Source organism: Streptacidiphilus melanogenes (assembly GCF_000787835.1).
In the GTDB taxonomy this organism is placed as follows: Bacteria; Actinomycetota; Actinomycetes; order Streptomycetales; family Streptomycetaceae; genus Streptacidiphilus; species Streptacidiphilus melanogenes.
Genome location: NZ_BBPP01000001.1, coordinates 379,626 through 432,548, shown reverse-complemented (window position 1 = coordinate 432,548; position 52,923 = coordinate 379,626). Strand labels below are relative to the sequence as shown.

Here is a 52,923-nt window from a genome sequence, read left to right as displayed (position 1 = left end):
CCCCGGCCGCGAGCCCCACAGCCCGCGGAAATCCGCTCGAAGCGCGCGTCCAGCCGCCACTAGGCTGACGCGCGCTTCCTGCATTTCCGCAGGACAGCGTTGACATGGTTGGGGGTTGGCGGTGCAGGACACACAGTCATTCGGTATCTCGGACGAGGATTTCGCCACTTACGAGCGACTGGTCGGTCGCCTGTGCGCGCTGCCCCTCGCCGACGAACGCCGGAGGCAGGCGGAGCAGGTCGCGGCCTCGTTCGTCTGGCAGGGCCGCAACGGCCGCCGCCGGCAGGTGCGCGACGAGCAGAAGCTCGCGGACGCACGGCTGTCGGCCGCGACCGCGACCGGCGCGACCGACCGGTGCGAGGACGCGCCTTTGACGCTGCCGCAGAAACCCGGTCCTGTCGGGAAGTTCCACAAGCCCCGGTGCTGCTACGTCTGCAAGGAGCCGTACCGACAGGTCGACGGCTTCTACCACCTGCTCTGCCCCGCGTGCGCCAAGGACAACGCCGCGCGACGCGGCCTGACGACGGACCTGCGCGGACGGCGGGCGCTGCTGACCGGGGGCCGGGTCAAGATCGGGTTCCAGCTGGCGCTGATGATGCTGCGCGACGGCGCCGAGCTGATCGTCACCAGCCGCTTCCCGCACGACACCGTGCGGCGCTTCCAGGCCGTGCCGGGCAGCGAGGAGTGGCTGGACCGGTTGACCGTCGTCGGGATCGACCTGCGCGACCCGCGCCAGGTGCTCGGCTTCTGCGAGGAGCTGCGCGAGGACGGGCGCCCGTTGGACATCCTCGTCAACAACGCCGCGCAGACGCTGCGTCGGCCGCCGGAGTCCTACGCGCTGCTGGCTGCCGGTGAGTTGACGGCGCCGACGCCCACCCTGCGCGGGCAGGTGCGGTCGGCGCCGGGGTTCCGGCCGATGCCCGCTCTCACCCCGGCCTGGCCGACGGCGGAGCTGGAGGCGGTCGGCGGTCCGCTCCCGCAGGCGCGCGCCGACGCCCCGACGCGCCTTCAACCGGCGGACGAGGCGGGGCTGTTGCCGGACCTCGCGCCCGAGAACTCGTGGTCCGTGCGGCTCGGGGGGCTGGACCCGGCGGAGCTGCTGGAGACGCAGCTGGTCAACTCCGTCGCGCCGGCGCTGCTCTGCGACCGGCTGCTGCCGTTGCTGCTCGCCTCACCGCATCCCGCTCGCTACATCGTCAACGTCACGGCCGTGGAGGGCCGTTTCGCGGTCCGCAACAAGACCGCCAGGCACCCGCACACGAACATGGCCAAGGCCGCGCTCAACATGCTCACCCGCACCAGCGCGGAGGAGCTGGCGCGACAGGGCGTGCACATGTGCGCCGTGGACACCGGCTGGATCACCGACGAGAATCCGGCCCCGAAGAAGGCCTACGAGTCCGCGCGGGGCTTCCGCACACCGCTGGACGTCGTCGACGGGGCGGCCCGCGTCTACGACCCCATCGTGCGCGGCGAGGCCGGCCACCCGGTGTCCGGGGTGTTCCTCAAGGACTACCGGGTGGCCGACTGGTGACGGTGTCGCCGTCGGTGACTAGAGTGTCGCGGCCAGGCGCGTGCCCTGGTCGATGGCGCGCTTGGCGTCCAGTTCGGCGGCGATGTCCGCGCCGCCGATCAGGTGGGCCTTGACGCCGCGGTCGGCCAGTTCGGCGTGGAGCTCGCGGCGCGGCTCCTGGCCGGTGCACAGGACGACGGTGTCGACCTCGAGCAGGCGCTCCTCGCCGTCGACGGTGATGTGCAGGCCCGCGTCGTCGATGCGGCGGTAGGTCGCACCGGCGACGGTCTCGACGCCGCGGTGCTTGAGCTCCGTGCGGTGGATCCAGCCGGTGGTCTTGCCGAGCCCGGCGCCGGGCTTGCTGGTCTTGCGCTGAAGCAGCGTCACCCGGCGCGGGGAGGCGCTGCGGACGGGCTCGGTGAGGCCGCCCGGCGTGCGGTGCTCGGTGTCCACGCCCCACTGGGCGAAGAAGACGGCCGGGTCCAGGCTGGCCTGCCGGCCCGGGTCGGTAAGGAACTCCGCGACGTCGAAGCCGATGCCGCCCGCGCCGAGGACGGCGACGCGCTCGCCGACCGTCGCCGAGCCGTTCAGCACGTCGACGTAGCTGACGACGGCGGCGTGGTCCACGCCGTCGATCTCGGGCGTGCGCGGGGTGACCCCGGTCGCGAGGACGACCTCGTCGAAGCCGGCCTCGGTGAGCGTGTCGGCGTCGACGCGGGTCGACAGCTTCACCTCGACGCCCAACGCGTCGAGCTGGTGGCGGAAGTAGCGCAGCGTCTCGTCGAACTCCTCCTTGCCCGGCACCCGGCGGGCGAGGTTGAGCTGGCCGCCGACGGTGTCGGCGGCGTCGAAGAGGGTGACGGCGTGGCCGCGTTCGGCGGCGGAAACCGCGCAGGCCAGGCCCGCGGGGCCGGCGCCGACGACGGCGACGCGCTTGCGCAGCCGGGTCGGGGAGAGGACCAGCTCGGTCTCGTGGCAGGCACGCGGGTTGACCAGGCAGGAGGCGATCTTGAGGCTGAAGGTGTGGTCCAGGCAGGCCTGGTTGCAGCCGATGCAGGTGTTGATGCCCTGCGCGGCGCCCGCGGCGGCCTTGTTGACGAACTCCGGGTCGGCCAGCAGCGGCCGGGCCATGGAGACCATGTCGGCGACGCCGGAGGCGAGCAACTCCTCGGCCAGTTCCGGGGTGTTGATGCGGTTGCTGGTGACCAGCGGGACGGAGACCTCGCCCATCAGCTTCCTGGTCACCCAGGTGTAGGCGCCGCGCGGCACCGAGGTGGCGATGGTGGGGATGCGCGCCTCGTGCCAGCCGATGCCGGTGTTGATGATGGTCGCGCCGGCCGCCTCGACGGCCTTGCCGAGCTGGACGACCTCCTCGAAGGTCGAGCCGCCGGGGACCAGGTCCAGCATGGAGAGCCGGTAGACGATGATGAAGTCCGTGCCGACGCGCTCGCGGACGCGGCGCACGATCTCGACCGGGAAGCGCATCCGGTTCTCGTAGCTGCCGCCCCAGCGGTCGGTGCGGTGGTTGGTGGGAGCCGCGATGAACTCGTTGATCAGGTAGCCCTCGGAGCCCATGATCTCGACGCCGTCGTAGCCGGCGAGCTTGGCCAGCTCGGCACTGCGGGCGAAGTCCTCGATGGTCTGCTCGACCTCGGCATCGCTCAGCTCGTTGGGAACGAAGGGGCTGATCGGTGCCTGAAGGGGACTCGGGGCCACCAGCTGCGGGTGGTAGGCGTAGCGGCCGAAGTGGAGGATCTGCATCGCGATCTTCCCGCCCGCCGCGTGGACGGCGTCGGTGATGACGCGGTGCTCGGCCGCCTCCTCCTCGGTGCTCATCTTGGCGCCGCCCTCGAAGGGGCGTCCGGCGTCGTTCGGGGAGATGCCCCCGGTGACGATCAGGCCGACGCCGCCGCGGACGCGGGTGGCGTAGAACTCGGCCATCCGCGCGAAGCCGTCCGGCGCCTCCTCCAGGCCGACGTGCAGGGAGCCCATGAGCACCCGGTTCGGCAGGGTGGTGAAGCCCAGGTCGAGGGGGCTCAGCAGGTGGGGGTAGGCGGTCACGGCGTCTCCTCACACGCGTCCGGTATCGCCCACCAAAGTAGGGCCCGCGGGCACGGTTATGCAACAAGGTGCAAAACCACGCCCGCGAGACCTCGGTCACGTCCCCGCGCTGCGGCTCAGCCCTTGAGCAGCACCGGCAGGCTCTGGACGCTGTTGCTGACGAAGGAGGCGATCGGCGTCGTCTCCCCCGCGAGCTCCAGCGCCGGGAACCGGCCGTAGAGCTCGCGCAGCGCCACCTCCGCCTCCAGTCGCGCCAGCGGCGCGCCGAGGCAGAAGTGCAGGCCGTGGCCGAAGGAGAGGTGCCGGTTCGGGCTCCGGGTCGCGTCGAAGCGCTCCGCGTCCTCGTGCCGGCGCGGGTCGCGGCCCGCGGCGGCATAGGAGGCGAGGATGGCGTCGCCGCGCCGGATGACAACCCCACCGATCTCGATGTCGTCCAGCGCGAACCGCAGCGGGAAGTGCGCGACCGGCGAGTCCTGGCGCAGCGTCTCCTCGACCACGGCCGCCCACGTCACCGTGCCCGCCAGCGCGGCGTCGCGCTGCTGCGGGAAGGCCGACAGCGCGCGGACGGCGTTGGTGATCAGGTTGAGCGTGGTCGCGTGGCCCGCGATGAACATCAGCATCATCGTGCCCACGACCTCCTCCTCGCTCAGCCGGTCGTCGGCCTCGCGCGCGGCGAGCAGGTCGCTGGTCATGTCGTCGCCCGGATGCGCGCGGCGGTCCGCCGCCACCTGGCCGAGCAGCTCCACCAAGCCGCGCCGGGCGGCCACCGCCTCCTGTGGGGTGGCCGAGCTGCGCACCAGCGTTCCGGCGTGCCGGTGCAGCTCGTCGCGCAACTCCTCGGGTATTCCGAGGAGTTCGCCGATCACGCGCATCGGCAGCGGGTAGGCGAAGTGCTCGCGCAGGTCCACCGGACCGGGCGCGAGGCCGTCCAGCCGCTCCACCAACTCCGCGACGACGGCCTCGACATGGGGGCGCAGCGCCTCCACCCGGCGCGGGGTGAAGCCCTGGCTGACGAGGCTGCGCAGGCGCCGGTGGTCCTCACCGTCGGCGGAGGTCATGCCGGGGATGGTGACCATCCCGAGCAGCGGCCACCCCTCGGGGACCCGACCCTCCTGCAGCGCACGCCAGTTGCCCGGGTTCTTGCCCACCCGCTGGTCACCGAGGAGTGCCTGAAGCTCCTCGTGGCCGGTCACCGCCCAGGCGGTGAGGCCGCCGGGCAGCTCCACCAGGGCGACCGGCCCGCGCTCGCGCAGGGCCTCGTTCTCGCCGTGCTGGTCGATCCCATGGACGTCGAGCGGATAAGGCGGGTGCGGCGTGACGGTCATGGCGGTTCCCCCCGGGTCTGCGGACGTAGCGGTGTCGGTCGGTCACCGACCGTTCCCGATCATGGATCAACCGGCGACGCCTCGTCCACCGCCGCCCGGGGCCCTCCGCCGCCCGGCCGGCACCCGCCGTCCGTCCGGTCAGTCCCCGCGCACGGCCCGCAGCACGACGAACTTCGGATTCCCGGCCACCGTGCGGCAGTTGCCGAACAGCCGCTTCAACCGCACGTGGTAGCCCAGGTGTCGGTTGCCGACCACCCACAGCTCCCCGCCCGGCCGCAGCGCGCGCTTGGCGTCGGCGAACATGCGGTGGGCCGTGGCGTCCGTGGAGGCGTGGTAGCTGTGGAACGGCGGGTTGTTGAGGACCAGGTCCACGGAGCCAGGGGCCAGCCCGCTCGCGCCGTCGGCCACGAGGAACCGCGCCTTCGTGGCCGGGTCGGCGTTCGCACGGAACGTCTCCTCGGCGGAGGCGACCGCGCCGAAGGACTCGTCCACGAACGTCACCTCCGCGCCCGGCGCGGACAGCGCCGCCGCGAGGCCGAGCACGCCGTTGCCACAGCCGAGGTCCACGACCTGGTGACCGTCGGCGGGGACGGGCAGGTGCTCCAGGAAGAAGCGGGTGCCGATGTCCAGCCGCTCCGCCGAGAAGACGCCCGCATGGTTGGTGACGGTCCGTCCGGCCAGCAGAGCGCCCATGCCGGGGACGTCGGAGGGGAAGGGGTACCGCTGGGGCCACGGGTCCGCCGGGCGCGCGGCGAGGACCGCCGGGTCGGGCGTGCAGAAGATCAGGCGGGCCTTGCGCTGGGCGAGCGAGGTGCGCGTCGGGCCGAGAATGCGCTCGAACAACTCCAGCGTGGAGGTGTGGATCTCCTTGACCATGCCCGCCCCGACGACGACGGTCCCCGCGTGGACGGCGGGGGCGAGCCGCAGCAGCTGGTCCTCCAGCAGCGCCAGGCTCTTCGGGACCCGGACGAGCAGCACGTCCACCCGGGCCGGTGGCTCGTCCCGGCTGGAGAGCAGCCGGACGCCGTCCGCCGGGCGGCCGCCCCGCGCGAGGTTCTCCACGGTGGCCCGCTGCGCGAGATACGAGTCGGTGATCTGGACCGGTTCGTATGCGGCAAGTGCCGTGGTCAGGGCACCCCAGCGGTCCCCGAGGACCACCAGCCGCCCGCCTCCACCTGCGAGATCGTCGAGTGGGTCTTCAGCGGCAGCCAAGTGCTGCAGCAGATATTCGTCGGACGCGTCCCAAGCGCGCAGGCGGTCTCGAGGGTCGACCGGGTAGCGGACAAGATCGAGTCCGGCGCCGCCGGGCAGGGCGAAGTGGTTCATGGTCCTGCCAGTCTGCCCGATCCCGGCCCCCTGGATGTGCGAGCGCGTAACGTACGGCGTACGGTATGCGATGTCCACAAGATGAACAGGCGGGGGGAGCTCGACGTATGGCAGGCACCATGGCCCAGGGCGAGGTCGGCGACAGCGCCAGCCCTGCACCCCCATCCGCGCACCCCGACGAGCAGCACGAGCGACCGCCCGCGCAGCAGCACGGCCGGCCCACGCAGCCTTCCGCGCAGGCCGAAACCGACCGCCCCGGGCTGCTCGCCCGGGCCCGCCGGTGGAAGCCGCGCCAGTGGGGCCTGGAGCTGGTACTGCTCGTGTACGCAGCTTACGACGGCAGCCGCCTGCTCGTACACGGAAAGGAGTCGGTGGCCCGGAACCACGGCGAACTCCTGCTGCGCACCGAGCGACGCCTGCACGTGGAGCCCGAGCACTGGCTCAACCGCCTGTTCTCCGAGCACGCCTGGCTCGGCGTCCCCGCCGACTACATCTACGCGAGCCTCCACTACGCGGTCACCCCGCTCGTGCTGGTCTGGATCTTCCGCGGCCGCCGCGCCCACTACGCCTTCGCCCGGACCTGGCTGGTGCTGGCGACCGGCCTCGGGCTGATCGGTTTCGTGTTCTTCCCGACGGCTCCGCCGCGCCTGCTGAGCGACCCGGACGGGTTCCTCGATCTGATGGCCCAGCACGCCAACCTGGGCTGGTGGGGCGGCAGCGGCAGCGCGCCGAAGGGCCTCGGGGACATGACCAACGACTTCGCGGCGATGCCCAGCCTGCACTTCGGCTGGGCGCTCTGGTGCGGCCTGCTGATCTTCCGTCACGCACGCCGCCGCTGGGTTCGCGTGCTCGGCCTGCTCTACCCCGCGCTGATCATGGTCGTGGTGATGGGCACCGCCAACCACTACCTGCTCGACTGCGTCGCCGGCGGCCTGGTGGTCGTGGTCGGTCGCGTGCTGACCGGTCCGCTGCAGCGCCTGGCGGCGCGGCTGCGGCGCAGTCTCCACCGCGAGCCGCCGACGTCGGTGCCGGACTACCCGGTCACGCCGTCGCACGCGTCGCTGACCCCGGTTCCCGCCCCGGAGGCAGCTCCGGCCCCGCACCCGCAGGCACAGGAGTCCCACCGGATCGCCGCCCCGCGCCGGCCCGCGGACTGACCCCCGTCCGCTCCGCAGAATCCCTGCTCCGCCCGCGTCGGCCCCGTGAGAGGGTGATCCCGGCGGGGAGCGGACGCAGGGAGGGAGATCGGCCATGTCCACGGGGTCCACGGAATCCACCGGGTCCACGGACAGCGACGCCGCAGGCAGTACCGGCGGCGACGGCGGCACCGAGGCGACCGAGTCCACGCCGAACACACCCGACGCACCCGTCGCACCGAACTCCGCAGCGACGAAGGCGACGCCGCCGAAGCCGGCTGCCGCGGCGCCCGCCGCGGCCACCGCGACGCGCCGCCGCCTCGTGGTCGCCGCGCTGATGCTCTCGATGGCGCTTGTCGCCCTCGACTCCGCCTGCGTGTCGACCGCCGTACCGCAGATCGTCGGCGAACTCGGCGGCTTCAGCTTCTTCTCCTGGCTGTTCTCCGGCTACCTCCTCGCCGTCACCGTCACCCTGCCGATCTACGGCAAGCTGGCCGACGCCCGCGGACGCAAGCCGGTGCTGCTGGTCGGCTCCGCGCTCTTCCTGCTCGGCTCGCTGCTGTGCGCCGGAGCCTGGTCCATGGGCGCGCTCATCGCGTTCCGGGTGGTGCAGGGCCTCGGCGGCGGTGCGATCCAGGGGACGGTGCAGACCCTCGCCGCCGACCTCTACCCGCTGGAACGGCGGCCGAAGATCCAGGCGGCGCTCTCCACGGTGTGGGCCTCCTCCGCCGTCCTCGGCCCGGCGATCGGCGGACTGCTCGCGGGGTACGCCAGCTGGCGGTGGATCTTCCTGATCAACCTGCCCGTCGGCCTGGTCGCGCTCGTGCTGCTCAAGCGGCACCTGCGGGAGGCGCACGTCGTGCCGGGCAGCCGGTCGCGGATCGACTGGGCGGGCGCGCTGGGCCTCTTCGCCGCCACCGGCCTGCTGCTGTTCGCTCTGGTCCAGGGCGGCGTGGCCTGGCCGTGGCTGTCCGCGCCGAGCATGGCGGTGTTCGCCGGATCCGTCGTCGCGGGCGTGGTCACCTTCGTCCTGGAGCGCCGGGCCGAGGACCCGATCATGCCGGGCTGGGTCTGGCGCCGCCCCGTGATCGCCGGGGTCAACCTGGCGTTGGGCTGCCTGGGCGTGCTGATGATCGCCCCGATGGTCTTCCTGCCGACCTACGCGCAGTCCGTGCTCGGGCTCTCGCCCGTCGCGGCGGGATTCGTCCTCTCCGTCTGGACGCTCAGCTGGCCGACCTCCGCGGCGCTGTCCAACCGCCTCTACCGGCACATCGGCTTCCGCGACACCGCGCTGATCGGCTCCTGCGTCGGGACCGTGCTGCTGGCTGCCTTCCCCTTCCTCCCCTACCGCGGACCCGCCTGGGAGCCGGCGCTGCTGATGCTGCTGCTCGGGGCCGGGCTCGGCCTGTTCCAGCTGCCGCTGATCGTCGGCGTGCAGAGCAGCGTGCCCTGGCACGAGCGCGGCACGGCGACGGCCTCGGTGCTGTTCTGCCGCCAGGTCGGCCAGAGCGTCGGCGGCGTGCTCTTCGCCGTCATCGCCAACGCGACGCTGACCGACCGTCTGCACAGCGCACCGCCCGCGCTGCGCGGCGCGCTGCCGCAGGGCCTCGACAAGACCGCCTCCGCGCTGCTGCACGGCGGCAGCCTCGGCGGTGCGGCCACGGACTACCTGCGCCACGCCCTGGCGAGCGCGGTCGGGCACGTCTACCTCGGCGCGGCCGCGGCCGCCGCCCTGGCTGTGATCTTCCTCGCTACAGTGACGCCGAAGCGCTTCCCGACCGCCGAGGGGGACTGACGAGATGACGGATGCCAGGACGGCGTGGGTCGAGGTCGGCGACCGGGTCTTCCAGCGCCGCTACGACCCGTACGACGTGACCGTGACCGTCGTCGCGGGCACGGACGGCCTCATGGTCGTCGACACCCGCTGCAGCCTCGCGGAGGCGCGCGAGCTGCGCGAGCAGCTGCGGCAGATCTCGTCCGCGCCGGTGCGCTGGGTGGTCAACACCCACGACCACTTCGACCACGTGTGGGGCAACGCGGAGTTCGCCGCGCCCCGGCAGGTTCCTCCGGCGCGGTTCTTCGGCAGCGCCCAGATGGTCGCTGCGATGCGCGGCGCGGACGACGACCCGGACATGATGAGGCTCAGGAAGGCCCTCGCGGCGGAGAGCGAGGAGTGGCGGGCGAAGCTCGCCGAGCTGGAGGAGCACGTCCCGGAGAACGTCGTCCGAGACGGCCACGACCTGGATCTGGGTGACGGCCGGGTGGTCCGGATGCGCCGGCTCGGCCGCGGCCACACGGACGGCGATCTGGTGCTCCACGTGCCCGACGCGGACGTGCTGCTGATGGGCGATCTGCTGGAGGAGAGCGGCGACCCGGCCTTCGGCCCCGACTCGTTCCCCCTCGACTGGGCCGCCACCCTCGACGCGGCGCTCGCCCTGGCGGGCCCCGGCACCCGCTTCGTTCCCGGTCACGGCGCGACCACGGACACCTCCTTCGTCGCGGCCCAGCGCGACGCACTCGCCGCTGTCGCGGACACGTGCCGGTCGCTCCACGCCGCCGGCGTCCCGCTGGACGAAGCCCTGAAGACCGGGGACTGGCCCTACGACCGCGAGCACCTGCGGCACGCGATCAAGCGCGCCTACCTGCATCTCTCCGCCTAGCGGGCATCTCACTCCAGGGGCGCGGGCTCTCCCGCGCCCCCGCCTTCCCTCCAGTTGGTTGCGTTTAGCAAGCAATGGGGATATGGTTGCCCTGAGCAATCAACTGGACGCTGCCGCCGTCGGCGGATCCGAGAGGGAAGAAGAACACCGTGGGCAAGCACTCGGTACGCAGCCACACCGCCGCGCCAGGCGAGCCGATGAGTCACCGGCAGATCATGGAGGCACTGACCGGCCTGCTGCTGGGCCTGTTCGTCGCGATCCTGTCGTCGACGATCGTGTCGAACGCCCTGCCGACGATCATCGCCGACCTGCACGCAAGCCAGACCGCCTACACCTGGGTGATCACCGCGACGCTGCTCGCGATGACCGTCTCCACGCCGATCTGGGGCAAGCTCGCCGACCTGATGAGCAAGAAGCTGCTCATCCAGATCGGCCTGGTCATCTACGTCGTCGGCTCCTGCATCGCCGGGCTCTCCCAGAACGCGGGCATGCTGATCGCCGCCCGCGCGGTGCAGGGCATCGGAGCCGGCGCGCTGACCGCGCTGACGCAGACCATCCTGGCGATCATGGTCCCGCCGCGCGAGCGCGGCCGGTACTCCGGCTACATGGGCGGCGTCTTCGCCCTCGGCACCATCGGCGGCCCGCTGGTCGGCGGCGCGATCGTGGACACCTCCTGGCTCGGCTGGCGCTGGTGCTTCTACGTCGGCGTGCCGTTCGCCGTCGCCGCCCTGGTCGTGCTGCAGAAAACGCTGCACCTGCCGGTGACCAGGCGTCAGGTGAAGGTCGACTGGCTGGGCGCCGGCCTGGTCACCGCCGCCGTCTCGCTGCTGCTGGTCTGGGTCTCCTTCGCGGGGGACAAGTACGCCTGGGTCTCCTGGCAGACCGGAGCCATGGTCGGCGGCGCCGTCGTCCTCGGCGCGGTGTTCCTGCTCGCGGAGCGGCGGGCGAGCGAGCCGATCGTCCCGCTGCACCTGTTCCGCAGCCGCACGATCGCACTGGCCGTCACCGCCTCGCTGCTGATCGGCGTGGCGATGTACACCGGCACCACCTTCCTCAGCCAGTTCTTCCAGCTGGCCCGCGACGACTCGCCGACCATGGCGGGCATCATGACGCTGCCGATGATCCTCGGCCTGGCCGTCGTCTCGATGGTCTCCGGCCGCATCATCACCCGCACCGGCCGCTGGAAGGCGATCCTGGTCCTGGGCGGCGTGCTCACCGTCGCGGGCGTGGCGCTGCTCGGCAGCGCCCGCGCGGACAGCGACTACTGGCTGCTCGCGCTGTACATGTTCCTGGTCGGCTCCGGCCTCGGCATGACGATGCAGAACCTGGTGCTGTCCGTGCAGAACCAGGTCCGCCCGCAGGAGCTGGGCGCAGCCAGCGCCGTCGTGGCCTTCATGCGGACCCTCGGCGGCGCGGTCGGCGTCTCCGCGCTCGGCTCGCTGATGTCCACCAAGGTCACCCGCTACACCGAGGACGGCCTGGCACGGCTCGGCATCCACGCCGCCGCGGGCGACGGCGGCGTCCCGAAGCTCTCCGCCCTCCCGGTCCCGGTCCGGGGCGTCGTCGAGGACTCCTTCGGCCACGGCATCGGCGACGTCTTCCTCTACGCCGCGCCCTTCGCTGCGCTGGCGACGCTGGCGATCGTCTTCATCAAGGAGGTCCCGCTGCGCACCTCGACCGCGGCGCCGGTGGCGTCCAACACCCCCGCCACGGCGGAGAATACTGTCAGCGCGACGAACTGAGCGGCGCGAAAGCCCAAACAGGCGGCACGGAAGCGGCACGGAAGGCGGGCGGCACGGTGAGCAAGGCCATCGAGGAGATCGAGCAGGAGCTCGGCGTGCTGTTCCGCCGCGGACGCGCCCTCTCCCACGAGCTCGCCGAGGCCGTCCACCCCGGCCTGGAGCCCGGCCACTACGCCTTCCTCGCCCGCCTGGAGGAGACCGGCCCGAGCCGCCCCAGCGAGCTGGCGGCGTACTTCCACATCGGCAAGGCCACGGCGGGCCGCCAGCTCACCTGCCTGGAGAGCCTCGGTCTGGTCGCCCGTCGCCCCGACCCCGAGGACGGCCGCGCCCACCTGCTGGAACTCACCCCCGAGGGCCTCACCCGGGTCCTCGCCGCGCGCACACAGCGCCGCGACACCCTCCACGGCCGGCTGTCGACCTGGGAGGAGCAGGACCTGGCGACGCTGGCGCGGTTGCTGGCGCGCTTCAACGCGGAATTCAGCTGAGGAGAGCCCTCCCGGCGGGCGAGAATCCGTCACATGACCTCATCCGTACGCCATGTGACGATCGACAGCCTCGATCCCTACGCCCTCGCGTCCTTCTGGTCCCAGGTGCTGGACCTCCTGCTCGCCGATGACGACCACCCCGGCGACGAGATGGCCCTCATCGAGGGAGCCGGGCTCCTCTTCGTCACCGTCCCGGAGGCGAAGTCCGGCAAGAACCGGGTCCACCTCGACCTCCAGCCGCGGGACCGCTCCCGCGACGAGGAGGTCACCCGCGTCGTCGGCCTCGGCGCGACCCTGGTGGACGACCGCCGCAATCCCGACGGCACGGGCTGGGTCGTCCTTTCGGACCCGGAGGGCAACGAGTTCTGCGTCGAACGCAGCGCCGCGGAACGAAGCCTCTAGGCGACTTCCTGCCCATCAGGAGCAGCAGCGACATCGGAGGGCATCGTCGTGACCGTGAGCTCCTGAGGGAGCCGCGACTACAGGTCGATCAGCACCTTGCCCACCGCGCCGGACTGGACCGCGTCGTGGGCGTCGGCCGTCCGCGGCAGCGGGTAGTGGTGCCAGGGGAGGCCCGCCTGCTCGCCGCCGCGGAGCGCGCCTGCCGCCACCGCGTCGCTGATCGCGGCGACCGCCGCGAGCTTCGCCGCGTCGGGGATGGTGTAGACGAGGATGCCCAGCCACCGCAGGTTGCGGAACATCGAGTCGCGGACCGGGATCGTCACCTCCGGGCCGCTGCCGTCCGCGTAGAAGGCCACCGTGCCGTTGGGGGCCAGCACGGCGAGGTCCAGGGCGACGTTGGCCGTGGGGGCGACTTCCACAACGAGGTCGACCCCCTCGGGTGCCAGAGCACGGATCGCGGAGGCGGCGTCCTGCGCGCGGTAGTCGACGACGTGGTGCGCGCCCGCGGCCTCCGCGAGCTTCGCCTTCTCCGGGCCGCTGACGGTGGTCAGCACCGTCGCGCCCGCCCAACGCGCCAGCTGGATCGCGGCGTTGCCGACGGCGCCCGCGCCGCCGGCCACCAGGACGGTCCGGTCGGCCAGCACGCCGGGGGCGAGGCGCACGGGCCCGCCCTCGGCGAGGGTGAGGGCGCGGTGCGCGGTCATCGCGGGGATGCCGAGGCCGGCGCCGAGCTCCAGCGAGGCGTGCGCCGGGAGCGGAACGGCCTGACGGGCCGGCAGGACGACGTACTCCTGGGCCGTGCCGTCCGTGCGCTGCCACGCGGCCTCCCAGATCCACACCCGTTCCCCGACGCGCGCGGCGTCCACCCCGGGGCCGACGGCGTCGACGACGCCCGAGCCGTCCTGGTTCGGCACCTGCGGCGCGCCCGCACCCGGCTGCGCGTTCGTACGGGACTTCCAGTCGGTCGGGTTGACCCCCGAGAAAGCCACCTTCACCCGCACCTCGCCCGGCCCGGGCTCGGGAACGGGACGGTCGGTCAGGGACAGGACGTCGGAACCACCGCTGCGCTCGTACACGATTGCCTTCATGGTCGAGCGAACCGGCGGCGCGCGGGGGTTGTTCCCCGATGCGCCCGACACGCCGAAGCACTGGTTCATTCGAATTAATTGTATGACCGGAACGCTACAAGCCGCATACGGACGGTGATAATCCCCGCCGAGACAGTCGCGGTGTGTCCCCCTGTACCCGGGCACGACGCCCGAGGTCCGCACCCGACGCCCGGAGGTGCCGGATGCCCCGCATGCCGCACAGAACCCCTCGGACGGCCGCCGCGTCGCTCGGCGCGGCCTTCCTACTCGCCTGCGGCTCGCTGCTCGCCCTCGCCCCGGCCGCCCTGGCGGCCCAGGCCGATCCCCCGGTGCCCGACGCGACCGACTCACCCGCCGCGCAGCCCAGCGAAGGCGGAGGCGGCAGCGGGGGTTGGACCGGCGGCGGGAGCGGAGGCGAGAGCGGTGGTGGCAGCGGGGGCGGAGGCTGGAGCGGCGGGGGCGGCTCCGACCACCCGACCAGCGGCGCGAACGGCGCGGACATCTCGATCAGCCCGGAGGAGGTCGCCCCCGGCGGGACGGTCGGGCTGGTGGTCAACTGCAGCGCCAGGTCCTTCGGCACGCCGAGCCCGACCCTGGTCTCCTCGATGGCCTTCGTCACGTCCGTGCGGCTGCACCCGATGCCCGGTCAGCCGGGCCTCTTCTCCGGGTCGGCCACGATCAGCCAGGACGTCAAGCCCGGCGAGTACAGCGTCTCCGGAGCCTGCCAGGAGCGGAACACCTCGCGGTCGACCTTCCGCGGGACCATCGAGGTCCACGGACGCCAGGACGACCACCATCCGCACGGGCCGGTGCACACCGGCGTCGGCGGCAGCATCGACCCGGGCAGCACCACGCAGGTGGCCATCGGCCTGGGGCTGGCCGGAGCGGCGGGCGGTGCGCTCCTCCTCGGCCGCCGGCGCGGCGGCGCGGCCTGATCCCCACGCCGGAAGGAGCGGTGGATGGGCGGTAGCACCCGGCTGGCCGCCAAGGCCGTGCTGGTCCTCGGTCTGGTGATCGCCGGCCGGGGCCTCGGCGGCGGTCCGCCGCAGCCCGACGCGAGCGCCGCAGGCACCAACGGCGTGTACTGGTACGCGGATCAGGACCGTCCCGCTCCCCCGCTGCCCGCCGCACTGCCGTTGCGCGTCCGCATCCCCTCCATCGGCGTCGACGCGCCGCTCACGGCCCTCTCCCTGGACCGCGCGGGGCACCTCGTGCCGCCGCCGGAGTCACGCAGGAACCTGGCCGGCTGGTACGCGGACGGCACCGTGCCCGGCGCGGCCGGGCCCGCGATCATCGCGGGCCACGTCGACAACGGCCGTGGCCCCGCGGTCTTCTACGGCCTCGGCTCGCTCGCGCAGGGCGACACGGTCGACGTGGTCCGCGCCGACCGGCGCACGGCGGTGTTCCTGGTCGACAGCGTGCAGGTCTTCGCGAAGGACAAGTTCCCGGACAAGGAGGTCTACGGGGCCACGTCCATCGCCGCGCTGCGGCTGATCACCTGCGGCGGCGGATACCAGGCCGGGAAGGGCTACCTGGGCAATGTCGTGGTCTTCGCGCACCTGGTGAGCCGTCCGCCGGGCTGACGCCGCACGACGCCGAGGTCCCCACGACGCCGACGCCCGCACGTTGCTGACGTCCGCACGTGGCCGACGCCCCCGCACGGGACCCACGCCCGCGCCGGACACGGAGCAGGGCGACCGCCCGGGGTCATATCCCGGACGGCCGCCCTGTGGTCCTACGTCGCTCAACTCTGGACGTAGACCGCCACGGTCCTCGCGGGGACGGTGAAGGTGCCCGTGGCGGGGTCGAAGGACGCGGTCTTCACGACCGGGTCGCTGCCCTGGGCCTGGATCGGGTCCAGCGTCTGGCCGGTGCCGACCAGGTTGGTCAGGGTCTGCTGCTGGGTGCTCGGGGTCGCGTTGAAGACGACCGTGACGGACTTGTAGGTGTGCAGGCCGGCGCCGTCCAGGTGCAGGGTGATCACGCCGGGGGTCTCCCCGGCGGTGCCCGACAGCGGGAAGCTCATCCGCTGCTGGACCTCGGCCGCCGTGGCGAGCGAGAACAGCGGGGTGGACGCCTTGATCTTCAGGAACTGCTGGTACAGCGCCGAGGCGTCCTGCTGGGCCGAGCAGCCCGCGACCAGCGACGCGTCGCCCAGCAGCGGCTTGGCCCAGGGCCAGAAGGCGGAGTTGGAGCCGGCCGCGGGCAGGCCCCGGCCGAAGCCGTTGCCGCCGGCGCACTGCCACTGGATCGCGTTGAACCAGTCGCCGCTGTCGTAGGAGTTGGCGTCGAGCGACTTGCTGCGCAGCAGGTCCGAGCCCGCCACGGAGAAGCCGGGGCCCTGGGAGAGCTCCGTGGTCGCCAGCGCCAGAGCTTGCATCCTGACCCGGTCGGCCATGGGGGTGCCGACCGGGAGCTTGTAGGCGAGCGCGTCGTACAGGTCCAGGTTGTCGTGCGCGTCGACGTAGGTGATCGCCTCACCGGGCGCGGCCGTGTATCCGGCCGGGGCGCCGTTGTAGTCGATCTCCGAGCCGGTGACGTTCTTCCCGGCGCTGTCGGTGAAGGAGTACGACGCCAGGTTGCCGGTGAGACCGACCTTGATCTGGTCCATCTCGTTGAGCAGGCGCGCCTTCTGGTCCGCCGTGCTGCCGTTGACCGCGTCCCCGTTGGGGTCGGTGTAGAGGCCGGAGGCGAAGCCCTGGATGTGCGGGTTGCTGTCGAAGGGGCCGCCGCCGCGCACGGCGTCGCGGAGCCGGTCGTTGAAGGTGGCGATGCCGGTGCCGGCCATGTTCGCCTGGGTTGCCTGCACGAAGCGGGCGTCATTGGCCACGACGCCGAAGTTCCAGCCCTCGCCGTAGAGGAACTCGGGCCGGCCGGTGGTCGCCAGGCCCGCCTTGACGTCGAGCATGGTGGACTTCGGGTCGAGGCCCATCAGGTCGAAGCGGAAGCCGTCGACGTGGTACTCGGTCGCCCAGAGCTTGGTGGAGTCGACCACCAGGCGGTTCATCAGGGCGTGTTCGGGAGCGGTGTCCGCGCAGCAGGAGTCGGTCGTCACGGCGCCGTCGGCGGAGAGCCGCTGGTAGTAGCCGGGGACGATCTGGTCCAGCACGCTGGCGTCGGCCTCGCCGGAGGCGGCGGTGTGGTTGTAGACCACGTCCATGACCACCCGCAGGCCGATCTTGTGCAGGGCGGCGACCATCTCACGGAACTGCGTGATGCGCGCGGAGCCGTTCGGGTCGGTGCTGTAGGAGCCCTCGGGGACGTCGTAGTGCAGCGGGTCGTAGCCCCAGTTGTAGGCGTCGGTGGCGGCCTGCTTGCCGATGCAGGACTGCTGCTGGTCGGAGTCGGCCGCGAGCGAGGCCAGGTCGCAGGCGGGGGTGGTCTGTTCGCTCGTGGCCTCGGGCACCGAGGCGAAGTCGAACGACGGCAGGATGTGCACCGTCGTCAGCCCCTGCTTGGCGAGCTGCGCCAGGTGCTTCATGCCGGCCGAGGTCAGGTCGGTGAAGGCCAGGTAGGTGCCGCGCTCGCTCGCCGGGACGGTGGAGTCGGCGACGGAGAAGTCGCGGACGTGCAGTTCCTGGATCTCCTGCTGCCCGGCGCTGACCGCCTTCGGCGAGCGGTCCTGCTGCCAGCCCTGCGGTGCGAGCGAGGCGGCGTCCAGGTCGACGATCTGGCTGCGCTTGGAGTCGGTGGAGAGGGAGACCGAGTACGGGTCGGTGACGTGGTTGGTCACGACCTTCTGCACGCTGGGCGCCCAGACCGTGACCCGGTAGAGGTAGTACTTCCCGGTCCAGGACTTGGACCCCTTGACCGTCCAGACGCCGCTGGCGTTCTGACGCTGCATCGGGACCACGTGCGGGGTCGTGGCCGTCGCCGAGTCGTACAGCTCCAGGCTGACCTGCTGCGCGGTCGGGGCCCACACGGACAGCGACGGCGTGCCGTCCTTGCCGTAGACCGGGCCGAGCGGCGCCTTCGCGGCCGCCGCGCCGTAGATCGCGTCGAGCGCGCCTGGGATCTGCACACCCGTTGCGGCGAGCAGCGCGCCGTTGGCCTCGCGCTCGGTCATCAGCAGCTGCGAGCGCAGGGCGAGCGGGATCCGCTTCACGTCGCGCGGGTCGACGGTGAAGGCGGCGTAGCCCTTCAGCTCGGGGTGCTTGACGAGTTGGGCCGCCGTCAGGCCGCTGCTGACGGGCAGCAGGCGAAGCCAGTAGCCGGGGTCGGTGGTGTCGCCGTCCTTGAGGGCGACGGCGCCGGTGGGCGAGTAGACCAGTTCGGCGGAGGAGCCGGCCGGGACGTTCTGGCCGAAGCCCCAGTTGGCGGGCACCGCGACCGTCGTGCCGTCGACGAACTGCGCCTTGGACTTGGTCAGGTCCAGGTCCGCCGAGGAGGCGTCGGACTCGGGCAACAGGTATCCGGGCGTGGCGCTGAGGATCCAGACCTCGCGACCGTTCTGGCTGAAGACCAGCGACTGGTCGTCGGGCAGGTCCTTGGTGTCGCCGTTGTGGAGGATGTAGCTGAGCGAGGTGGCGCCGGAGGCCAGCGGCACGGTGAAGACGTCGCCGAACGCGTCGGTGCCGGAGGGCTGGAGCGGCGAGCCCCAGTCGGTCGGGTCGGCCGCGCCGGTCCACACGTGCATGCCCCAGCCGGCGTAGTTCCCGTCGGCGCGGTGGTAGTGCACGATCACCTGGCCCGCCGGGACGGTGTCACTCGCGCCCGGGTCGCTGGTGTAGGTGGTCGTGTCGCCTGAGTTCACCCAGACCTCGCCGGTCCGCGAGATGTCGATCGACCGGTCGTCGGGGGTGTCCTTGGTGCCATTGTTCTCGATGATGAAGCCGACGTTGCTCGCACCCTGCTTCAGCTTGACGTAGGCGAAGGCGCCGAAGGCGTCGCGGCCGACGAAGGGGTGCCCGTCGGGCCAGGTGGTGCTCTCGCCGTCGGCGAGGTCGCCCCAGGCGTAGAGGTTCCAGCCGGAGTAGTTCCCGTCGGCACGGTGGTAGTGCACGACGGCGTAACCGCGCGACGCGGCCGTCGGCTTGGGCGTGGGCGGCACGGCGGCCACCAGGGTGCTGCCGGTCGCGTCGGCGGTGCGGCCCGCGTTGTCGACGACGACGGCCTTGTAGCGCACGGTCGTTCCGGCCGGGACCTGGCTGAGGTCCTGGGTGACGGCGTAGGGGGCGTGGTCGGCGGTGCCGAGCACCTTCCAGGCGCCGGTGCCGACGGAGGCGGCGAAGACGACCCGGTCGAAGCCGCCGCCGGTGGCGTCGGCCTTGACGGTGACGGTGCCGGAGGAGCCGTCAGCGGGGGCGGTCAGCGTCACGCCGGGCGCGGCGCCCGGCGCGCCGAGGCGCGCGTCCGCCTTGTAGACGACCGCGGACTCGGCCGGGACGGTCAGGCTCAGCTTGCTGTCAGCGCCGGTCACGGCGTGGGCTTGGCCGGCGCCGTAGATCGGGGTGAAGCCCGTGTTCGCGGAGTACGTCGGCACGCTCACGGTCTGGTCGGCGGCGGCGTTGTTGACCGCGACCAGGTACTCGACCTGCTGCTTGGCGTCGATGCGGGAGAAGGCGTAGACACCGGGGCCGTCGGCGGCGTAGCGCTCGACCTGGGCGCCGTTCTCCAGCGCCGGGTTGGCCTTGCGCAGCGCGGCGAGCTGGGCGATGGCCTGGTAGATCGGCACGTCCGTGCCGTAGCGGTCGGCCGACCCGCTGGGGCCGCCGATGACGGCGTCGCTGTTGTACTCGGCGGTCTTGGAGGCGAACATGTCCTGCCGCGCCGACTTGTCGCCGCCGAGGCCGGTGAAGCCCTGCTCGTCGCCGTAGTAGACGACCGGCTGTCCCCGGGTCAGGAAGAGCAGCTGCTGGGCCAGCAGGTCCTTCTTCAGCAGCTCGGCGTCGCTCGCGCTCGGGTTGTCCGTCTTGAGGAAGTAGCCGATGCGGCCCATGTCGTGGTTGCCGAGGAAGGTCGGCTGCTCGTACGCGTCGGTGGTCGCGGAGGCGTACTTGTAGTCGTCCGCGTAGAGCTGGGACAGCAGCTGGGCCGAGCCGCCCTGGGAGGCGTAGTCACGGGCGGCGTTCTGGAAGGGGAAGCCGAGGGCGGCGTCGAGCTTGCCCTGGGTGACGTACGAGGAGTTGACGCTGGTGTCGGTGTCGTAGACCTCGCCGAACATGAAGAACTTCTTGTTGCCCTGCTGCGCGGCGTACTGCTCCAGCGCCGGGGCCCACTGCTGCCAGAAGGCCATGTTGACGTTCTTGACGGTGTCGATCCGGAAGCCGTCGACGTCGTCCTGCTTGACCCAGTTCTCGTAGATCTTCTCCATGCCGCCGACCACCCGCGGATCCTGGGTGTCGAGGTCGTCGAGCCCGGAGAAGTCGCCCTCGGTGGCGTTCTCGCCGACGAAGGTGGAGTTGCCCCGGTTGTGGTAGAGCGTCACGTCGTTGAGCCAGGAGGGCTGCTTGACGGCTCCGTCGCCCGGGTTGTCGAAGACGGGCGTGTAGGGGAAGGAGTCCTTGGTGAGCTTGGGGTAGTTCGTCGTGCCGTTCGCCGCGTTGGCGTTCGCGATGGCGGTGGTGTCGACCGGGCGGCCGTTCGCGTCGAGCGTGGGGTAGGCGCCGGTGGAGCGGTAGTCGTAGGTCTTCTCGGCGTAGTCGACCACGTCGGCGGTGTGGTTGGTGATGACGTCGAAGAAGACCTTCATGCCCATCGCGTGGGCTTTCTGAATCAGCTCCTTGAGCTGCGCGTTGGTGCCGAAGTGCGGGTCGACCTGGGTGAAGTCGGTGATCCAGTAGCCGTGGTAGCCGGCCGAGGCGTTGCTGCCGGTGCCCTGGACGGGCTTGTTCTTGAAGATCGGCGCCATCCAGATGGCCGTGGTGCCGAGCTTCTTGATGTAGGACAGCTTCTGGATCATCCCGGCGAGGTCGCCGCCGTGGTAGAAGCCGGAGTCGGTGGGGTCGTAGCCGTTGTCCAGGCGGGTGCCGGTGATGCCGCCGGTGTCGTTGGACGCGTCGCCGTTTGCGAAGCGGTCCGGCAGCAGGAAGTAGAACTGCTCCTTGTCCAGGCCGTGCCGGTCCGGGGTGGCGGCCAGGGCGGCGTCGGAGGGGGCAGCCGGGAGCGCGGCCGTACGCGAGGCGTCGTCAGCCGCGGGCGCCTGCGCGGGCGCGGCGACGGCCGCCGGGCCCGCCGCCACCGCGGGCGTGAGCAACGCGGCGGTGACGAGCAGGCTCTTCCATCGTGATCGCTCGGGTCTGATGGCCACGCGTGTCCCTCCTGGGGCGGCTCGTCGGTGAGGCGAGCCAGAACTTACTGGCGACCGCAAACGGCCGCAAGATGTTTCAGCAAGATGCTGAAAATGTTTCCACAGATGTCTTGACGCTCAGGAAACGAAGGGCGCACAGTCTCTCGTCGGCACCATCTCCGCACCACCACCCCCACCCAACTCCCCAACGGAGACGCAGATGCCGAGAGAATCCGGCCGATTGCGCGCCCTGCTGGCCTCGGGCGCACTGCTCGCCGCCGGCACGCTCGTGCCGCTGACGCTGACCACCGGCACCGCCCACGCCAGCGCGCCCGACGGCAGCGACGTGATCGCCAACCTGTTCATGTGGAACTGGCCCTCGGTGGCCTCGGAGTGCAGAGACGTCCTCGGCCCCAAGGGCTACGGCGCGGTCCAGGTGGCCCCGCCCCAGGACTCGATCCGCCTGTCCGGCTCCCACCCCTGGTGGGAGATCTACCAGCCGGTCGGCTACGACCTGAACAGCCGCATGGGAACCGAGGCGCAGTTCCAGTCGATGGTGACGGCCTGTCACAGTGCGGGCGTCAAGGTCTACGTGGACGCGGTCATCAACCACATGTCCGGCACCGACCAGACCAGCACCGACTCCTACGGCGGCGACAGCTTCAACGTGTCCTCCCGCAGCTACGGCCAAGTGCCATACACCTCCGCCGACTTCCACACCTCGCCCGCCAACTGCCCGAACGCCGACCTGTCGATCCAGGACTGGAACAGCCAGACCCAGGTCCAGGAGTGCGACCTGGAGAACCTGGCCGATCTGTACACCGAGACCGACGACGTCCGTTCGAAGATCGCCGGATATCTCAACAAGCTGATCGGCTACGGCGTCGACGGCTTCCGCGTCGACTCGGCCAAGCACATCAACCAGGCCGACATGGCGAACATCGAGTCGCGGCTGACCAACACGCAGTGGGGCCAACGGCCTTACGTGCTCCAGGAGGTCTACCCCGGCAGCAGCGGCAACCTCGCCCCCTCCGCCTTCGAGGGCAACGGCAGCGTCATCGGCTTCGACTACGCCGACAACCTGAAGAACCAGTTCACCGGCAGCATCGCCAATCTGAAGACCTTCGGCCAGTCCTGGGGCCTGGAGCCGAGCGCCTCCGACGGCGCGATGGTGGCCAACCACGACACCGAGCGCAACGGCAGCACGCTCAGCTACAAGAACGGCGCCACTTTCACCCTGGCCAACGAGTTCATGCTGGCCTGGGGCTACGGCGTGCAGCCGTCGGTCTACTCGGGCTTCGACTGGAACAGCACCGACGACTCGCCGCCCGCCGACGGAAACGGCTACGTCACCGCCACCGACTGCTCGAACGGGTGGTACTGCACCGACCGGATCCAGGGCGTCGCGAACATGGTCGACTGGCACAACGCGGCCCAGGGCGCCGCGGTGGCCAACTGGTACGACGACGGCTCCAACCTGATCGCCTTCTCGCGCGGCGCCAAGGCGTGGATCACGATCAACAACGAGAACGCCACCCAGACCCGGACCTTCCAGACCGGTCTGCCCGCCGGCACCTACTGCGACGTGATCCACGGGAACTACACCGCCTCGACCGGCGCGTGCTCCGGCCCGACGGTCGCCGTGGACGCGAACGGCGACGCGACGGTCTCGGTCGCCGCCAAGGACGCGGTCGCGCTCTACGCGCTCACGACGTCGACGTCCACGCCGACTCCGACGCCCACTCCGACGGTGAGCGCGTCGCCGACGGTGTCGGCCTCCCCGTCCGCGAGCGCCACCTCGACACCCACCCCGCCGACCGGGACCGTGGCGGAGACCTTCACCGTCAGCGGCGCGCCGGGCAGCGCTCCGATGTACCTGGTGGGCTCCGTCAGCGGCCTGGGCAGCTGGGCGCCCGCCTCGGCGCTGCCGATGACGCAGTCCGGCTCGACCTGGACCGTCACCGCGGACCTCCCGCAGTCCACGGCGATCCAGTACAAGTACATCGAGAAGGACTCCTCGGGGAACGTCACCTGGGAGCCCGGGTCCAACCACACGGCCACCACCGGCTCAGGCACCGCCGCCGCCCTGACGGACAGCTACAACGGCTCGGTCGCGGCCGTCAGTGAGACCTTCGACGCGAACGCGACCACCTGGTACGGCCAGAACGTCTATGTGGTCGGCTCGCTGCCCGCCCTGGGCGACTGGAACACCGCGAACGCCGTGCCGCTCTCCTCGGCCGCGTACCCGGTCTGGTCCGCCGCGGTCTCCCTGCCGGCCGACACCGCGTTCCAGTACAAGTACGTCAAGAAGGACCCCGACGGCACGATCGAGTGGGAGTCGAGCGCCAACCGCAGCGCGACCACGGGTACCACCGGCGCCACGCTCAGCGATGCCTGGAACACTCCGGCGACCAGCCCCGTCGGCGTGACCTTCGACGAGACGAAGTCGACCGTCACCGGCCAGAACGTCTACGTCGTCGGCAGCATCGGCGCGCTCGGGTTCTGGGACCCGACCAAGGCCGTCAAGCTCTCCTCGACGAATTACCCCGTTTGGTCTACAACCCTCAGCATCTCCCCGAATACGAACTTCCAGTACAAGTACATCGTGATCGACCCGGCCGGGAACGTCACCTGGGAGTCCGGCGCCAACCGGACCTGTACGACCGGTTCCTCCGGCGCCGTCACCCTCGACGACAGCTGGAAATAACGCACCGTGACCGGACCGGGTGCCGCCGCCCCAGCGGGCGGCGGCACCCGGTATTTGGTCCACTAAGACCTGAGGGGTATTTCGGGCGACGAATCCCCGACCAGAGGGTGATCAGGAGACCCCGGGCCGCATGGCAGACTACTCACCCATGGGGAAGGCAACAGGAGCACGCACCAGCAACAGGAGGCCCATGGGCAGCCTGGTCTGGTCGGTGCGCGGCCACTTCCGTTCACCGGGCCGCCCCCGCCTGTGGATCGAGCTGCTGCTGATCGCCGTGAGCTACTGGATCTACTCCATGGTGCGCAACGCGGTCCCCGAGATGGAGGCCCGCGCGCAGCGGAATGCTCACGACATCTGGGCACTCGAACAAACGCTGCACATCGATGTGGAGCGTTCCATCAACCATGGCCTCGACTCCGTCACATGGTTGATCACCGGCCTGGACTACGACTACGCGACCCTCCACTTCATCGTCACCATCGCGGTTCTGGTGTGGTTGTTCCGCGCCCATTCCGGGCGCTATGCGGCAGCCCGCCTCTCACTTTTCGTGACGACCGGCTTCGCGTTGTTCGGCTACTACTTCTATCCGCTCGCCCCACCCCGCCTGATGACCGACGGCGGATTCATCGACACCGTCGAGAAGCACCACACCTGGGGCTCCATGGCCTCCGGCGACATGGCCCACGTCTCGAACCAGTTCGCCGCCATGCCGTCCATGCACATCGGCTGGTCGCTCTGGTGCGGCGTCACCGTCTTCTTCCTGGCGAAGCGCACCTGGGTGCGGGCGCTGGGCGTCATCTACCCGCTGACGACGCTGATCGTCATCGTAGGGACGGCGAACCACTTCTTCATGGACGCGATCGCCGGCGCGTGCTGCACGTTCATCGGCCTCGCGACCTCCCGCCTGGTCTACCGCAGGTGGCCCTACAGCTTCCCGAAGGCCGCCCCCGCGGCACTCCCCCTCCCGGAATCCGAGCCGGAGCCCGTCGGCGCAACGCGGTAGCACCTCCAGGGGCGCGCGCGACAAGCCACCCACCCACGTAGCGCACCGAACGAGCGGGGCCATCCGCACGCCGGTGGTTGCGCGCGCAGCTCCTCGCGCCCCTGATGCAACGGATCCCGGAGCGAACGGCTACTCGCCGTAGACGATGTGCTCCATGACCTCGCGCGCGCGCCGAGCGGTCCTGCGGTAGTCGTCGACCATCTCGCCCGCATGGCCCTCGCCGTAGCCGAGGTAGCGGGCGACGCCCGCGAGCTCCCGCGGCTCCGCGGGGAAGCTGTCGCCCGCGCGGCCGCGCACCAGCATGACCGCGTTGCGCACGCGCGTCGCCTGCACCCATGCGGAGCCCAGCGCCTCCGCCGCCTCCGTGTCCAGCAGGTTCGCCTCGACCGCCGCGCGCAGCGCCCGCAGCGTGCGGGTCGTGCGGAGCCCGGGGACGGTGTGGCCGTGCTGCAACTGCAGCAGCTGCACCGTCCACTCGACGTCGGCGAGCCCGCCGCGTCCCAGCTTGGTGTGGGTGGTCGGATCCGCGCCGCGCGGCATGCGCTCGGCCTCCACCCGCGCCTTGATCCTGCGGATCTCCCGCCGCTCGTCGGCGTCCAGCCCCTTCGCGGGGTACCGCAGCGGGTCGATCAGGGCGACGAACTCCTGCCCGAGCCCGATGTCTCCGGCGACCGGCTTGGCCCGCAGCAGGGCCTGGCTCTCCCAGGTGTGCGACCACCGTCGGTAGTAGGCCGCGTAGGAGGCGATGGAACGCACCAGCGGACCCTGGCGGCCCTCCGGCCGCAGATCCGCGTCGATCTGCAGCGGGGGCTCCGTCGAGGGCAGCTGGAGCAACCGGCGGAGCTCCTCGAAGACCTGACGGGCGGAGTTGCTCGCCTTGGTCTCGTCGGCGTCCGGCAGGGGGTCGTGGACGAACATCACGTCCGCGTCCGAGCCGTAGCCGAGCTCGTCGCCGCCGAAGCGGCCCATCGCGATCACGGCGAGACGCGTCGGGAGTGGCTCCCCCGCGGCCGCCTCCGCCGCGGCGACGCAGGCCGCGAGCGCGCCGGCGAGCGTGGCCCGGTTGAGGCCGGTCAGGGCCAACCCGGCCGCCTCGACGGACTCGGCCGGGGTGTCCCCCAGACGGCCCAGCACGTCGGCCGCTGAGGTGCGGAAGAGCTCCCGACGGCGTACCGAGCGCGCCGCCGCGACCGCGGAGGCCGCGTCGTCGGCGCGGCCGACCGCGGAGGCGACCTCGCGGTCCAGCATCTGCGGGGAGCGCGGGTCCAGGCCGTCGGCGTCGCCGAGCAGCGCGACCGCCTCGGGGGCGCGCAGCAGCAGGTCGGGGGCGAGGCGACCGGAGGAGAGGATCCGGGCCAGGTTCTCCGCTGCGGCGCCCTCGTCGCGCAGCAGCCGCAGGTACCAGGGAGTGGAGCCGAGACTGTCGGAGACCTTGCGGAAGCCGAGGAGGCCCGCGTCGGGGTCGGCGGACTCCGCGAACCAGCCGAGCATCACCGGCAGCAGCGTCCGTTGCAGCGCGGCGCGGCGGCTGACGCCGGTGGCCAGCGCCTGGAGGTGCCGGAACGCGTCGGCGGGCGCACGGTAGCCGAGCGCGGCCAGGCGCGTCTGCGCGGCCTCCGCGCTGAGCGCGTTGCCGCCGAGGCGGGAGGTGAGGCCCACCTCGTCCAGGTCCAGGTGGGCGACCGCGTCCAGCAGCGGACGGTAGAAGAGCTTCTCGTGCAGACGCCGCACCTCGCGTCCGTGCCGCTTCCACTCCGCGAGCAGCTCGGCGACCGGGTCGGCGCGCAGCCCGAGCGAGCGGCCGAGGCGGCGCAGGTCCTGCTCTTCGGTCGGCACCAGGTGCGTGCGGCGCAGCTGGAACAGCTGGATGCGGTGCTCGAGCGTGCGCAGGAACCGGTAGGCGCTGTCGAGGGCGGCCGCGTCGGCACGGCCGACGTAGCCGCCGGCCGAGAGGTCGGCCAGGGCGGTCAGGGTGGTGGCGCTGCGCAGCGTCCCGTCGGTGCGGCCGTGAACGAGCTGCAGCAGCTGCACCGAGAACTCGACGTCGCGCAGCCCGCCGGGGCCGAGCTTGAGCTCGCGCTCGACCTCGCCGACCGGGATCGCCTCGACGACGCGGCGGCGCATCTGCTGAACGTCCTGGACGAAGTTCTCGCGCTGCGAGGCCTGCCAGACCATCGGGGTGACGGCGTCGAGGTACTCCCGCCCGAGCTCGGCGTCGCCCGCCACAGGGCGGGCCTTGAGCAGCGCCTGGAACTCCCACGTCTTGGCCCAGCGCTGGTAGTAGGCGAGGTGACTGGCCAGGGTGCGGACCAGCGGCCCGTTCTTGCCCTCCGGGCGCAGGTTCGCGTCGACCTGCCAGATCGTGCCCTCGCGGGTGCTGTCCGAGCAGAGCCGCATCATGCGCGAGGCAAGGCGGGTGGCGGCCTTGAGCGCCGCGTCCGGGTCGCCCGGCTCGTGGTCGGCCGACTCGCGGGGCTCGGCGACGAAGACGACGTCCACGTCGGAGACGTAGTTGAGCTCCCGGCCGCCGCACTTGCCCATCGCGATCACCGCGAGCCGGCAGGCGCGGGCGGCGTCGGGGTCCTCCTCGGCCGCGATGTCGAGGGCGGCCTGCAGCGTCGCCCCGGCGAGGTCGGCCAGCTCGGCGGCGGTCTGCCCGAGGTCGGCGGTGCCGGTCAGGTCGCGGGCGGCGACGCCGAGCAGCAGACGGCGGTAGCCGGTGCGGAGCGCGTCCGCGCGGGGGATGCCGGGCTGCTCCTCCCAGATGTGCTGGTAGAGCCGCCGGACGAACTCCTCCGGCCCGGGGTGGATGTCATGCAGCTCGAAGGTGACCAGCTCGTGCCAGTCGTGGGGGTGCCGCGCGAGGTGCTCCCCCAGCGCGGCACTCGCGCCGAGGACGCCGAGGAGGCGGTCCCGCAGCGGCTTGGCGGTGGTGAGGGTGTCCAGCAGCGCGTGCCGTTCGGCCTCGCCCGCGCAGGCCTCGACGAGCCCGGCGAGGCCCCTCAGCGCCTGGTCCGGATCGGCGGTGGCGGCGAGGGCGTCGAGCAGCACGGTGTCGGCGGCGTGCGTCGCCAGCGCCGGCTCGGCGAGCCGCGCGGCGGCGGCCTCGGGGTCCGTGAAGCCGCGCCGCACCAGCCTTCCGACCGGGCTGCTCCGCCGCGAACCGCCGCGCTCCGTCTCCAACGCCACTCGCCTCCGCGTCGCCGCAGTCCGCACTGTCGAGGATCTCCCGCACACGATCCTCCCCGACCCTACGTCGTTCGAACACCCGAACCGCGCCGGACGAGGCGGCGAACTGCCCCGCCCGGCTCAGTGGCCGTCTTCGGCCTCGACTTGGGCGTCGGCGAGCGCGATGTCCACGAGCGACTGCACGGCCGGCGTCTCCACCCGCGGCCTGATCACGACGAGCAACGTCGCCACCGGGCCGAGCACCAGCGAGAGCAGCCACCAGTTCAACCCCGAGCGGCCCTTGCCCTGGGCCAGCCCCGCGTTGATGAGCGACAGCGTCAGCCACCCCACGCTGTATCCCCGGCCCCGACACCGCCGCCGCTTCCGCTTCCGCCGGACGCGAGCAGGATCTCCCCGTTCACCGTGTTCACTTCCGCCCCTCCCCGCCGCGTGCTGCGGCGCGGTGAGCGAGGCATCAAAGCAGTCGGCTGACCCGGACACAAGCGCCTTTCCTGCCGAGGCGGTCAACATGCCTCCGGCGAAGGCGCGTGAGGGTTCGACGGATACGCCTCTCCCTCTCGTCCTTCCGGGTCGGCGACCCCCCTGACCGGCTGCTCGCCCTGCTCGGCGTCGCCGGGCCCGGCGACCCTCCCGCATTCGCTGGACAACGAACTTTCTTGGCAGGACCATGAGTTCATGGTCCTGCTGGTACCGGCGCTGGTGGTGTCCGCACTCGTCGTCCTCGGTGTCGTCATCGACTGAAGGACACGCCGCCGCGGAGCGGTGAACCGCGACGGCCACAGCATGTCCGTCGACCTGCGCGAGACCCGTCGCGACCTGCACGCCTGGCGGCGCGCGTCCATGGGCAACAGCGGCGAGGACGCCTCCTGGATGCACCACCTCAGGCGCTGAGCCCGCCGCGACGGTGGGGCTTGCCTACTGCATTTCCGTGAAGTGCTGGTTCGCCTGACCGTTGCACGTGTACTGGATGACAGGCGTCCAGTCGTTGATGCCGGCTCCCTGGACGTCGACGCACTTGCCGGCGAACGTGTGGATCTCCAGCGTGCCGAAGCCGGCCGGCACCAGCGTGAACTCCTGGTTGGCCTGTCCGTTACAGGTGTACTGCATGACGGGCGTGAAGTCGGCGGTGCTGGCCCCCTGGACGTCGACGCACTTGCCGGCGAACGTGTGGATCGCGACATGGCCGTCACCGAGCGGATACAGCGTGAACTGCTGGTTGCCCTGGCCGTTGCAGGCGTACTGGATGAGGGGCGTCCAGTCGGCGGGATTGACTCCCTGAACGTCGACGCACTTCTGAGCGAAGGTCAGGAGCCGGATCTGGAGATTGCCCTCTGCGGCCTGCGCGGGGTTGACCAGCGGCGCCGCGACGACTGCCGAGGCGGTGATCGCCAGGAGGCCCAGGGCACGCAGGCCGGTCTTGAAGGAGGAACGCATGGGTCTTCTCCCACTGCTCGAAGGAAGGGTCTGCCGGGATGGAGTTTCAGCCCTGTCCATGACAATAGAAACCCCGCCCGGGGACGCCTTCGCCTCAAGGAGCAGATCTTCACGCATGCCGCGTGCACGCCGACTGCCCCACCAGCGCGCGGCGGGCCTGCTACCTACCCTCTGTTCGAGCGGGATCGTGTGAGCCGGGGACGCCACCCTGGTACAGGCGGGAAGCCAGAGCGTTCCAGCGACCATCCCGTGCGTCCGGGCCGACCCCGTCGAGCAGGGCGGGAATGTCTTCCGCGGTGCCGTAGGCGTGATGGAGGCGTGACCAGTCCGTCATGCGGCGATCCAAGCAGACGACCCGACACTCCGCTGGAGGCCGCGACCGGCCCACCGGCGTCCCCACAGCCCCGTCCGCCACCGCGGACGCGTTCAAGAATTGACTGCGGCCGGGGCTTCAGGCTGTGTGCGTGAAGCGATGAATGCCCGGAACTCGCTGAGTTGATCCGAACTGAAGGCGCGGGTGGGCACGATATGTGCGACACGCTTGGCTCGATACAGGAGGATCAGCTCCTGGGTGTCGAGCACATCGGTCACCCCGGTCCATCGGACCTCTGTCCGGGCGTGGTTGGTCTCGCTGACGAAGTGGCCCTCCTCGAAGACCATCTCCGTCGGCTTTCCTGCGACGGCGAATCGTTTCCTCAACTGCATCCTGCCGTAGCCCAGTAGCAGGACGTCCAGCACGGCCCCCGCCCAGCACATGACCCCGAAGACCTGGGTGCGCTGTCCCAGCGCAAACAGGACCGTGCCGAGCAGGACGAAGCCGACGACCGCGTACCAGAGCGAAAGACGTCCTCGGGAAAGCAGCCGGATGGCCTGTCGGTACTCCTCGAACCGGAGCTGAAACGACACACCGATCTTCATGCGGTGCCTTCCGTGTCTGTGGTGAGCGCGGCGGCATCCTTGCAGCTTGCGTTGCAGCTGATCAACCCGAAAGGGCCGGACGACAGTGGATCGATCTCCACCGTGTCCGGCCCTTCGTCGTGCGCGGGTCCGTCTGACGTGCCGTTACAGCACCGGGAGGCCGCGGCGGAGTTCGAACGGGGTGACCTCGGAGCGGTACTCCTCCCATTCCTGGCGCTTGTTGCGCAGGAAGAAGTCGAAGACGTGCTCGCCGAGGGTCTCGCGGACGAGTTCGCTGCGTTCCATCAGGTCGATGGCCTCGCCGAGGTTCTGCGGGAGGGGTTCGATGCCGAGGGCGCGGCGTTCGAGGGAGGTGAGGGCCCAGACGTCGTCGTCCGCGCCCGGGGGGAGTTCGTAGCCCTCGGCGATGCCCTTGAGGCCTGCGGCGAGGATGACGGAGTAGGCGAGGTAGGGGTTGCAGCCGGTGTCGAGGCTGCGGATCTCCACGCGGGTGGAGCCCTGCTTGCCCGGCTTGTACATCGGGACGCGGACGAGGGCCGAGCGGTTGTTGTGGCCCCAGCAGATGTAGGAGGGGGCCTCGCCGCCCGCGCCGGCGGCGCGCTGGCTGCCGCCCCAGATGCGCTTGTAGGAGTTGACCCACTGGTTGGTGATCGCGGAGGTCTCCGCCGCGTGGCGGAGGATGCCGGCGATGAAGGAGCGGCCGATCTTGGAGAGCTGGTATTCCGCACCGGCCTCGTGGAAGACGTTGCGGTCGCCCTCGAAGAGGGACAGGTGGGTGTGCATGCCCGAGCCTGGGTGCTGGGAGAAGGGCTTCGGCATGAAGGTCGCGTGGACGCCCTGCTCCAGCGCGACCTCCTTCATGACCAGGCGGAAGGTCATGATGTTGTCGGCCGTGGAGAGCGCGTCCGCGTAGCGCAGGTCGATCTCCTGCTGGCCCGGGGCGCCCTCGTGGTGGCTGAACTCCACGGAGATGCCCATGGACTCCAGCATGGTGATGGCCTGTCGGCGGAAGTCGTGGCCGACGCCGCGCGGGGTGTGGTCGAAGTAGCCCGACTGGTCGGCCGGCAGCGGCGGCGTGCCGTCGCCCGGGAGGTTGTTGAGGAGGAAGAACTCGATCTCGGGGTGGGTGTAGAAGGTGAATCCGAGGTTGGAGGCCTTCTCCAGAGTGCGCTTGAGCACGTACCGCGGGTCCGCGAAGGACGGGGAACCGTCCGGCATGAGGATGTCGCAGAACATGCGGGCGGTGCCCGGGGCCTCCGAGCGCCACGGCAGTATCTGGAACGTGCTCGGGTCCGGTTTGGCCAGCATGTCGGACTCGTAGACGCGGGCGAAGCCCTCGATCGCGGAGCCGTCGAACCCGATGCCCTCCTCGAAGGCCTGGTCGAGCTCGGCCGGGGCAACCGCGACGGACTTCAGGAACCCGAGGACGTCGGTGAACCAGAGCCGGACGAAACGGATGTCCCGCTCTTCGAGAGTGCGGAGCACAAACTCCTGCTGCTTGCCCATGGCTACAGTCTCACCTCTGCGGTTTACGGATGCGTTAAGCGCGGAAGCCCGAAGCGCACGCGTCGCCCGCCAGGCCCACTGATCGCATCATTGCAGATAAGTGCAGATTGTGGGCCTGCCGGGATGATCAGGCGATGAACGCCGCTCGGGCGGGGGAACCGCTCACGGGACTCGGCCGAAGAAGTCCGGGTAGTAGCCGCGCGAGAGGACGGAGATCCGCACGTCCGCGCCCCGGTGCGGGGCCTCGATGTAGCGGCCGCCGCCCAGGTAGATCGCCACGTGGTGGATGCCGCTGGACCTGCTGCTGGAGGACCAGAAGATCAGGTCGCCGCGGCGCAGCCGACCGGGTGCCACCGGGGTCGTCGCCCGGTACTGGGCGGCCGCGACGCGCGGGAGCTTGATCCCGGCCCGGAAGAACGCCTGCTGGACCAGGCCCGAGCAGTCGTAGCCGTAGGGGCCGTCGCCACCCCAGAGGTAGGGCTTGCCGAGCTGCGACTCGGCGAAGCCGATGGCGGCCTCGAGGCCTCCCGCGACCGGGCCGGGCAACGGTGCCGGGTGCGGGTCGCCGGGTCCGGGGGCCGGAGCGGGGTGCCCGTGGCCCGCGTGCTTGAGGTAGACGGCGTAGTGCGTGGTCCAGCGCCACTCGCCGTTCTTGCGGAACCAGTAGCGGTGGCCGTCCCAGCCCTGGCGTATGCCGCCACTCGTGCGCGCGCCGCCGCTGTCGCCGCCGTGCCCGGTTCGGCGCAGGTAGACGTCGTAGTGGGTGGTCCAGCGCCACTCACCGCCGGCGTGGAACCAGTAGCGCTCTCCGTCCCAGCCTGCGTGGGCGGACGCCGGTTCGGCGCTCGCCGCGGGCGCGGCTATGAGGGCCGCTCCGCCCCCGACGGCGAGCATCGCGGTGGTCGCGGCGGCGCGGAACACGGGGCGGGCGGGGCTGCGCCGCCCGCGGGCCGGGCCACCGGACGGGCCACCGGGCGTCGTCCTTGCGGTCGTGCGGTGGTCACGGCAGTAGGCGCAGGTGCAGGTGCAGACGGCTATGTCCAGGTCGAGCTCGGCGAAGGCGGTCATCGCGGACGTTCTCCGTTTCTCGTTCCTCGAAGGGTGTGTGGCGGTGAGCGGTCACGAAAAGTCCGCGGCGGGCTGCGGACGCGGCGCGGGCGGTACTGACGGCGTCAGCGGGGAGCCGTCGGGCTCGACCGGGGTCGGCTCCCCCACCCGCGATCGACCGGTCGACCGCAGACGGCTGCGGGAGGACAGGGCCGTCGCGGAGCGGAGCAGGACGGGCTGCCGTCCTGCCTCCTCCGCACGGTCGGCGGCCGGGACGGCGGTCACGGAGCCCGGAGCCGGGCGGTCCACGGTGGAGCGGACGGTGACGGATGCCGAGGCCGAGGACTTGGCCGAGGACGGGGACGGGGACGGGGACGGGGACGGGGACGGGGCGGCAACGAACATGCGGGACGAGCCGGACGACGCCGCCAGGGCTTCGCCGCTCCCGGTGGTCACCGTTGGTCCGGCTGCCGGGACGGATGCCCCGGGTTCCGGCACCGACACCGGCACCGACAGGAAGGCCGTGACCAGGTCCCGGGTCAGCGCCGCGCGGAAGGCGTCGTCGAGCGCGATCCCCTGGCCGCGCTCCAGTTGGCGCAGCGTCAGCGCCGCCGTCTCGACGGCATCGCCGACGATGACCTCGCGGGTGCCCGCGTCAAGCTCGGCGAGACGGCGGCGGCGCATGCTGTCGGCGAAGTCGGCTCGGTAGCCGAGGCCGACGGCCTGGACGGAGAAGACGGCCACGCCGACCGGGGCCATCTCCGCACCGAGCAGACGGGTCAGCTCGCCGCCCAGCCACTGGCCGTCGCGCAGGGAGGGGCCCGGGCTGGCGAAGCTGTCGCAGGGCAGCGTCGAGACCGTGCGGGCGAAGACGGACTCCGCACTCAGGGCCAGGTGCATGCCGTGGTCGTCGACGGAGAAGCGCGCCCGGGCGGTGTCCCTGACCTGCCAGACGATGATCAGCTCGGCCGTGACCGGGGAGCCCTCGCGATCGGTCGCGGAGATCGGCTCGCTGCGCCAGTGACGGATCCGCACGTCGATCGGACGACGCTTGAGCAGCGGGTTCACCCAGAGCAGCCCGGTGCGGCGGACCGTGCCGCGGTAGCGGCCCCAGCGGCTCAGCACCCGGGCCGTGCCGAGGGGGTTCGCCGTCAGCCCGAATACGGCGAGGACCACGACCGCGCCGCAGAGCGCGAGCAGCGCCACCGCAGGGTGTTCCGGGATGACGGGGCCGGTGCCGTGCAGGGTCCGGCGCCCGGGAACCCAGCCCGGCAACGCGGCGGCACGGCGGGCCTGGACCAGCAGGGCGAGGGCCGCGGCGGTGAGGGCCACGAGCAGGGCCGCCCAGCCGGGCAGCACGGCGCGGGCCGGACGTTCCCTCAGTTCCGCGTCTGAGCGCGGCGGTCGGCGGACCGCCCAGGGAGCGGTGACCTGTCGCTCGGCCGGCTGGTCCACGTGGTCCATCCCCTCTCACGGGCGTTCGTCCGTACCCGCACCTTGCTCGGAGCTCGAAAGTACCTTTAATTCGGACATACCGTCAATACAGCTATATCCAGGTCATATCAGAGCATCTAACGTGTGGGCGCTGCTCGTTGGAGCCCGGACCGGAAACGCCGCCGAACGGGTGCCGGCCGAGCCGCACATCTCGTCTAAGAGACGATTACTCTGTGGGTATGCCTAGCCTTCGCCTCGCGTTGAACCAGATCGACAGCGTCGTCGGCGACATCGACGGCAACGCCGAGCTGATCGTCAGCTGGACCCGTCACGCCGCAGAGCAGGGCGCCCACCTGGTCGCCTTCCCCGAGCTCGCGCTCAACGGCTACCCCATCGAGGACCTGGCGCTGCGCCCGTCCTTCATCGAGGCGTCACGCTCGGCGCTGGTGGCGCTGGCGGCGCGGCTGGAGGCGGAGGGGCTCGGCGAGGTTCCGGTCGTCGTCGGCTACCTGGGCAAGTCCCTCGAGGACACCCCACGGCTCGGCCTCCCGGCGGGCTCCCCGCAGAACTGCGCCGCCGTGCTCCACAAGGGTGAGGTCGTCGCTCGGATGGCCAAGCATCACCTGCCCAACTACGGCACCTTCGACGAGTTCCGCTACTTCGTCCCCGGCGACACCCTCCCCGTCGTCCGCCTGCACGGTGTCGACGTGGCGCTGGCCATCTGCGAGGACATCTGGCAGGACGGCGGCCGGGTCCAGGCCGCGCACCAGGCCGACGCCGGGCTGCTGCTGGTGATCAACGCCTCCCCCTACGAGGCGCGGCGCGGCGACGAGCGCCTCGCCCTGGTCCGCAGGCGCGCGGCGGAGGCCGGCTGCACCCTCGCGTACCTCAACCTGGTCGGCGGCCAGGACGAGCTCGTCTTCGACGGCCAGTCCGTCGTCGTCGAGGCCGGCGGCACGGTGCTGGCGCGCGCCCCCCAGTTCGAGGAGGGGTGCCTGCTGATCGACCTCGACCTGCCCGCCGCCACCGCCAAGGCGGACGGCACGACGCGGATCGTCGCCGACAGCCTGGAGATCAAGCGCACCGTCCTGTCCGAGGAGCCGCTGCCGGCCCCTGCGGAGCCGGTCGTGCCCGGCGAGGCCGCGCCGATGGCCGAGCTGGAGGAGGTCTACGCCGCGCTGGTCTGCGGCGTCCGCGCCTATGTGCGCAAGAACGGCTTCCGGTCGGTGCTGATCGGCCTCTCCGGCGGCATCGACTCCGCGCTCGTCGCGGCGATCGCCGTCGACGCGATCGGGGCCGAGAACGTCCACGGCATCTCCATGCCGAGCACCTACTCCTCCGACCACTCGCGCGACGACGCCGCGGAGCTGGCCCGCCGGACAGGCCTGAACTTCCGCACGGTCTCCATCGCACCCATGTTCGACGCCTCTATGGACTCGCTCAAGCTGACCGGCCTCGCCGAGGAGAACCTGCAGTCGCGCCTGCGCGGCACGCTGCTGATGGCCGTCTCCAACCAGGAGGGCCACATCGTCCTCGCCCCGGGCAACAAGAGCGAGCTGGCGGTCGGTTACTCCACCCTCTACGGCGACTCGGTCGGCGCCTTCGGCCCGATCAAGGACGTCTACAAGACGCTGGTCTTCCGCCTGGCGCGCTGGCGCAACGAGATCGCGGAGGAGCGGGGCGAGACCCCGCCCATCCCGGAGAACACCATCTCCAAGCCTCCGTCCGCAGAGCTGCGCCCCGGCCAGGTCGACACGGACTCCCTGCCGGAGTACGACACCCTGGACGCGGTCCTGACGGCGTATGTGGAACGGGACCTGGGCCTCGCCCAGATCGTCGCCGAGGGCTACGACCCGGCGCTGGTGGAGCGGGTGATCCGGCTCGTGGACACGGCGGAGTACAAGCGGCGGCAATACCCGCCGGGCACGAAGATCAGCGTCAGGAACTTCGGCAGGGACCGCCGCCAGCCGATCACCAACAGGTGGCGCGAGCGGTAGGCAATCGAGGTAGGTGCACTGTTCAGGGGCGCGCGGAACTGCGCGACAGTCCCCCGGACTTCGGCCGGGAGGTGCCCCCGTCTGATGAGCGGATGGTCCGGGGTGCGCGGGGCCGTCCGCACGCCGGTGGTTGCTCGCCCAGTTCCCCGTGCCCCTGGGTAAGTGCAACTTCCCTACAGCTCGAAGTGGGCGCCGATCGGGAGGTGGTCGCTGCCGGTCTGGGGGAGCGTCCACGCGGCCGTCGGGGTCATGCCGCGGGACATGATCTGGTCGATCCGGGCCGAGGGGAAGGTCGCGGGCCAGGAGAAGCCGAAGCCGGCGCCCGCGCTGCCCTGCGCGGAGCGCAGCTGCATGGTGATGGGGGCCAGTGCGCGGTCGTTCATGGTGCCGTTCATGTCGCCCAGCAGCAGGACCCGCTTGAGCGACTCGTGGCTGATCGCCTCACCCAGCGCCTCCGCGCTGCGGTTGCGCTGGTTGGCGGTGAAGCCGCCGTCGAAGTGGACGCGGACGGACGGCATGTGGGCGACGTAGACCGCCAGGTCTCCCTGCGGGGCGTGGACCGTCGCCCGCAGCGCCCGGGTCCAGCCGATCTTGATGTCGACGGGGCCGGTGTCGGCCAGCGGGTACTTGGACCAGAGGCCGACCGTGCCCTCGACGACGTGGTAGCGGTAGGTCCCGTCCAGCACCTGAGTGATCGTCGGCAGTGCCGGGCCGGTGATCTCCTCCAGGGAGATCACGTCGGGATCGGCCTGCATCAGCGTCCGCATGGTGCTCGCGACGGACGTGTTGTCCGCGCTGATGTTGTGCTGGACGGCGGTGAAGTCGTAGGAGCCGCCGCTCTTGTCCGGCAGCAGCGAGCCGAACAGGACGCTCCAGATCAGCACCGGCGCCAGCAGGGCGACCAGCGCGGTCGCGGAACGGCGCAGCAGGGCGAGGACCAGCAGCACGGGAACGGCCAGGCCGCACCAGGGCAGGAAGGTCTCGATCAGGCTGCCGAAGTTTCCGAAGGTGTCCGGGATCTGCCGGTGGAAGGCGAGGACGCCGGCAAGCAGCAGCGCGAGTACGGCCAGGATCCAGCCTCGGCGCCAAGTGGAACGGCCCTTGCCGTCCCGGCCGCGCCAGTGGATCCCCCGAAAACCGCGAAGCATGCGCTGTTCCTCACCCTTGCCCGGATTGATCCCGTTTGCCGGGACTCAGCCTATGGGTGAGGAGACGCACCCCCGCCGACCTCAGGTTCCGTCGGCGTTGTCGTGAACCGGGTGAGTGTTCGATGAAATCCCGGGCTTGACCGCCACGCCCTCCAGGACGGCGTCGACGATCGTCGCCGCGAGCGTCGGGTCGTCGATGGACGCGTCCGGGTGCAGCACGGCGCGGGACAGCATCGGGCCGACGACCAGCTCGCCGAGCAGGTCCGGATCGATGTCGTCGCGCAGTTCGCCCCGGAGCTGGGCGGCGTGGACCAGCTCGCGCAGCGCCCGGCGGCGGGGCTCGATGACGGTCTCGTGGTAGCGGCAGTAGAGGTCCGGGATGGCCCGGATCTCGGCGCCGATCATGGCGAGATCGCTGCCGGAGCGGCGGTTCACTGCGTTCAGCCGGATGCTGTCGACGGCCGCGATGAGCGTCTCGCGCAGCGTGGCCCGCTCGCAGATCGGGTCGACCTTGGATTCCAGCTGCGTCAGCAGATGCAGCAGCATGGCGTCCTTGTCCGCCCAGCGGCGGTAGATCGTCGCCTTGCCGACCCCCGCCTCGGAGGCGATGGCCTCGACCGAGAGACCGGCCAGGCTGGATCCCTTGGCGAGCAGGCGGAGCATGCCCTCCACGATCGAGGCCTCGACCGCCTCGCTGCGCGGCCGACCACGCTTGGCGGGAGCCGGACTCGGGGCCCGCCGCGCAGCCTTGGTCGGACTCGCAGCCGGAGCCGGAACTGGTGGCGTGGCCGGTTCGGGGTGGGCGGCTGGGGCGGTGGGACGCTGACGGCCGAGCTCGCGACTGATCAGGTTCTCGAACTCGCTGTCCACGGCTTCGGCCTTGCCTGCGCTGCTGCTCACCGCCCCATCCTCCCTCACTCGGCTTGAGCCCCGGTAGCGTCCACGGCCACCTGGGACTTCGCGGCCGCCTCCGCGGACTGCGCCGACGTTGCCGACTGCGCGTCCGTCTTTGCGTCCGTCTTTGCGTCCGCCTGCTCGTCCTGGCCCGTCGCGCGCGGCGCCATCGCACCGCCGTAGGACGCGGCCTTGCCGGGCAGGAAGGCCAGGGCGACGATCAGGCCGAGCACCGCCGCGCCTGCGGCGCCCAGCGCCGTGACGTGCATGGCGTGGACGAAGGCATCCTTGGCCGGGCCGACCAGGCCGGACGCGTGGAGCTGCGGCTGCGCGGCGATGCCGAGCGTGCCCTCGATGGACTCGCCCGCCGGGCCGCGCAGGGCGGGCGGCAGCGTGTCGAGGTGCCCGCTGATGCCGCTGCGGTAGGACGTCGACAGCAGCGCGCCGAGCACCGCGACGCCAAGGGAACCGCCGACCTGCCGGAACGTGTTGTTGACGGCCGAACCCGAGCCCGCCTTCTCCCTCGGCAGGCTGGACATGATGGTGACCGAGGCGGGCGGCATCACCAGGGCCATGCCGGCGCCCTGGACGAAGGCGACGACCTCGAGCACCCAGATGCCCGTGGTGCGGCCCAGGGTCATGAACCCGATGAACGAGCCGGCGATCAGCACCATGCCGAGCGCGATGGTGACCCTGACGCCGAAGCGGTCCACCACGAACCGGGCCCGCGGCGAGAAGATCAGCTGCGCTATCGCCAGCGGGAGCAGCAGCAGACCGGCCTGGAGCGGGCTGTAGCCGCGCACGCTCTGGATGTAGAAGACGCCGAAGAACGTGACGCCCATCAGCGCGAAGAAGGCCAGCCCGATGGCGACGACGGAGGCGGAGAAGTGCCGGTTGCGGAACCACGAGATGGTGAGCACCGGGTGGGCGGCGCGCTTCTGGTAGAGCACGAAGGCCACCAGCACCAGCACACCGCCGACGATCGGCACCCAGCTCTCGGTGGCGCCGAAGTCGGCGTCCTGGCCGCCCTTGATGATGCCGTAGATCAGCGCCACCAGGCCGACCATCGAGAGCAGCACGCCCAGCGGGTCGAGCTTGCCGGGCTTGGGGTCGCGCGAGTCCGGCACCAGCCAGACCATGCCGATCAGGGCGGCGACCACGATGGGCACGTTGACCAGGAAGACCGAGCCCCACCAGAAGTGGGCCAGCAGCAGGCCGCCCGCGATCGGGCCGATCGCGATGGCCAGACCCACCGCTCCGGACCAGATGCCGATGGCCTTCGGGTGCTCCTCGCGCTCGAAGACGTTCATGATGATGGCCAGCGTGGCCGGGAGCACGAAGGCCCCGCCGAAGCCCATGACGGCCCGGAAGGCGATCAGCTCAGCCGGACTGCTCGCCATGGAGCAGAGCAGCGAGCCCGCTCCGAAGACGACCATGCCGAAGAGCAGCACCTTCTTGCGGCCGAGCCGGTCACCGAGCAGGCCGGCGGTGAACAGCAGGCCGACGAAGACCAGGGTGTACGAGTTGATCGCCCATTCCAGCTGGCTCTGGGTGGCGCCGATGCCCGTGGGCTTCGGCGAGGCGATCGTCTTCATCGCGACGTTCAGGATCGAGTTGTCCAGCACCACTACGAGCAGGCTGAAAACCAGGACGGTGAGGATCGCCCAGCGGCGCTTGTGTATCGCCTCGGGCACCCGCGGCGGGGCAGCGGCAGGGGCAGTCGTCGTCATGGCAGCAGACTAGCGCATTTTCGATACGAGAACGTCTCGTATCGAAAATGTGCCCGGGGGAGTGATGCGCGCGACTCCCCCACCCGGCGCGCTCCTCTTTCCCTCTCTCGCGAGCGCGTGCCAGCATGGACGTGATCCGGGGACGCCGCACGGCGCCACGAGACCACGACACAGGAGACACGTCATGCAGAACGGTTCGCTTCCGCCTGCCCAAGCTCCCTCCGGCCCGTCCGGCTCCTCCGCCGGGAAGGACGGCACCGGCTCCCTCTACGGCGGCGTCACCTCGCGCCGGGTCACCGTGCGCGACCTCGCCGCCGCCAAGGCCCGTGGCGAGCGCTGGGCCATGCTGACCGCCTACGACGCGATGACCGCCGGCGTCTTCGACGAGGCCGGCATCCCGGTGCTGCTCGTCGGCGACTCGATGGGCAACTGCCACCTCGGCTACGACACGACCGTGCCGGTCACCATGGACGAGATCGCGATGCTGTCCGCCGCGGTCGTCCGCGGCACCCAGCGCGCGCTGATCGTCGCCGACCTGCCTTTCGGCAGCTACCAGGAGTCCCCCGCGCAGGCGCTGCGCAACGCCGTACGGCTGATGAAGGAGGCCGGGGTCCACGCGGTGAAGCTGGAGGGCGGCGAGCGCTCCGCGCCGGCCATCGAGATGCTGGTGCAGGCCGGCGTCCCGGTCATGGCCCACCTGGGCCTGACCCCGCAGTCGGTGCACGCGCTCGGCGGCTACCCGGTCCAGGGCCGCGGCGACGAGGCGGCGCACCAGCTGCTGCGCGACGCGAAGACCGTCCAGTCCGCGGGCGCGTTCTCGGTCGTCCTGGAGGCCGTTCCGGCGGAGCTGGCCACCCAGGTCACCCACGAGCTGCACATCCCGACCGTCGGCATCGGGGCGGGCGTGGGCTGCGACGCGCAGGTGCTGGTCTGGACGGACATGGCCGGCATGACGGCCGGCCGGGTGCCGAAGTTCGTCAAGCAGTACGCCAACCTCCGCGCCGAGCTGGGCCGCGCGGCGACGGAGTACATGGACGAGGTCCGCAGCGGCTCCTTCCCCGCCGAGAAGCACACCTTCCACTGATCCCGCCGACGGAACCCGATTCCGCCGACGGCGGGGTGACGGTGCGCTGACGGAGCCGCGACGGCGGCCTGTCGGCGCGCCCCGGCAGAGTCCTCGGCATGGAGCTGAGGACGAACCCGAAGATCACCCCCGCCGTGCAGGTGCGCCGCCTGACCAAGCACCACGGCGAGACCACGGCCCTCGACGGCGTCGACCTCGACGTCGCCGAGGGCACCGTCATGGGCGTGCTCGGCCCGAACGGGGCCGGCAAGACAACGCTCGTACGGATCCTGTCCACACTGGTCCGACCCGACGCCGGGGCACGCCGTCGTGGCGGGCTGCGACGTAGAGCGCCAGCCCTACCGGCTGCGCCGGGCCATCGGCCTCACAGGGCAGAACGCCTCCGTCGACGAGCTGCTCTCCGGCTACGAAACCTCTACCTGATCGGGCGGCTGCTCGACCTGAACGCCAGGGGCGCACGCCCTCCGGGCCCGAGCCGACGTGTGCGGCGCCCGCGTGCGCAGCGCCGAGGGCGCGGCGCAGACGGGCCACCAGGGTCTGCAGGGCGTCCTGCGGGGCGAGGCCGGACCGGCCTCGCCCCAGATCTCCTCGATCAGCGCCCAGGGCGGTGCGGCTCGCCCCTCGCGCAGGCGAGCGCGGCAGCGAGAGCACGCAGTCGCGCACCCGAGAGGGCTACGGGCCGTTGGTCGTCGTCGACGACGAGCGTGCTGCCGAGGATCCCGAAGCGCATCCCCACATTCTGACCCACGCCCCGCCGCGCCCGTGATCAAGAGCCGGATCTCGTCCGGGCCTCCGGCCACGGGGGCGCCGCCCGGTGCTCCGGAACCGGGCCGCGACCTCAGGCGTTGACCCCAGCGGGGCGGACGGTCTTCGCGCCGGGCTTGGCGTGGACGGCGACGGCACGACATCATCGGCAGGCACTTCCGCCCGTCCGCCGCTGCCCCCGACCGGAGCCCCGCCACCCATGAGCGTGTTCAGCCACTCGCATTCGCACTCGGACCGCCGGATCAGCACCGTCTTCTGGGTCCTGCTCGCGGTCTTCGCCACCACGGGCTGGGCACTGTGGGTCGGCTGGGGCAACGCGAGGCTCGGCGTCTTCCTCTTCGTCTGCGCGGGCTGGCTGATCTCGCTGTGCCTGCACGAGTTCGGCCACGCGCGGGCCGCGCTGCACGGCGGCGACATCACCGTCGGCGCCAAGGGGTACCTGACGCTCAACCCGCTGAAGTACACGCACCCGGTGTACAGCTTCGTCATGCCGCTGATCTTCATCGTCCTCGGTGGCATCGCGCTGCCGGGCGGCGCGGTCTTCATCGAGCGCGGTCGTATCCGCAGCAAGGCGAAGAACGCGCTGGTATCCGCCGCGGGGCCGGCGATCAACGCGGCGTTCGCGCTCGTCCTGCTGATCCTCCTGGCCACGGTCGCGCCCTCGTTCGACGGTCTGACCGCCGTGCCGCACCTGGAGTTCTTCTCGGCGCTCGGCTACCTGGCCCTGCTCCAGGTGATGGCGACCATCCTGAACCTGGTGCCGATGCCCGGCCTGGACGGCTACGGCATCATCGAGCCCTGGCTCTCCTACGAGACCCGCCGCTCGCTCGCGAACATCGCGCCCTACGGCATGATGATCGTCTTCCTGCTGCTGTTCAACCGCACGATCAACGGCTGGTTCTTCGGCAACCTGGTCGACCCGATCCTCAGCTGGTTCGGGGCGGACTGGTACGCCAACTACGGCAACAGCCTGTTCCACTTCTTCAACATCGGCTTCCCCGGCTTCGGCAACTGAGCCGGCGGGCGGGTACCGGCCCTCTGCCGGGCTCAGGTTCAGGCTCAGGCGTCGGCGGCGAGACGGGCGCGGCGCCAGTGGACCCAGCCGACGTTGCTGGCGACACCCGCGAGGAGGACGAAGGCCAGGCCCAGCCAGAACTGCGCCAGGACCGACACCACCGCGGCGGCGAGGGCCAGGACGGCGAGGGTGAAGGCGAACAGCGCGAAGCGGGGCATCGGAGGTCTCCCACGGACGGAAGCGGACGGGCCGGACAGGGATCCATTCTCCCTCTCCGGCCCTTGTGCTCCCGACCGGGGTCCGGCGCATGGCCGGGACCTGGTCGGACGTCGGTGATCAGACGTCGGTGATGCGCAGGCCCGCGTGGGCCTTGTAGCGGCGGTTGACCGAGATCAGGTTGGCGACCAGCGACTCGACCTGGTGGGCGTTGCGCAGGCGGCCCGCGAAGACGCCGCGCATGCCGGGGATGCGGTTGGCCAGCGCCTGGACGGTGTCCGTCGCGGCCCGCTCCTCACCCAGGACCAGGACGTCGATGTCGATCTCCTCGACCTCGCGGTCCTCCAGCAGCACCGCGGAGAGGTGGTGGAACGCGGCCGTGACCCGCGACTCCGGCAGCAACGCCGCGGCCTGCTGCGCCGCGCTGCCCTCCTCCGGCTTGAGCGCGTAGGCGCCCTGCTTGTCGAAGCCGAGCGGGTTGACGCAGTCGACCACGATCTTGCCCGCCAGCTCGGTGCGCAGCGCGGCCAGCAACTCGCCGTGGCCCTCCCACGGGACGGCGACGATCACGATGTCCGCGCGCGCAGCGGTGCTCGCGTTGTCCGCACCCTCCACGCCGTGGCCCAGCTCGGCCGCCGCCGCGGCGGCCCGCTCGGCGCTGCGGGAACCGATGATCACCTGCTGGCCGGCCTTGGCCAGCCGGTAGGCCAGGCCGCGGCCCTGCGGGCCGGTGCCGCCCAGCACGCCCACCACCAGGCCGGAGACGTCGGGCAGGTCGAAGGGCGTCCGGGCGGGTGTCGCGCCGGCACCGGCCGACGCTGCATCAGGGGTACTCATGACCCGATCCTCCCATTCCGCCGTCTGCGTGGGGCAGCATGGCGTGCATGGATGCGGTGAGGGTCACAATGCTGCGGGAACTGCTCGCGGAAACCCCGTGGATCGCACGCACCCGCGGCTTCGCGGGGACGCTGCGGGAGACGGCGCGTCCCGGCGGTCTGCTGCTGGTCGGCACGGAGGCCGAGGAGCCGTGGCACCTTGCGGCGCACCTGTCCGACGAGGCCGCCTACGCGGACCTGCCGGAGCTCTCCCCCGTCCTGGTCCGGCACCACGTCCCCCCTGGCGCGCCCCCGCACCTCGCGGTCCCGCTCGCCCGGCTGGAGGAGGCGCGGCGCGGCGAGACGGTGTTCGTCGTCGCCCCCGACGCGGCGGGCGAGGGCCTGTTGGAGCGCGTCCACGACGCGCGTCGCGTCGGCGCGACGGTGCTCGCCCTGGAGGCGGCCGATCCCGAGCTGCGCAGCCTTGCCCACGAGGCCCTCACGGTCACCCCGGACCCGGGCGCGCCCTCCTTCGAACTCGTCCAACACCTCGTCAGCGCGGCCGCAGGCGAACCCACCACTCCCCGGCGCCGCGCCACCGACCTCCGCAGCCGCCTCTCCCGCCTCATCGACCATCTGACGGCCCCGGCACCACCCTTGGGCTGGTGACCCGACTCTCCGTCTCCGATGAGCCCAGCGTCCGGGCTCAGCTCGCTCGGGACGGGACGGCCGGTGTTCGGTGGGAGGCCGCGTACGCCGGGTGGCGGAACCCGGCGTGCCGTCGGGGCGGGGGCGTCGTTGGCTGGGCGTAGCCGACGGACGCGCGGGAGGTACGGGATGAGTCAGGCCGCCACGAGCCCGCGGCGACGGGACGGGCAGGTCGTGGTCCTGGACCTCGCGCTCCCCCATGGCAGGCTCCGGCCGTCCCGGACGCACCCGGAGGTGGAGGCCATCCGCGCCGCGCACGACGTGTGGTTCCGGGACGCGCTCGCGGGGCTGCACCTGCCGGGCGCGGACCGGCTGTTCGGTGAGTGCGAGGGCGTCAGCCTGATGTGCGGGGTGCTTCCCGAGGCGGACGGGGAGCGGCTGGTGGGGATCTGCGTGGCCGCGTCCGCGCTGTTCCTGCTGGACGACGTCGCGGACGACGAGGCGGGTGAGCGGGCCAGGGCCGCGGACTATCTGGCCGTGCTGCGTGGCGAGGGGCCGGTCCCGGCGGGTTCCGCGCCACTGGGCCTGCTGGCGCGGACGTTGACGCGGGCGCGCGAGGGCGTGCCGGACCGGCTGTGGGCCCGGTTCGTGGCGGGGTTCTCCGAGGTGATCGCGGCCGGCGCGGGCAAGGAGCAGACCGCGCGCCAGGCAATGCGCGGCTACGACGCCTACCTGGCCGCACGGTACGCGGACTCCGCCTTCGACCTGGTCGGCGTCGCCATCGAGCACGGCCTGGACCTGGACATGACGGCCTCTCGGCAGACGGCCGCCCCTGGCCTCTGGGCCGAGCTGCACCGGGCCTGCTTCGTGCACACGATCCTGGTCAACGACCTGCTCTCGTTCCGCAAGGAGTACTTCGCGGGCGAGCCGATGAACGCGCTGACCGTGCTGCGTGACGCCGAGGGCCACAGCTTGCAGCAGGCCGCGGACACGGTCTGCGCCCGGATCGCCGCCGCCGAGGAGAACTTCCTCGCCGCCGCCGGCGGCCTGCGCCTGCGCGCGGAGGAGGACCCTTCCCTGGAGCAGTACCTGACGGCGTGGGAGTTGATGCTGGTCGGCAATCTCAGCTGGTCGTTGGGCTGTTCGCGTTACCACGGAGCCCGGTCGACGCCGTCTGCGGGGCCCCTTCCGATCCCGACGCGCATGACGCTGCACCGGGACCGGACCGTCTTCGACTAAACGGCCCTCTGGCAGGCCCCCACGGCTCAGGCCCTGCGTCGGCGCACGGACAGCGTCACGCCCACGCCCACCGCCAGCACCAGCGCCGCCGCCGTGGCCCGCGCCCAGGCGTCCGCCGTGGCGACGGAGAGCACCGCGCCGATCAGCACCAGGCCTTGGGCCGCTACCGCGGCCACCAGCAGGGGCCAGTCCCGCAGTTGGGCCGCGCCCGGAGGGCCGGCCGCCGCCGCGTCGACGAAGAGCAGGTAGGCCAGGAGCAGCGCCGCGTCGCAGAACATCATCCAGGTCGGCGGCGAACCGATCGCCACCACCAGCACGAAGCCCACTGCGAGCACGGTGTTGCGGTGGCGGGAGAGCTTGGACGCCCAGCGGGGATCGCCGCTGACGGGCCGCGCCACGACCGGCGGCGCGGCGAACCAGGCGACCAGCACCATGAGGGCGATCAGGACCAGCCGCACGACGGAGGAGACCAGCAGGTAGCCGGCGTGCGCCAGGCCCGCGGGGTCGGCGGCGGCCAGCGCCAGGGCGGCGCCAAGCCCGCGTCCGGCCCACAGCTCGGACTCCCGCCGCGCGACCTCGGGGTGTAGCGGGGCGGCGGCGTCCTCGGTCGGCGAAAAGACCGGCTGCCCGCCCGTGTCGGTGCTGTCGGCGGTGACGCCGCTCATCGCAGCCTCCCTTGGATCCGGGTGCGCAGCAGCGGCGCGAAGCTGAGGTCGAGGGTGTCGCCCTCCCAGGGGACGACGGGGATGCCCTTCTCGGCCAGGCTGAAACGCAGCGCCTCGCGGTCGAGCCGCCACAGCCGCAGCGCCAACTCCTCGGTGTACTCGGCCTTGCTGATCCGCGGGTCGCCGATGGGGATCTCCACGACCACCACCGGGTTGCCCCGTTCGGCGAGCCCGCCGAGCACGCCCATCATCCGGTTGTCCGCGAGCGGGGTGACCGCGTGGACCAGCGCGCCGTGCGGCAGCGCGGGCGGGGGCAGCCGGTTCAGGTCGGGTGTCTGGTAGGCGAGATCGCGCCGGACGTCGAGGACCATCTGCACCAGGCGGTAGAAGTACTGGTCGCCCTGGCCGGGTTGGAGCCAGTGCAGCCGTCCGCCGACGGACACGACGCCGACCCGGTCGTGGCTGCGCAGGTAGGCGCGGACGATGCCGGCGGCGACGCGCAACGACTCGTCCAGGCTGGACCCGCCGGTGGCCGGATCGCGCAGGTCGGCGAAGGCGTCGAGGAGCACCACCACGTCGGCGGCCCGCTCGGAGGCGAACTGCTGCAGCTGGATGGCGTCGCGGCGGGTCGTGGCGGGCCAGTTGATGCGGCGCTGCCGCTCGCCCCAGACGAACGGGCGGGTGCCGACGACCTCGACGCCCTCGCCCTGCTGGCGCGAGGTGTGCTCGCCGAGGTTGCCTGGAAGCCGCACCGGGACAGGCGTGAGCCCGCCGTCGGCGGGGTTCGGGAAGACCTCGATCTGGCCGAGCTCCACGCGCAGCGTGCGCCGCAGCAGCCCGCCACGGTCGTGCACGTCCACGTCGGCGGTCCCGAGCGTCCAGCGGCCCCAACGCCGGGCCACGAAGGCAAGGGTGAGCTGGGCGCCGGTCGACTCGACCGAGACGAGTTCGCATCCGGCTCCGACGACCACGCCGGGGTCGAGCCACTCGGCCGAGCCGGCGAAGGCGACCCGGAACCGGGCGGTGACCGGCTCGCCCTCGAAGACGCGCAGGCTGGACTGCTGGACCCGGCCGTCCGCCAGGACCGGCTCGCCGACCACCCGGTGCACGCTGAGCGCCGCGAACAGCAGCAGGCAGAGCGGCCCGGCCGCCAGTGCCAGCAGCCACGGCTGGGCCGTGAGCAGCGCGAGGACCACCGCGGCGACGGTGACCGAGAGCAGCCGGACGGCCCGCTCGGTCAGCCGCACCCCCGGTTCCGGCGCGCCGGGGATCTCCTCGTGCTCGGTGCCCTGCGCCTGGCCGCCGAGCACCCGGTCCAGCGAGTGGATCATGCGCCGACCGGGTTCGCCGGGTTGGGCACCGGCGCGTTCGGGACCGGCGCGTTCGGGACCGGCGCGTTCGGGACCGGCGCGTTCGCGCCCTGGGCCCGGCCCTGCGCGGGCACGGGGGTGGTCTGCGGCGTCGGCACGCTCTGCACCAGTCCGGCAATGACGTCGTCCGCCGAGATCCGGCGCACCCACAGCTCCGGCTTGAGCGTCACCCGGTGCGCGAGCGCGGGCAGCGCGACCGCCTTGACGTCCTCGGGGATGACGTAGTCGCGGCCGGCCATCACCGCCCGCGCGCGGGCCAGTTGCACCAGTGCGAGGCCGCCGCGCGGCGAAGCGCCGACCTGGATCTGCGCGTGCCGCCGGGTCGCGTCGACCAGCGCGATGATGTAGTCGACCAGGTCGTCGTTGACCTCGACGCGCTCCAGCGCGTCGCGCATGGCCACCACCTCGCCAGGGTTGCTGAGAGTGTTCAGCACCGCCTCCGGCGTGTCGCGGTCCAGGCGGCGGCGCAGCATCGCCGCCTCCTCGGAGACGGGCAGGTAACCCATCCGCACGCGCAGCAGGAAACGGTCGAGCTGGGCCTCGGGCAGCGCGTAGGTGCCCTCGTACTCGATCGGGTTGTTGGTGGCGATGACCACGAACGGCTTGGGCAGCGGCCGGGTGACGCCGTCGGTGGAGACCTGGGCCTCGGCCATCGCCTCCAGCAGCGCCGCCTGCGTCTTCGGCGGCGTGCGGTTGATCTCGTCCGCGAGCAGCAGGTGCGCGAAGACCGGTCCGGGCCGGAAGACCATCTCGCCGGTGCGCTGGTCGTAGAAGGGCGCGCCGGTGACGTCCGACGGCAGCAGGTCCGGCGTGAACTGGATGCGGCGGAAGTCCAGGCCGAGCACGGTCGAGAAGGACCGCGCCAGCAGTGTCTTGCCGAGACCGGGCAGGTCCTCGATCAGCACGTGCCCACCGGCCAGCACACCGAGCATGACCAGCTCCAGCGCGGCGCGCTTGCCGACGACGGCGCGCTCGATCTCGTCCAGCACCGCATGGGCGCGCGTCCCCGCCTGCTGCGGGGTCAACTGGTCGGTCACGGTTGCGGTCACGGTGCTCCTCGATGGCGATGCAGAGACGTCTCTGCTGTCACTACTGCTTCTGCGGGTCACAGGGTTTCCAGGCGCTCGACGAGCAGCTCCAGCAGCGCGGGAGGCAGCGGCCTGGGATCGGGGACGTTGCGGTGGCCCGCCTGCCGCGCCGCGCGGATCGCGGCCGGAGTGCGCGGGCGGAACGGGTCGAGCCACGGCCACAGCTGCGGCCCGAGGATCGCCGCGGCCTGCTCGGGCTGCATCCGCAGCGAGACGCCGTGACGTTCCGCCAGCCGCACCTCGTAGAGGCGCAGCAGCAGCGGGTACAGGTGCAGCGCGTAGCCCTCCGGGGTGCGGGCGGCGTCGGACAGCGCGGCGTCCCAGTAGCGCAGCGTCGGCTCACGGGTCCCCACGAGCCGACTGCGCCGCCGGAAGCCGCTGTCCATCACGCCGGCGCCGGCGACCCACCGGGCCGCCCAGACGCCGGCCGCGACAAGCGCGACGGCTCCGACGGAGAGCCCCTCGGCTCCGCCGACGGCCCACAGCGCGCCGAGGCAGACGATCCCGAAGCCGGCGAGCGTGAGCAGCGCGAGTCGATCCGGTCCGAGCCGCGGCTCGCGCACGGGCGCGACGGGCCCACGCATCGGCGCGGCCGCAGGCCGCCGACCCCCGTCGTAACCGGGAAACGCGGAACGGAACGGCTGCTGCGGCCCGGGCTGGGCCTGTCCCGGCACGGGCGGCGGCGATTGCGCGGGCTGGAGCTGCGATTGCCCTGGCTGGAGCTGCCCGGGCTGAAGCTGAGTATGCCGAGCCTGTCCGGGCTGAAGCTGACCCGGCTGGGGCTGCGCGGACTGGGGCTGTCCGGGCTGAGGCTGGGGCTGCCCCGCGGCGGGCTGAGTCGGCATCAGATCTCCACCTCCTCGCGCACGCCGAAGCGCGCGTCGGCCTCGGCTGCGGCGGCGGCCAGATGGGCGCCGATGGACTCCAGTGCGGCGCGGGCCTGGTCGCGCTGGTGCTCGCCCATCGGGTGGGTGGAGTAGCGGGCCTCGCCGAACAGGTCGGTCAGGGTCTGCGCTGCGTGGCCCTGGACCAGCCCGGCCTCCGCGGCGCGCTGCAGCAGTTCCGTCGGCGTGTCCGCCTTGCGGCGGCTGACGCCGCTCTCCGCCAGGGACTTCTCCATCGCCGCGTAGCAGGCGATGATCGCCGTCCGGGGGTCCGGATCGTCCGCAAGGGCCCTCCGCCCCGCCTGCACGGCCCCGGCCAGAGCGTCTCCCGTGCCGTCGTCCTCGTCCAGGCCGCCGTCGACGGCGTCCTCGCCGACCGCGCCGGCCCGCCGACGGGCGATCAGCCATCGGGAGAGCACGACAGCCAGCAGCACGACGAGGACGACGCCGAGAAAGACGAGGAAGCCGATCAGCAGGTCCTGGAAGTTGACCGGGGGGCTGCTGGGGGCCGAACTCGGCTGGTCGGCCGAGCCGTAGGACGGCAACGCGGTGGGTGTCCGCCCCGCGCCGGTCGGGCGGTCCACCGCGACGCCCTGGTTCGGCTGCGGAAGCGGGAGCTGGACGCTGCGCGTGCCCAGGATCGTCACGCCCACCACGGTGGCCAGGCCCATGAGGATGAAGCCCGGCAGGACGAGCGAGGCGATCCGCGACTGGGTGGGTGTGCCCCCGGCGGTCAGCCGGTCCTGACGTCGCCGCACCTGGATGGCGAGCGTCCAGCCCACGACGACGATGCCGAGCGCGAGCAGCGCCCACGTGCCCTTCGCCGGCCCGTCGCCCGCCAGCCCGGTCCCCCGCGCGGCGTTCAGCGCGACGGCGGCCATCCCCAGCACGACCGCGGCCCCGAGAGCCGCGGCGAGCCGCGCACCCAGACGCGGATTGTCGTTGCCACGTGCCACCGGTGTCCCCCACAGTGCGAGTTGCTTCGGGACACCCTGCCACAGCGCTCCTCATCGCGTCAGGTGCCTGCCCGCCTTGTCGCACTTCGTACACGGTTGCAGCCGTGCCGAGACGACCCCGCACGTCACCCGCGCAACGGATCCGGGCTGCGGGGGTCACTCCCAGCGCGGGTCGTGGTCCCACTCGTCGTTGCGGGCCGCGACGCGCTCGAGCGCGTGGGACGCTGCCTCGTCCGTCGGGTACGGGCCGAGACGGTTGCGGGCCGGACACTCCGGACCCTCCTCGACCTTCTTGTGCTTGAGGCAGTAGAACCACTCGCCGGGCTTGCCCGTCGGCTGCTTGGCCATCGTCGCTCCTTCGCTCCGTACCGGAGGTGTACCCGCTGATTAGGATGGCCACCATGGCACCCCTCGTCCCTGGAACGCTCTCCCCCACCCGCACCGTGCCCGCGCACATCCCGCGCCCGGAGTACGTGGGCCGCAAGGCCCCCCGGCCCTACGACGGGCCGGAGGTGCAGACCGCCGAGACGATCGAGAAGATGCGGATCGCGGGCCGGATCGCCGCGCAGGCGATGGACGCCGCGGCCGCCGCGATCGAGCCGGGGGTGACCACGGACGAGCTCGACCGCATCGCGCACGCGTACATGTGCGACCACGACGCCTACCCGTCCGACCTCGGCTACCGGGGGTTCCCCAAGTCCATCTGCACCTCCGTCAACGAGGTGATCTGCCACGGGATTCCGGACTCGACCGTGCTGCAGGACGGCGACATCGTCAACCTGGACGTCACCGCCTTCATCCACGGCGTGCACGGCGACCTGAACGCGACCTACCTCGTCGGGAACGTGGACGAGGAGTCCAAACTCCTCGTGGAGCGGACCCGCGAGGCGACCCGGCGCGGCATCGCCGCGGTCAAGCCGGGGCGGCAGATCAACGTGATCGGGCGGGTGATCGAGTCCTACGCCAAGCGCTTCGGCTACGGCGTCGTACGGGACTTCACCGGCCACGGCATCAACACCGCTTTCCACTCGGGCCTGATCATCCCCCACTACGACAGCGAGTTCGCCACCACGGTGATGAAGCCGGGGATGACCTTCACCATCGAGCCGATGCTCACGCTCGGCGACTACCACCACGACATCTGGGCGGACGGCTGGACGGTGGTGACCAAGGACCGCAAGCGCACCGCGCAGTTCGAGCACACGCTCGTCGTCACCGAGGACGGCGCGGAGATCCTGACCCTGCCGTGACGGGCGTGACGGCCGTGACGAGGGCCTGAACAGCTAGCGGATCAGCCACTGCTCGCCGAGCGCCGGCGCGCCGACCTCCGCGCAGGCGTCGGTGAGCACGTCCAGCAGCCGCAGCGGGTCCGGCAGCGGGTGGTCGGGCCCGCGGACCCAGGTGACCTCCGCGCCCTCGGCGAGGCGGGCGGGCGGCAGCAGCACGTAGCTGCCGCGGGTGTGCCAGCGCAGGCCGGGATGCTCGTCCGCGTCCTCGTCGGGGTGGGAGTCGAGCTCGGAGGTCCACCACTCGTCCTCGTCGAGCGGGGAGCGGGTCGTGGTGAAGAAGAACCAGCGGTCCTCACCGAGGGCGGCGACGGGACCGGCCGCGACGCCGGACTCGGCGAGGCGCTCCAATGCCAGACGACCGGCCTCCGCCGGGACGTCGAGGACGTCGTGGACGCGGCCGGTCGGGGTGATCGCGTTGGCGTCCGGGTCACGGGAGAGCCAGCGGGTGATCTGGTCGAAGTCGGTGGTGGCCTGGGACTGCCAGGCGAAGGAGAGCGGGTGCTGCGCGGGGGCCGGACAGCCGACCCGGTCGCAGGAGCAGCGGAAGTCGACCGCGTGCGCGGCGGGCGCTACCGGGAACCCGGCGCGGGCCGCGTCCAGCAGCGCGCGCAGGCGTCGGGCGCGCTCCGCGGCGACGTCGGTCTCGTCGACACGACCGCCCAGCCGGAGCCACCTGCGCCACCAGGCGCCGACATTGCCCGCCGAATCCACTGGTGCCCCTTCCTGCCCGCTCCCGGGGTCACCGGGACGCGTACAGAGCAGGATACGGCTGCGCGGCATGTGGTGTGCGCCAGGGGTGACTTCCGGGGTGATTCAGTGCCGTTCTCGTGACGTCCCGGCGATACGCCGTGCTACGCGGCGACGGGCCGGGATGTCGCCGGAGCGGGAGCCGGGCAGGAGGCAGGGAGGGGGCGGGGAG

Annotated in this window: 42 protein-coding genes and 2 pseudogenes; 19 read left to right on the top strand and 25 right to left on the bottom strand. The window is 71.8% G+C overall.

From position 1 onward, the window contains the following. The first annotated feature begins 115 nt into the window (after positions 1 to 115). Complete coding sequence (locus TR49_RS01885) at positions 116 to 1,531, top strand: SDR family NAD(P)-dependent oxidoreductase (protein WP_439654063.1); 1,416 nt, start codon at positions 116 to 118, stop codon at positions 1,529 to 1,531. An 18-nt stretch (positions 1,532 to 1,549) separates the two neighbouring features. Here the strand turns inward: TR49_RS01885 and TR49_RS01880 are convergent, their stop codons facing one another. The 3 genes from TR49_RS01880 to TR49_RS01870 form a co-directional block, all read right to left on the bottom strand. Further along, complete coding sequence (locus TR49_RS01880) at positions 1,550 to 3,571, bottom strand: NADPH-dependent 2,4-dienoyl-CoA reductase (protein WP_042376221.1); 2,022 nt, start codon at positions 3,569 to 3,571, stop codon at positions 1,550 to 1,552. A gap of 116 nt (positions 3,572 to 3,687) precedes the next feature. After that, positions 3,688 to 4,896 (bottom strand): cytochrome P450 family protein, encoded by a 1,209-nt coding sequence (locus tag TR49_RS01875; protein WP_042376219.1) that lies wholly within the window; start codon positions 4,894 to 4,896, stop codon positions 3,688 to 3,690. Between the two features lie 138 nt (positions 4,897 to 5,034). Continuing rightward, positions 5,035 to 6,222: a methyltransferase gene (locus TR49_RS01870; RefSeq protein WP_042376218.1), complete on the bottom strand. Its 1,188-nt coding sequence runs from the start codon at positions 6,220 to 6,222 to the stop codon at positions 5,035 to 5,037. 107 nt (positions 6,223 to 6,329) lie between these two features. Here TR49_RS01870 and TR49_RS01865 point away from each other — a divergent pair, with 107 nt between their 5' ends. The 6 genes and pseudogenes from TR49_RS01865 (at position 6,330) to TR49_RS01840 (ending at position 12,647) form a co-directional block, all read left to right on the top strand. Then, on the top strand, positions 6,330 to 7,379 hold the full coding sequence (locus TR49_RS01865; RefSeq protein WP_052433898.1) for a phosphatase PAP2 family protein: 1,050 nt from the start codon (positions 6,330 to 6,332) through the stop codon (positions 7,377 to 7,379). 94 nt (positions 7,380 to 7,473) lie between these two features. Next, the gene (locus TR49_RS01860; protein ID WP_052433896.1) at positions 7,474 to 9,153 is read left to right on the top strand and encodes an MFS transporter; all 1,680 of its coding nucleotides are present in this window, start codon (positions 7,474 to 7,476) and stop codon (positions 9,151 to 9,153) included. Between the two features lie 4 nt (positions 9,154 to 9,157). Beyond that, a complete protein-coding gene (locus TR49_RS01855; protein ID WP_042376216.1) occupies positions 9,158 to 10,018 on the top strand; it encodes an MBL fold metallo-hydrolase in 861 nt (286 codons plus the stop codon). Positions 10,019 to 10,215: 197 nt separating this feature from the next. Beyond that, positions 10,216 to 11,742: pseudogene (locus TR49_RS01850) on the top strand (MDR family MFS transporter); the annotation flags it as partial. A gap of 74 nt (positions 11,743 to 11,816) precedes the next feature. Then, complete coding sequence (locus TR49_RS01845; protein WP_042376214.1) at positions 11,817 to 12,245, top strand: MarR family winged helix-turn-helix transcriptional regulator; 429 nt, start codon at positions 11,817 to 11,819, stop codon at positions 12,243 to 12,245. A gap of 33 nt (positions 12,246 to 12,278) precedes the next feature. Further along, positions 12,279 to 12,647, top strand: coding sequence for a VOC family protein (locus TR49_RS01840; RefSeq protein WP_042376213.1), 369 nt, complete (start codon positions 12,279 to 12,281; stop codon positions 12,645 to 12,647). 77 nt (positions 12,648 to 12,724) lie between these two features. On the opposite strand, the gene TR49_RS01835 is transcribed toward TR49_RS01840, so the two are convergent. Next, positions 12,725 to 13,735: an NADPH:quinone reductase gene (locus TR49_RS01835; RefSeq protein WP_042376211.1), complete on the bottom strand. Its 1,011-nt coding sequence runs from the start codon at positions 13,733 to 13,735 to the stop codon at positions 12,725 to 12,727. Positions 13,736 to 13,947: 212 nt separating this feature from the next. Between TR49_RS01835 and TR49_RS44800 the strand changes: the two genes are divergently transcribed. Together TR49_RS44800 and TR49_RS01825 are read left to right on the top strand one after the other, a co-directional pair. Further along, the gene (locus tag TR49_RS44800; RefSeq protein ID WP_169789968.1) at positions 13,948 to 14,670 is read left to right on the top strand and encodes a hypothetical protein; all 723 of its coding nucleotides are present in this window, start codon (positions 13,948 to 13,950) and stop codon (positions 14,668 to 14,670) included. Between the two features lie 24 nt (positions 14,671 to 14,694). Then, positions 14,695 to 15,318, top strand: a complete 624-nt coding sequence (locus tag TR49_RS01825; RefSeq protein ID WP_052433892.1) for a class F sortase — start codon at positions 14,695 to 14,697, stop codon at positions 15,316 to 15,318. Between the two features lie 161 nt (positions 15,319 to 15,479). Here the strand turns inward: TR49_RS01825 and pulA are convergent, their stop codons facing one another. Beyond that, a complete protein-coding gene (gene pulA / locus TR49_RS01820; RefSeq protein ID WP_174501538.1) occupies positions 15,480 to 20,978 on the bottom strand; it encodes a pullulanase-type alpha-1,6-glucosidase in 5,499 nt (1,832 codons plus the stop codon). A 205-nt stretch (positions 20,979 to 21,183) separates the two neighbouring features. Here pulA and TR49_RS01815 point away from each other — a divergent pair, with 205 nt between their 5' ends. Together TR49_RS01815 and TR49_RS01810 are read left to right on the top strand one after the other, a co-directional pair. Beyond that, a complete protein-coding gene (locus TR49_RS01815; protein WP_084724449.1) occupies positions 21,184 to 23,670 on the top strand; it encodes a carbohydrate-binding module family 20 domain-containing protein in 2,487 nt (828 codons plus the stop codon). Between the two features lie 190 nt (positions 23,671 to 23,860). Continuing rightward, complete coding sequence (locus TR49_RS01810) at positions 23,861 to 24,673, top strand: phosphatase PAP2 family protein (RefSeq protein WP_042376208.1); 813 nt, start codon at positions 23,861 to 23,863, stop codon at positions 24,671 to 24,673. A 129-nt stretch (positions 24,674 to 24,802) separates the two neighbouring features. Here TR49_RS01810 and TR49_RS01805 read toward each other — a convergent pair whose 3' ends face one another. Next, entirely contained in the window at positions 24,803 to 27,862 is a 3,060-nt protein-coding gene (locus TR49_RS01805; RefSeq protein WP_042376206.1) for a bifunctional [glutamine synthetase] adenylyltransferase/[glutamine synthetase]-adenylyl-L-tyrosine phosphorylase, read from the bottom strand. 120 nt (positions 27,863 to 27,982) lie between these two features. After that, positions 27,983 to 28,192, bottom strand: a complete 210-nt coding sequence (locus tag TR49_RS01800; RefSeq protein WP_042376205.1) for a hypothetical protein — start codon at positions 28,190 to 28,192, stop codon at positions 27,983 to 27,985. 432 nt (positions 28,193 to 28,624) lie between these two features. Between TR49_RS01800 and TR49_RS46250 the strand changes: the two genes are divergently transcribed. Beyond that, a complete protein-coding gene (locus TR49_RS46250) occupies positions 28,625 to 28,753 on the top strand; it encodes a hypothetical protein (RefSeq protein WP_268874045.1) in 129 nt (42 codons plus the stop codon). A gap of 24 nt (positions 28,754 to 28,777) precedes the next feature. Here TR49_RS46250 and TR49_RS01795 read toward each other — a convergent pair whose 3' ends face one another. The 5 genes from TR49_RS01795 to TR49_RS01775 form a co-directional block, all read right to left on the bottom strand. Continuing rightward, entirely contained in the window at positions 28,778 to 29,296 is a 519-nt protein-coding gene (locus tag TR49_RS01795) for an RICIN domain-containing protein (RefSeq protein WP_042376204.1), read from the bottom strand. A 426-nt stretch (positions 29,297 to 29,722) separates the two neighbouring features. Next, positions 29,723 to 30,214 carry a YcxB family protein gene (locus TR49_RS01790; protein WP_042376202.1) on the bottom strand — a complete coding sequence of 164 codons (492 nt, stop codon included), beginning with the start codon at positions 30,212 to 30,214 and terminating at the stop codon, positions 29,723 to 29,725. Between the two features lie 144 nt (positions 30,215 to 30,358). Beyond that, the gene (gene glnA2, locus TR49_RS01785) at positions 30,359 to 31,720 is read right to left on the bottom strand and encodes a gamma-glutamylpolyamine synthetase GlnA2 (protein WP_042376199.1); all 1,362 of its coding nucleotides are present in this window, start codon (positions 31,718 to 31,720) and stop codon (positions 30,359 to 30,361) included. 162 nt (positions 31,721 to 31,882) lie between these two features. Continuing rightward, positions 31,883 to 32,788, bottom strand: a complete 906-nt coding sequence (locus TR49_RS39560; RefSeq protein ID WP_052433890.1) for a C40 family peptidase — start codon at positions 32,786 to 32,788, stop codon at positions 31,883 to 31,885. Positions 32,789 to 32,839: 51 nt separating this feature from the next. Beyond that, positions 32,840 to 34,222 carry an SPFH domain-containing protein gene (locus tag TR49_RS01775; protein ID WP_160311524.1) on the bottom strand — a complete coding sequence of 461 codons (1,383 nt, stop codon included), beginning with the start codon at positions 34,220 to 34,222 and terminating at the stop codon, positions 32,840 to 32,842. A 218-nt stretch (positions 34,223 to 34,440) separates the two neighbouring features. On the opposite strand from TR49_RS01775, the gene TR49_RS01770 reads away from it, so the two are divergent. Beyond that, entirely contained in the window at positions 34,441 to 36,198 is a 1,758-nt protein-coding gene (locus TR49_RS01770; protein WP_084724446.1) for an NAD+ synthase, read from the top strand. A 173-nt stretch (positions 36,199 to 36,371) separates the two neighbouring features. On the opposite strand, the gene TR49_RS01765 is transcribed toward TR49_RS01770, so the two are convergent. The 3 genes from TR49_RS01765 to TR49_RS01755 all read right to left on the bottom strand — a co-directional run bounded on the left by TR49_RS01765 (position 36,372) and on the right by TR49_RS01755 (position 39,970). Next, entirely contained in the window at positions 36,372 to 37,346 is a 975-nt protein-coding gene (locus TR49_RS01765) for an endonuclease/exonuclease/phosphatase family protein (RefSeq protein WP_042376196.1), read from the bottom strand. A gap of 81 nt (positions 37,347 to 37,427) precedes the next feature. Further along, complete coding sequence (locus TR49_RS01760; RefSeq protein ID WP_052433884.1) at positions 37,428 to 38,246, bottom strand: TetR/AcrR family transcriptional regulator; 819 nt, start codon at positions 38,244 to 38,246, stop codon at positions 37,428 to 37,430. 14 nt (positions 38,247 to 38,260) lie between these two features. Further along, complete coding sequence (locus TR49_RS01755) at positions 38,261 to 39,970, bottom strand: MFS transporter (protein ID WP_084724445.1); 1,710 nt, start codon at positions 39,968 to 39,970, stop codon at positions 38,261 to 38,263. Positions 39,971 to 40,154: 184 nt separating this feature from the next. Between TR49_RS01755 and panB the strand changes: the two genes are divergently transcribed. Next, the gene (gene panB / locus TR49_RS01750; RefSeq protein ID WP_042376194.1) at positions 40,155 to 41,054 is read left to right on the top strand and encodes a 3-methyl-2-oxobutanoate hydroxymethyltransferase; all 900 of its coding nucleotides are present in this window, start codon (positions 40,155 to 40,157) and stop codon (positions 41,052 to 41,054) included. A gap of 98 nt (positions 41,055 to 41,152) precedes the next feature. Beyond that, positions 41,153 to 41,515: pseudogene (locus TR49_RS41005) on the top strand (ATP-binding cassette domain-containing protein); the annotation flags it as partial. Between the two features lie 131 nt (positions 41,516 to 41,646). Here the strand turns inward: TR49_RS41005 and TR49_RS44345 are convergent. Then, positions 41,647 to 41,784 (bottom strand): hypothetical protein, encoded by a 138-nt coding sequence (locus tag TR49_RS44345; RefSeq protein ID WP_162484673.1) that lies wholly within the window; start codon positions 41,782 to 41,784, stop codon positions 41,647 to 41,649. 234 nt (positions 41,785 to 42,018) lie between these two features. Here TR49_RS44345 and TR49_RS01745 point away from each other — a divergent pair, with 234 nt between their 5' ends. Then, complete coding sequence (locus TR49_RS01745) at positions 42,019 to 42,834, top strand: site-2 protease family protein (RefSeq protein WP_042376193.1); 816 nt, start codon at positions 42,019 to 42,021, stop codon at positions 42,832 to 42,834. Between the two features lie 44 nt (positions 42,835 to 42,878). On the opposite strand, the gene TR49_RS44420 is transcribed toward TR49_RS01745, so the two are convergent. Next, a complete protein-coding gene (locus TR49_RS44420; protein WP_169789967.1) occupies positions 42,879 to 43,052 on the bottom strand; it encodes a hypothetical protein in 174 nt (57 codons plus the stop codon). A gap of 118 nt (positions 43,053 to 43,170) precedes the next feature. Beyond that, positions 43,171 to 43,887, bottom strand: coding sequence for an NADPH-dependent F420 reductase (gene npdG / locus TR49_RS01740; RefSeq protein WP_042376192.1), 717 nt, complete (start codon positions 43,885 to 43,887; stop codon positions 43,171 to 43,173). A gap of 47 nt (positions 43,888 to 43,934) precedes the next feature. On the opposite strand from npdG, the gene TR49_RS01735 reads away from it, so the two are divergent. After that, positions 43,935 to 44,534: a hypothetical protein gene (locus TR49_RS01735; RefSeq protein WP_042376436.1), complete on the top strand. Its 600-nt coding sequence runs from the start codon at positions 43,935 to 43,937 to the stop codon at positions 44,532 to 44,534. Between the two features lie 168 nt (positions 44,535 to 44,702). After that, a complete protein-coding gene (locus TR49_RS01730; RefSeq protein WP_042376190.1) occupies positions 44,703 to 45,752 on the top strand; it encodes a terpene synthase family protein in 1,050 nt (349 codons plus the stop codon). A gap of 26 nt (positions 45,753 to 45,778) precedes the next feature. On the opposite strand, the gene TR49_RS01725 is transcribed toward TR49_RS01730, so the two are convergent. The 6 genes from TR49_RS01725 to TR49_RS01700 all read right to left on the bottom strand — a co-directional run bounded on the left by TR49_RS01725 (position 45,779) and on the right by TR49_RS01700 (position 51,063). After that, the gene (locus tag TR49_RS01725; RefSeq protein ID WP_052433882.1) at positions 45,779 to 46,417 is read right to left on the bottom strand and encodes a hypothetical protein; all 639 of its coding nucleotides are present in this window, start codon (positions 46,415 to 46,417) and stop codon (positions 45,779 to 45,781) included. Continuing rightward, positions 46,414 to 47,748, bottom strand: a complete 1,335-nt coding sequence (locus TR49_RS01720) for a DUF58 domain-containing protein (RefSeq protein ID WP_042376188.1) — start codon at positions 47,746 to 47,748, stop codon at positions 46,414 to 46,416. Before TR49_RS01720 ends, TR49_RS01725 begins: the two co-directional genes overlap by 4 nt. Next, positions 47,745 to 48,836 carry an AAA family ATPase gene (locus TR49_RS01715; protein ID WP_084724444.1) on the bottom strand — a complete coding sequence of 364 codons (1,092 nt, stop codon included), beginning with the start codon at positions 48,834 to 48,836 and terminating at the stop codon, positions 47,745 to 47,747. The genes TR49_RS01720 and TR49_RS01715 overlap by 4 nt, the downstream gene beginning before the upstream one ends. Before the next feature lie 56 nt (positions 48,837 to 48,892). Next, on the bottom strand, positions 48,893 to 49,438 hold the full coding sequence (locus tag TR49_RS01710) for a hypothetical protein (protein WP_052433880.1): 546 nt from the start codon (positions 49,436 to 49,438) through the stop codon (positions 48,893 to 48,895). Positions 49,439 to 49,719: 281 nt separating this feature from the next. Next, positions 49,720 to 50,715, bottom strand: a complete 996-nt coding sequence (locus tag TR49_RS39555; protein WP_052433878.1) for a DUF4129 domain-containing protein — start codon at positions 50,713 to 50,715, stop codon at positions 49,720 to 49,722. Between the two features lie 156 nt (positions 50,716 to 50,871). After that, complete coding sequence (locus TR49_RS01700) at positions 50,872 to 51,063, bottom strand: hypothetical protein (protein ID WP_042376187.1); 192 nt, start codon at positions 51,061 to 51,063, stop codon at positions 50,872 to 50,874. A gap of 53 nt (positions 51,064 to 51,116) precedes the next feature. Between TR49_RS01700 and map the strand changes: the two genes are divergently transcribed. Continuing rightward, positions 51,117 to 51,965: a type I methionyl aminopeptidase gene (gene map / locus TR49_RS01695; protein ID WP_439654062.1), complete on the top strand. Its 849-nt coding sequence runs from the start codon at positions 51,117 to 51,119 to the stop codon at positions 51,963 to 51,965. Between the two features lie 33 nt (positions 51,966 to 51,998). Here map and TR49_RS01690 read toward each other — a convergent pair whose 3' ends face one another. Continuing rightward, complete coding sequence (locus TR49_RS01690) at positions 51,999 to 52,715, bottom strand: bifunctional DNA primase/polymerase (protein WP_042376183.1); 717 nt, start codon at positions 52,713 to 52,715, stop codon at positions 51,999 to 52,001. Between the last annotated feature and the right edge of the window lie 208 nt (positions 52,716 to 52,923).

Bases quoted from the DNA above. Each gene is read 5' to 3' on its own strand.
- TR49_RS01835 (WP_042376211.1), bottom strand. From the start codon at position 13,735: ATGAAGGCAATCGTGTACGAGCGCAGCGGTGGTTCCGACGTCCTGTCC.
- glnA2 (WP_042376199.1), bottom strand. From the start codon at position 31,720: ATGGGCAAGCAGCAGGAGTTTGTGCTCCGCACTCTCGAAGAGCGGGAC.
- TR49_RS01865 (WP_052433898.1), top strand. From the start codon at position 6,330: ATGGCAGGCACCATGGCCCAGGGCGAGGTCGGCGACAGCGCCAGCCCT.
- TR49_RS01825 (WP_052433892.1), top strand. From the start codon at position 14,695: ATGGGCGGTAGCACCCGGCTGGCCGCCAAGGCCGTGCTGGTCCTCGGT.
- TR49_RS01720 (WP_042376188.1), bottom strand. From the start codon at position 47,748: ATGATCCACTCGCTGGACCGGGTGCTCGGCGGCCAGGCGCAGGGCACC.
- TR49_RS01725 (WP_052433882.1), bottom strand. From the start codon at position 46,417: ATGAGCGGCGTCACCGCCGACAGCACCGACACGGGCGGGCAGCCGGTC.
- TR49_RS44800 (WP_169789968.1), top strand. From the start codon at position 13,948: ATGCCGCACAGAACCCCTCGGACGGCCGCCGCGTCGCTCGGCGCGGCC.
- TR49_RS44345 (WP_162484673.1), bottom strand. From the start codon at position 41,784: ATGCGCTTCGGGATCCTCGGCAGCACGCTCGTCGTCGACGACGACCAA.
- panB (WP_042376194.1), top strand. From the start codon at position 40,155: ATGCAGAACGGTTCGCTTCCGCCTGCCCAAGCTCCCTCCGGCCCGTCC.
- TR49_RS01770 (WP_084724446.1), top strand. From the start codon at position 34,441: ATGCCTAGCCTTCGCCTCGCGTTGAACCAGATCGACAGCGTCGTCGGC.
- TR49_RS01875 (WP_042376219.1), bottom strand. From the start codon at position 4,896: ATGACCGTCACGCCGCACCCGCCTTATCCGCTCGACGTCCATGGGATC.
- TR49_RS01815 (WP_084724449.1), top strand. From the start codon at position 21,184: ATGCCGAGAGAATCCGGCCGATTGCGCGCCCTGCTGGCCTCGGGCGCA.
- TR49_RS01790 (WP_042376202.1), bottom strand. From the start codon at position 30,214: ATGAAGATCGGTGTGTCGTTTCAGCTCCGGTTCGAGGAGTACCGACAG.
- TR49_RS01700 (WP_042376187.1), bottom strand. From the start codon at position 51,063: ATGGCCAAGCAGCCGACGGGCAAGCCCGGCGAGTGGTTCTACTGCCTC.
- TR49_RS01810 (WP_042376208.1), top strand. From the start codon at position 23,861: ATGGGCAGCCTGGTCTGGTCGGTGCGCGGCCACTTCCGTTCACCGGGC.
- TR49_RS01840 (WP_042376213.1), top strand. From the start codon at position 12,279: ATGACCTCATCCGTACGCCATGTGACGATCGACAGCCTCGATCCCTAC.
- TR49_RS01795 (WP_042376204.1), bottom strand. From the start codon at position 29,296: ATGCGTTCCTCCTTCAAGACCGGCCTGCGTGCCCTGGGCCTCCTGGCG.
- TR49_RS01855 (WP_042376216.1), top strand. From the start codon at position 9,158: ATGACGGATGCCAGGACGGCGTGGGTCGAGGTCGGCGACCGGGTCTTC.
- TR49_RS01735 (WP_042376436.1), top strand. From the start codon at position 43,935: ATGGATGCGGTGAGGGTCACAATGCTGCGGGAACTGCTCGCGGAAACC.
- TR49_RS01870 (WP_042376218.1), bottom strand. From the start codon at position 6,222: ATGAACCACTTCGCCCTGCCCGGCGGCGCCGGACTCGATCTTGTCCGC.
- TR49_RS39560 (WP_052433890.1), bottom strand. From the start codon at position 32,788: ATGACCGCCTTCGCCGAGCTCGACCTGGACATAGCCGTCTGCACCTGC.
- TR49_RS01745 (WP_042376193.1), top strand. From the start codon at position 42,019: ATGAGCGTGTTCAGCCACTCGCATTCGCACTCGGACCGCCGGATCAGC.
- TR49_RS44420 (WP_169789967.1), bottom strand. From the start codon at position 43,052: ATGCCCCGCTTCGCGCTGTTCGCCTTCACCCTCGCCGTCCTGGCCCTC.
- TR49_RS01755 (WP_084724445.1), bottom strand. From the start codon at position 39,970: ATGACGACGACTGCCCCTGCCGCTGCCCCGCCGCGGGTGCCCGAGGCG.
- npdG (WP_042376192.1), bottom strand. From the start codon at position 43,887: ATGAGTACCCCTGATGCAGCGTCGGCCGGTGCCGGCGCGACACCCGCC.
- TR49_RS01730 (WP_042376190.1), top strand. From the start codon at position 44,703: ATGAGTCAGGCCGCCACGAGCCCGCGGCGACGGGACGGGCAGGTCGTG.
- TR49_RS01765 (WP_042376196.1), bottom strand. From the start codon at position 37,346: ATGCTTCGCGGTTTTCGGGGGATCCACTGGCGCGGCCGGGACGGCAAG.
- TR49_RS01860 (WP_052433896.1), top strand. From the start codon at position 7,474: ATGTCCACGGGGTCCACGGAATCCACCGGGTCCACGGACAGCGACGCC.
- map (WP_439654062.1), top strand. From the start codon at position 51,117: ATGGCACCCCTCGTCCCTGGAACGCTCTCCCCCACCCGCACCGTGCCC.